The sequence below is a fragment of the Acidovorax sp. sif0632 genome, from assembly GCF_019218805.1.
In the GTDB taxonomy this organism is placed as follows: domain Bacteria; phylum Pseudomonadota; class Gammaproteobacteria; order Burkholderiales; family Burkholderiaceae_C; genus Acidovorax; species Acidovorax facilis.
Window position 1 is genome coordinate 113,947 of the sequence record NZ_JAHUWW010000003.1, and the last position, 57,671, is coordinate 171,617.

Sequence of the window (57,671 nt, forward strand, 5' to 3'; positions counted from 1 at the left end):
GGCAGACAACCCCCAGGCAAGCAAGGAAATCGCCACAGATACGAAGCGTCTGGAGATCATGTCAGCCCCGTATCGACAGTGCGGCGCTCCAGCGCCAGGAACTCCTTGGACTGCATCTCGTTGAGCCGCGAAATCGTTCGCGGAAACTCGTGCGCCAAGGGGCCTTCGGTATAAAGCTGCTCGGGGGGTACTGCTGCAGACAGGATGAGCTTGACGCGCCGGTCGTACAACACGTCCACGAGCCAGGTAAAACGCCGCGCAGGCGACGCCATGCTCACCGGCATGTAGGGCACATCGGACAGCAGCACAGTGTGGAACTGCGTCGCGATTTCCAGATAGTCGTTCTGCGACCGGGGGCCACCACACAGGGTCTTGAAGTCAAACCACACCACACCACCGGCCTTGCGGCGTGCCCGGATCTCGCGGGCCTCGATGTGCAGCACCGGGTCTTCGTCGTGCACTTCGGCCAGTTGGTCAAACGCCTGGCCCATTTCAGCATCTGCCTCGGGGCCCAGCGGCGTGTGGTACAGCTTCACGTGCTCCAGAGTGCGCCGACGGTAATCGGTACCGTTGTCCACGTTGACCACTTCAAGCTTTTCATTGAGCAGGGCAATCGCGGGGAGAATGCGGTCGCGGTGCAGGCCGTCGGGGTACAGGTCGTCGGGCTTGAAATTCGAAGTGGTCACAAAACCCACACCGTTATCGAACAGTGCCGCCAGCAGGCGGTGCAGGATCATGGCGTCGGTAATGTCCGCCACGTGAAACTCGTCAAAGCAGATAAGCTTGTAGCGCTTGGCAATGCGCGCGCCCAGCACGTCCAGCGGGTTGACCGTGCCCTGCAGGCCCGCCAGTTCGCGGTGCACTTCGCGCATGAACTCGTGAAAGTGAAGGCGCACCTTGCGCTTCAAGGGAACGGCGTCGAAAAAGCATTCCATCAGAAAGCTCTTGCCCCGCCCCACCCCGCCATACATGTACACGCCGCGCGGCACATCAGGCCGGTTGATCAGCTTCTTGAGTGCGTTGGAACGCTGAGCCTTGTATGCGGCCCAGTCATCAGCGCAACGCTGAAGGGCATCCACTGCGCGCAATTGGGCAGGGTCACTTTGGTAGCCTTTAGCGGCCAACTCGGCCAGGTAAGCCTGTTTAACAGTCACGTGGTGGATGCTCAGAAACTATGATTTTTATAGCTACTAGCGCTTATCAGATAAGCGCTAGAGCCCGATTTCACCCAAAAAATCAGAAGTTCAGAGTGCGCTTATCCACTGCCAGGGCCGCTTCCTTGGTGGCTTCGCTCAGGCTGGGGTGTGCGTGGCAAATGCGAGCGATGTCTTCGCTGCTGGCCTTGAACTCCATGGCCACAACAGCTTCGGCAATCAGCTCGCTGGCCTGCGGGCCCACGATGTGCACGCCCAGAATCTCGTCAGTCTCGGCATCGGCCAGCATCTTGACCATGCCTGTGGTGTCGCCCAGTGCGCGTGCGCGGCCGTTGGCCAGGAAGGGGAAGCTGCCCGCCTTGTACTTGACGCCGTCGGCCTTGAGCTGCTGCTCGGTGCGGCCCACCCATGCGATTTCGGGGCTGGTGTAGATCACCCAAGGAATGGTGTTGAAGTTCACGTGGCCATGCTGGCCGGCAATGCGCTCGGCCACGGCAACGCCCTCTTCCTCGGCCTTGTGCGCCAGCATCGGGCCGCGCACCACGTCACCCACCGCCCACACGCCGGGCAGGTTGGTCTTGCAGTCGGCATCGACCACGATGGCACCGCGCTCGTCGAGCTGCAGGCCCACGGCTTCGACGTTCAGGCCAATGGTGTTGGGCACGCGGCCGATGGAGACGATGAGCTTGTCCACGTCCAGCGACTGGGCTTCGCCCTTGGCGTTGGTGTAGGCAATGCTCACGCCCTTCTTGCCGGTTTTGATCTCGCCGACCTTCACGCCCAGCTCGATCTTCAGACCTTGCTTGTCGAAGGCCTTCTTGGCTTCCTTGGCGATCTGCTCGTCCACCGCGCCCAGGAACGTGGGCAGACCTTCGAGGATGGTGACTTCCGCCCCCAGGCGGCGCCACACCGAGCCCATCTCCAGACCAATCACACCCGAGCCGATGAGGCCCAGCTTCTTGGGCACGGCGCCCACGCGCAGCGCGCCGTCGTTGGACAGCACCAGTTCTTCGTCGAACGGCGTGCCGGGCAGCGCACGGGCATTGGAGCCGGTGGCAATGATGATCTGCTTGCCCGTCAGCGACTCTTCGGCGGCGCCAGCCACCTTGATCTCGTAGCCGCCTTCAGCAGCCTTCACGAACGAGCCGCGGCCATGGAAGAAGCTGACCTTGTTCTTCTTGAACAGGTACAGGATGCCGTCGTTGTTCTGCTTCACGACGGTGTCCTTGCGGGCAATCATCTTGGCCACGTCCATCTTGACGCCCGTGGCGGTGATGCCGTGCTCGGCGAAGTGCTTGTTGGCGTGTTCGAAATGCTCGGACGATTGCAGCAGCGCCTTGGACGGAATGCAGCCCACGTTGGTGCAGGTGCCGCCGGGTGCGGGGCCACCCTTGTCGTTCTTCCACTCGTCGATACAGGCGACGTTGAAGCCCAGCTGGGCTGCGCGGATGGCGGCAATGTAGCCACCGGGGCCACCGCCGATGACGATCACATCAAATTGTTTGCTCATGGGAAATCTCGTTCAGTCTGTTGGAGAAAGACCCACCGGCGGGCACAACCAGAGGTCGGCCACGCGGGTGGGTCCATGCGGTCAGGAGGTTAGATGTCGAACAGCAGGCGCGATGGGTCTTCCAGCGCATCCTTCATCGCCACCAGGCCCAGCACGGCTTCGCGGCCGTCGATGATGCGGTGGTCGTAGGACATGGCCAGGTAGTTCATCGGGCGCACAACGATCTGGCCATTCTCCACCACAGCGCGGTCCTTGGTGGCGTGCACGCCCAGGATGGCCGACTGGGGCGGGTTGATGATGGGCGTGGACATCATCGAGCCGAAGGTGCCACCGTTGGAAATCGAGAACGTGCCACCGGTCATTTCTTCAATGCCCAGCTTGCCTTCAGCGGCCTTCTTGCCGAATTCGGCGATCTTCTTCTCGATGTCGGCAAAGCTCATCTGGTCGGCATTGCGCAGGATAGGCACCACCAGGCCACGGGGCGAGCCCACGGCGATACCGATGTCGAAGTAGCCGTGGTAAACGATGTCGTTGCCATCGACCGAGGCGTTCAGCACGGGGTACTTCTTCAAGGCGTGCACGGCAGCCTTCACGAAGAAGCTCATGAAGCCGATCTTCACGCCATGCTCCTTGGTGAACGTGTCCTGGAACTTCTTGCGCATGTCCATCACCGGCGCCATGTTCACTTCGTTGAACGTGGTCAGGATGGCGTTGGTCGATTGCGACTGCAGCAGGCGCTCGGCCACGCGGGCGCGCAGGCGGCTCATGGGCACGCGCTGCTCGGGGCGGTCGCCCAGGTCTTCCTTGGCGGCCGGGGCCGACACCTGGGGCAGTGCCTTGGTGGGCACGCCCGTGGGGATGGCGCTTGGGGCAGCCACCGCAGCCTTGGCGGCACCACCAGCCACAGCGCTGAGCACGTCACCCTTGGTCACGCGGCCATCCTTGCCGCTGCCGGCCACAGCCGATGCGGACAGGTTGTTCTCGGCCAGCAGCTTTGCGGCAGCGGGCATCGCCACGTCGCCCTTGGAGCCGCCAACAGCCGCTGGGGCGGGGGCGGGGGCGGGAGCCGATGCCGTGGCGGCAGCGGGTGCTGCAGCAGCGGCGGCAGGAGCGGCCGCGCCGGCCTTGCCTTCGGTATCGATCTTGGCAATGAGCTGCTCGGCCACCACGGTGGCGCCGTCGCCCTGGATGATTTCAGCCAGCACACCAGCCGACGGGGCCGGCACTTCAAGCACCACCTTGTCGGTTTCGATCTCGATCAGGATCTCATCCACTGCCACAGCCTCACCGGCCTTTTTCTTCCACGTCAGCATGGTGGCCTCGGCCACGGATTCGGACAGCTGGGGGACTTTGACTTCTACGATAGCCATATCAATTCTTTCGGAATGGGGTTTTGTTCTGTTATCGGGTCGCAGCTGGCCTTACTTGGTCAGGACAAAACCCTTGAGCTTGGCAAACGCGCCGTCCACCAGCGCCTTTTGTTGTTCCTGGTGCAGGTGCGAGTAGCCCACGGCAGGTGACGCGGAAGCCGCGCGGCCGGAATAGCCCAGCTTCTGGCCTTCGAGCATGTTCTCGTGGATGTAGTGCTGCACGAAGAACCAGGCGCCCTGGTTCTGCGGCTCGTCCTGGCACCACACCACGTCGGTGGCATTGGGGTAGCGCTTGATTTCAGCGGCAAATGCCTTGTGCGGGAAGGGGTAGAGCTGCTCCACGCGGATGATGGCCACATCGTCGTCTTCGCGCTCGGTGCGCTTCTTCACGAGGTCGTAGTACACCTTGCCGGAGCAGGCGATCACACGCTTGACCTTGGCGGCCTTCTTGACGATGGCCTCGTCCTGCTCGGGAATCACCGTCTGGAAGCTGCCCTTGGTGAACTCGGACAGCGGCGAAGTCGCATCCTTGTTACGCAAAAGCGACTTGGGCGTCATGATGATCAGCGGCTTGCGCAGATCACGCACCATCTGGCGACGCAGCACATGGAAGATCTGGCTAGCGGTGGTGGGCTGCACCACCTGCATGTTGGCGTCGGCCGACAGCTGCATGAAGCGTTCGAGGCGGGCAGAGCTGTGCTCAGGGCCCTGGCCTTCGTAGCCGTGTGGCAGCATCAGCGTGATGCCGTTGACGCGGCCCCACTTCACTTCACCCGAGGCGATGAACTGGTCGATCACGACCTGCGCACCGTTGGCAAAGTCGCCGAACTGCGCTTCCCAGATCACCAGGGTGTTGGGGTCGTTGGAGGCGTAGCCGTATTCAAAGCCCAGCACCGCTTCTTCCGACAGGATCGAGTCGATCACAACGAACGGAGCCTGATTCTCGGCCACATTCTGCAGTGGCACATAGGTGCCGATGTCCCACTTCTCGCGCTTTTGGTCATGAATAACCGAGTGGCGGTGCGTGAACGTGCCACGGCCACAGTCTTCGCCCGACAGGCGCACGGGGTAGCCGCTGGCCACCAACGATGCGAATGCCATGTGCTCGCCCATGCCCCAGTCCACGGGGATCTCGCCACGGCCCATCGCAGCGCGGTCGTCATAGACCTTCTTGACCAACTGGTGCGGCGTCACGCTCTCAGGAATGGTCGTGATCTTCTCGGCCAGGCGCTTCCACTCAGCCAGAGGAATGGCCGTGTCACCAGCGTCCGTCCACTTCTTGCCCAGGAACGGGCTCCAGTCCACGGCGTACTTGCTCTTGAAGTTGGTCAGGACGGGATCGACCGTGTGCTTGCCGGCATCCATGGCGGCACGATAGGCCTTGACCATATCGTCGCCCAGCGACTCACCCATGCCCTGTGCCGCCAGCTTGTCGGCATAGAGCTTGCGCGTGCCAGGGTGCTGGCCGATCTTCTTGTACATCAGCGGCTGGGTCAGAGCCGGGGTGTCCTGCTCGTTGTGGCCCAGTTTGCGGAAGCAGATGATGTCCACCACCACGTCCTTCTTGAATTCCATGCGGAACTCCAAGGCGAGCTGGGTGGCCAGCACCACGGCTTCGGGGTCATCACCGTTCACGTGCAGCACGGGCGACTCGATCATCTTGACGATGTCGGTGCAATACAGCGTGGAACGCGTATCACGCGGATCGGAGGTGGTGAAACCGATCTGGTTGTTGATGATGATGTGCACCGTGCCACCCGTGTAGTAGCCACGGGTCTGGGCCAGCGCCAGGGTTTCCTGGTTCACACCCTGGCCGGCAAAGGCCGCATCACCATGCACCAGCACCGGCAGCACCTGCTTGCCGTGCGGGTCGGCGCGGCGGTCCATGCGGGCACGCACGGAGCCTTCGACCACGGGGTTCACGATTTCCAGGTGGGATGGATTAAATGCCAGCGACAGGTGGACCGGGCCGCCAGGGGTGGTCACATCCGAGCTGAAGCCCTGGTGGTACTTCACGTCACCGGCTGGCAGGTCTTCGGGAGCGGTGTGGTCGAACTCGGCGAACAAGTCCTTGGGCATCTTGCCCAACGAATTGACCAGCACATTGAGACGACCCCGGTGGGCCATGCCGATCACGATTTCCTGAACGCCCTTGGCACCGGCAGACTGGATCAGCTCGTCCATGGCGGCGATGAAGCTTTCACCCCCTTCCAGGGAGAAACGCTTCTGGCCGACGTACTTGGTGTGCAGGAAACGCTCCAGACCTTCGGCGGCCGTCAGGCGGTCCAGTATCTGCTTTTTCTTGTCCACACCAAAGCTGGGCTTGCTGCGGATCTTTTCCAGCTTTTCTTGCCACCAGCGCTTCTGGTTCTGGTCAGTGGCATACATGTACTCGGCGCCGATGGAGCCGCAGTATGTTTCGCGCAGCGCGTTAATCAACTCGCGCAGGGGCATCGACTCTTTGCCGAAGAACGTGTTGCTCGTGTTGAACACCGTTTCCTGGTCAGCGTCGCTGAAACCATAGAAAGAGGGTTCGAGTTCAGGAATGGCGGGGCGCTCTGTGCGCTTGAGGGGATCCAGATCAGCCCAGCGTTGGCCCACGTTGCGGTAGGCAGCGATCAGCTGCTGAACGGCAGTGCGCTTGCGGCCCAGCTCAGAGTCCGCACCCGTTGCCACAACAACCTTGGTGCCGCCCTGTTTGGCGCGCTCGGCAAAAGCGTTGATGACGGGGAGGTGGGGGACGTCTTTGGCATTGCTGCCATCCACCGCAGGCACATGTTGAAGTGCATCAAAGTACTCGCGCCAATTGTCTGGCACGCTACCTGGGTTGGCGAGGTAGTTCTCGTACATCTCTTCGACATAGGGCGCATTGCCGCCGAAGAGGTAAGTGTTGCCTTGGTAGGCTTGATAGACGGACGTCGTATCGCTCATATTCCGCTGACCTCCGCTTTCCTTGGGAAAGCATTAGCTGGTTGAGAAACCTTCCGCGACACGGCTGAACCGATTGGCGGATGCGACTGTGGCTGGGGAAGGGCCTTGGTACGGGCGCCATTGTGCCACCGAATGGCCGACCGCCCTACGGAAATGGTGGGGCCGGTGCTGACACGCTGGCGCAACAAGCGGCTACAAACCTGGCTCGCGTACATTCCGGGTATCTCATTGCCACCTACCCTCATGACGCCACCCACCCTCCAGAACAAAGTCTTTTTGCTGCTGCTGGCCCTTGTCACCATCGCCTTTGGAGCCATCCTTTGGCAGTTCCACGGCGCGGTCTTCTGGGGCGTCATCCTGGCCATCTTGTTTGCCCCCCTGCACCGCAAACTGTTGCGGCGCATGCCCCGGCGGCGCAATCTTGCAGCGCTGTGTACCCTGGGACTGTGCCTTATTGTGGTCATCCTTCCCATGACAGCGATCACGGTATCCCTGGCCCAGGAAGCCACGATAATCTATGAACGGATGCGGTCGGGCCAGCTAAATTTTGGACTCTACCTACAGCAGGTGATCGCCGCCCTGCCCGCCTGGGCCGCCAATTTGTTGGACCGGTTGAATCTCACGACCGTTGGCGAGCTGCAACAAAAGTTCTCTTCCGTCGCCGTCCAGGCCAGCCAGTTTGTGGCCACACAGGCACTGAGCATTGGCCAGAACACGCTGCAGTTCATCGTGAGCTTCGGCATCATGCTCTATCTGCTGTTCTTCCTGTTGCGTGACGGATCGAGCCTGGCCTTGCGCATTGGCCAGGCCACCCCCCTGGACGAAACACACAAGCGGCAACTGGTCAGCAAGTTCACCACCGTCATTCGCGCCACGGTCAAAGGCAACATTGTCGTGGCAGCCTCCCAAGGAGCGCTGGGCGGTTTGATTTTCTGGATCCTGGGCATCCAGGGCCCCGTGCTGTGGGGGGTTTCCATGGCCTTCCTGTCGCTGCTTCCCGCCGTGGGAGCGGGGCTGATCTGGGTACCGGTGGCAATCTACTTCCTGGCCACGGGTGCGGTCTGGCAAGGCGTGGTGCTGACTGCGTTTGGCGTTGGCGTTATTGGACTCGTTGACAACGTCCTTCGTCCGATTTTGGTGGGCAAGGACACCAAGATGCCAGACTACGTTGTGCTGATATCCACCCTGGGAGGCATGGCGCTCTTTGGGTTGACGGGCTTCGTGATAGGACCAGTTATTGCGGCGCTTTTCATTGCGAGCTGGGACCTGTTTTCACCCAGCGCCAGCACTGAATCCGCGTAGCAAAATGGAGTGATACAACAATCGGGGCCATGAATAACATGGCACTGCATTGAACGTGCGGATCACAAAAAACAAAGGCCTCCGCAAGGAGGCCTTTGTTTACGCCAAAAGACTGGCGCCTGGATTCGGGTGGTAGGACGTACAAGATTCGAACTTGTGACCAACGGATTAAAAGTCCGCTGCTCTACCAACTGAGCTAACGTCCCAACCGGTTGCAATCAATCATGACTGACTGCTGCAAAGCCTTGGATTATAGCGTCGTTTTTTCAGTGTTTTTGGAAGTTGCGGCAAGTTTGTCCAACACCCACCCTGCAGCGCACTGACCAAAGGTCGCCGTCACTGCAACGACCGAACCGTATCCATGGCAGTTCAGAGAACCATCGCCATCCACATTGCAGGACGCATCGGGAGGCGCCACGGCTTCTCTGCTGAAGACGCAGGTCACTCCGATTTTTTTGCCATCACGGGCCGCCCGATGGTGCTTGCGCAAGCGATAGCGCAGTTGCGCCAGCAGAGGATCGTGGGTCGTCAAAGCAAGATCATCCACATCCACTTTGTGCGCATGGCGCTTACCGCCAGCCGCCCCGACCGTGATATGCAGAGCCTTCTGGGCTTGAGCCCAGGCCGCGATGGTCGTTTTGGCCTGCACCTGATCACACGCATCAATCACTGCATCAACGGACCCCGGAAGCAAACCAGGCCAATTGTCTGCATCCACGAATTCCTCCACGCAGTGGACGCTGCATTGAGGGTGTATTTGCGCAATCCGATCGCGCATTGCAAGAACCTTGGCCTGGCCGACGGTATCGGTAAGCGCATGGATTTGGCGATTGATGTTCGACTCAGACACGTGGTCGAGGTCAATCAACGTGATCTGCCCTACCCCACTGCGCGCCAAGGCTTCAGCGGCCCACGAGCCCACCCCCCCAACACCCACCACCACCACATGCGCCCGGCGGATACGCCAAGCGCCTTGTACGCCGTACAGCCGTTCCAGTCCGCCAAAGCGACGCTCCAGCGATGCATCTTCAACATTCCCTGCCGGGGCTTGCAAAGGCGCTTCGCCGACCATTACTTCAATCGGGAAAGGCGCTCTTTGGCCGCCACAGCCGCCTCGGACTGCGGGTAGGCGCGCACAAGGTCTTCCAGGGTCTTGCGGGCAGTTCGCGTGTCTTTGAGTTCAATCTGGCAGTTGGCAATGGACAAAGCCGCCTCTGGCGCCCGCGCATGAGCCGGGGCATCAGACAGCATCAGCTTGAAATTACCAATGGCTTCCTTGTAGTCCCGGGTAGCGTATTGGGCATTCCCAAGCCAGAAACGCGCAGACGGTACAAAACCGCTGCGCGGATACTGCCGCACAAAGGCTGCAAATGCTGCCCCAGCTTCTGGAAACTTGCCTGAACGAAACACGGCCAGTGCGGCTTCAAAGTCCTTTTTCTCAGCAGGATCTGCCTGGAACTCCTGGCCGTCCAAGGTCACCTTCACAGGTTCAAACTGACGCAGGCGCTCGTCTACCCCCTGGGCGATGTCTTTCTGGCGCCGTTGCAGGTCGGCAGCATCGCGCAACAGCTGTTCGTTCTGGCCGCGAAGTGTGGACTGCTCCGTGCGCAGCGTGTCAATCTGACCTTGCAGATCCAGCAGACTGCGCCGCAGCTGGGCGTTCTCTTCACTGAGCCTGCGCACTTCCTCTGCGGACCGTTGCTGAGACAGTTGCATGCCATCCACGCGCTGCCGCATTTCGAGAATGGCGCGGCGGGCTTCGCCATCCTCAAAAATTGCGGCATGGCCCGTGGGCAGCAAGGCCACGGACAGCATCACTGCCGCCAGCGCCTTGAGCGGGTAGGACAAAGAAATCGTGCGCATCAACGATAGGACAGTTCAGCCCGGCGATTTTGGGCGTGCGCGTCTTCAGAATTGCCTTGGGCTGCTGGTTTTTCCTTGCCAAAGCTCACAGCTTCCATCTGGCTGTCCTGCACGCCGAGCAGAGCCAGCGAACGGCGCACTGCCTCGGCGCGCTTCTGGCCGAGCGCCAGGTTGTACTCACGACCACCTCGGTCGTCCGTGTGGCCTTCAATCATCAGCTTGCGATTGGTGCCGGCCTTGATGAAACGAGAGTGCGCCTCGATCAGCGACTGAAATTCGGGCTTGATCACGTAGCTGTCGTAATCAAAATAAACGATACGGCTCACGCCCACTGGGCCTGCAGCATCGCGGCCCGACTGGCCGAGGTCCACACCAGCAACACCGCTCTGCGCGGTATTGCCAGAGTTGGCGCCAGTATTACCACCCATGGTAGACGTGGCGTTCTTGTCTTCGACCGGCACATCGTCCAGCTTCACGCCAGAGCTGCATCCGGCAACGAGGGCGACAACGGTAAGGGCAAGGGTAAAACGTTTGATCATCCAAAATTCTCCTGAAAACTTGATACTTGAAAGTGCTGATAAGTTCATTGCTTTTGAAACGGGCCCCAATCGGGCTCACGGATATCGCCCGCCTGCCCCGCGAGCCGGGCCTTGATCTTGCCGTCCAGCGTGGTGGTCATGAGCGCTTCACGCCCTTGCTGCTGGGTGGCATAAACGATAAGGCGGCTATTGGGGGCAAAGCTGGGGTTCTCATCTGCCGTTGTGTCGGTGACCGCATTCACAGTGCCCGAGGACAGGTCCATCACGTGCAGTTTGAAGGCCCCACCGACACGGGAGATGTAGGCCAGCCAGCGGCCATCGGGGCTGACGCTGGGGGAGATGTTGTAGCTGCCGGTAAACGTCACACGTTCCGCGTTGCCGCCAGTGGTGGAGACCTTGTAGATCTGCGGCGCGCCGCCACGGTCGCTGACAAAGTAAATGCTGCGGCCGTCACCGGAGAACATGGGCTCCGTGTCGATGCCAGCGCTTTGCATGAGGCGGCGCGGCTCGCCACCGTTGGCGTCGATGGTGTAGAGCTGAGATCCCCCGTCACGGCTGAGCGTCACGGCGAGGGATCGACCATCCGGAGCCCAGGCAGGGGCACTGTTGGACCCCCGGAAATTGGCAATCAGACGCCTGCGGCCGGAGGCCACATCATGCACATAGACCACCGGCTTGCGCGATTCAAACGACACATAGGCCAGTTGCCCCCCGTTGGGCGACCATGCAGGGGAAATGATGGGCTCCGGGCTCGACAGTGCCGATTGGGCATTCTCTCCGTCAGCGTCTGCCACCCACAGGCTGTACCGGGAGCCTGTCTTGGTGACATAGGCGATACGCGTCGAGAAAATGCCGCGCTCGCCCGTCAGCTTTTCATAGATGAAATCCGCAATGCGGTGCGACACCAGGCGCAGATCGCCTTGGGTGACCACAAAGCTTTGGCCACCAAGGTCCTGCCCCTTCACCACATCCCAAAGGCGAAAGCGCACATCGAAACGCCCATCTGCCAGGCGCGTCACACTGCCAGTAGCCAGGGAGTCCGCACTCTTCTGGCGCCACAGTGCGACATCCGGGCGCGCGGTTTCGTCCAGCACCGCGCCGGAGGCGTCTACCGCGCGGAACTGTCCGCTGCGCTCCAGGTCGGCCTGGACGATGGCCGATATTTTCTGGGGAGACTGCGCCTCGCCCCGGAACGGCGCAATTGCGATGGGCAACTGGGTCAAACCAACACCCGTGACCTCAACGCGAAATTGCGCGAGGGCGGGCAGTGCGGGGGTCGAGATCAGCGCAGCCAGCATGTGGCGGCGCAAGGGATGCGGCAAGGCCGCAGGGGATGGGTGTGTTGGGATTCGATCTGTGGTCATTGGCATCCAGCGGTGGCCGAACAAATGCCGAAAGGCAAACCCGAATGTTACACACAGCGGGGAAACCCCTGTGACAAAACGTGCGACCTCCAAACCTATTCGCACCGATTTCTTGCAGCCCATAACCTGCTGCGCAGAAATATCTCACCGGCACCTTGACCGCCCACAACCGTAGAATCCGGGCCACATGCAAGCCACAGATACGGGCGCCGCGCCTCCCAACACTCCCTCCCCGCCCGCTGCAAGCCTGGCCACACGCCTGCGCCGACTGTCTGTCTACTTTGGCAACCAGCGAATGGCCTGGAGCCTTGCCGTTGTTGCCACCCTCGTCGGCGCGATCACCGAGCCGCTGATTCCCGCATTGCTGCAGCCCCTGCTGGACCGGGGCTTCACGCAAGGCACCCTCCAACTGTGGATGGTGCCACTGGCCATCCTGGGCGTGTTTTTTGTGCGGGGCGTTGCCCAGTTCGTCGGCCAGTACGCACTGGCACGCATTGCCAACGAAGGCATGCTGACGCTGCGCCAGTCGCTGTTTGACAGGGTGCTGGCTGCCGAGATGGGCCTGTTCTCGCGCCAGTCAGCCAGCACGCTGTCCAACACCGTGGTGTACGAGGTGCAAACCGGCGCAACCCTGCTCGTACAGGCACTGCTAGGGGTGTCGCGCGACGGATTCACACTGGTGGCGCTGCTGGTGTACCTGCTGTACCTCAACTGGCAGCTCACGCTGATCGTCGCCGTGGTCGTGCCGGGCGTGGCCTGGATCATGAAGACCTTGTCCCGGCGCCTTTACCACCTGACCAAAAGCAGCCAGCAGGCCACCGACGAACTCGCCTATGTGGTGGAAGAAAACGTGCTGGCCCACCGCATGGTCCGGCTGCATGGCGCGCAGCCTGGCCAGGCCGGGCGCTTCGCCGCCTTGAGCCAGAGCCTGCGGCGTCTGGCGATCAAGTCCACCATCGCCTCCGCCGCCATGACGCCGCTGACGCAGCTACTCGCCGCTGCCGCGCTCTCCGTAGTGATCTGCATTGCCCTGTGGCAGAGCCGTGGCACCGTGGACGCCAAGGATGTCACCGTCGGCGGCTTCGTGTCATTCATCACGGCCATGCTGATGCTTATTGCGCCCATACGCCGCCTCGCCGATGTCGCCAGCCCGATCACGCGGGGTGTTGCCGCCCTGGAGCGGGGGCTGGCACTGCTGGGAGACACCGGAGCCGAAGCGGGCGGCCAGTTCCGCAAGGACCGCGCCCAGGGGGCGCTGGAACTCAAGCAGGTCACGGTGTCATTTGGCCCTGACCACGCCCCTGCACTGGACCACATCAGCTTGCGCGTGGAGCCTGGCGAAATCGTCGCCCTGGTCGGCCCCTCCGGGGCAGGCAAGACCACGCTGGTCAACCTGTTGCCACGGTTTGTGACGCCCGCTTCGGGTGAAATCCTGGTCGACGGGAACCCGTTGCCAGAGTGGGACCTCGGATCGCTGCGCTCGCAATTTGCCATGGTGAGCCAGGACGTGGTGATGTTCAACGACACTATTGCGGCCAACGTGGCACTGGGGCACGCGGTGGATGAAGCACGCGTGCAGGCGTGCCTGGCGGCCGCCAACCTGGCCGAACACGTGGCAGCACTCCCCCAGGGCATGCACACGGTGGTGGGTCACAACGCCACGCAGTTGTCGGGGGGGCAGCGCCAGCGGCTGGCAATTGCGAGGGCGCTGTACAAGGACGCCCCCATCCTGATCCTGGACGAAGCCACCTCGGCGCTGGACACCGAATCCGAACGGCTGGTACAGGACGCCCTGCAGCGCCTGATGCAGGGACGTACCACCTTGGTCATTGCGCACCGCCTGTCCACCATCGAGCATGCCAACCGGGTCATCGTCATGGAGCGTGGGCGCATTGCCGAACAAGGCACCCACGCTGAGCTGATGGCGATGGGCGGACTGTATGCACGCCTGCAGGCCCGGCCTGCCTCGGGCGAAACCGCCGCATTGCACTGAACACGCCATTGCGCGCTATTGCGCGCTAACCGGCGCGCGACAACGGCCGATCCCAGCGCTACGTCTACCACCGGCCCCGGTTGGGCTGGCGCTTGCGGATGGCTGCGGCGATTTTGTCGGCGGATTCGGTACGACTCACCCGCAAGGCAAAGTCGGCGGCCGTGAGCCCCAGCTGGTTCTTGAGCGTGGGGTCCGCGCCCTCATCCAGCAGCAGCTGAACGGCCTCGTTGGAACCGTATTGCGCCGCCATCATGAGGGGCGTGGTGCCGTTGGGTGATGTGGCATCGATGTAAGCGTGGTTTTCCAGCAGCAACGCGATGATGGCTACATGCTGGCGCGAACCTGCAGAGGCCGCATAGTGCAAGGGCGCCCAGCCTGTCTTGTTCACATCTGCATCGCGTGCCAGCAGCGCCTTGACGGCTTCCAGATTGCCCTTGAGTGCCGCCATCATCAAGGGACTTTCGTCCTGCGCATTGCGGGCTTCCACGTTCACCTGGCTGGATGCCAGCAAGGCTGCAAACGCTTTGGACGACCCATTCTGTAAAGCGATGGTCAGGCCCACCTGCCCTTTCGGGTCGCGCGTATTGGGATCAAAACCCCTGCGCAACAGCGCCGCAATGGCAGCATCGTCATCACGCAGGATGGCGACAAAAAAATCCTCATAGGCTCCGGCCCAGATGCCGGGGGCGGCAAGCCCCAGCGCCAGGGTGGCCAGCGCATTGCGGCGATGGCAAATCATGCGGTCACTCCCTTGAACAGAATGTCGAAGTTGCGGCTGGTGGCGTCGGCCACTTCCTCCAGCGTCAGCCCCTTGGTCTCGGCCACCTGCCGGGCCACATAAGGCACATACGAGGGATTGTTGGTCTTGCCGCGATACGGCACGGGCGCCAGATAGGGGCTGTCGGTTTCGATCAGCGTGCGGTCCAGCGGCACAAAGGCCACTACGTCGCGCAGCTCCTGGGCACTCTTGAAGGTCACGATGCCCGAGAAGGAAATGTAGTAGCCCAGATCCAGCGCCGCACGCGCCACCTGCATCGACTCGGTAAAGCAGTGGAAGACACCGCCTGCACGGTTTCCGGGGCCGTCCTCGCCCTCTTCGCGCAGGATGGCGAGGGTGTCGTCCGACGCGCTGCGCGTATGGATGACCAAGGGCTTTTCGCACACCCGGGCCGCGCGAATGTGGTTGCGAAAACGGTCGCGCTGCCACTCCAGATCGGCGATGCTGCGCCCGCCCTTGCGGTCTTCCATGCCGTAGTAGTCGAGCCCCGTTTCGCCAATGGCCACTACGCGCGGCAGGGCAGCACGGTCCAGCAGGTCCTGCACCGTTGGCTCGGCAATGCCTTCGTTGTCGGGGTGCACCCCCACCGTGCTCCAGAAGTTGTCGTGCGCCATGGCCAGGGCATGTACCCCGTCGAATTCTTCCAGCGTGGTGCAGATGCAAAGAGCCCGGGTGACCTGTGCCTCGGCCATGGCCTGGCGGATGGCGGGCAGCTGGCTCACCAGTTCCGGAAAATTGAGATGGCAGTGCGAATCAGTGAACATGCGGTTTCAAATTAGTCGTTTCTGGGGCGCAACGCGGGCCGTCAAAGGCGGCGCAGCGCTCTGGAGTAAAGATACGCCATCCGCTCCCTCGTCGTGGGCGCCCATAAAAAATGCCGACCAGCCTGCGCAGGTCGGCACGGTGGCGGCGCCAAACTCAGATGGTCTGGGTGGGCCGGTCGGACCCCAGGGATGTGCCCAGCAGCTCCTCGATCTTGGCCTTGAGCTGGCGCGACTTTTCGTCCTTGGGAAACTGGATGCCGACGCCCTGGGTGCGGTTGCCCGCAGCCCGGGCTGGCGTGACCCATGCCACGCGCCCCGCCACCGGATAGCGCTGCGTGTCGTCCGGCAGCGTGAGCAGCACATAGACATCATCGCCCAGCTTGTAGTCCCGCTGGGTGGGAACAAAAATGCCCCCTTCGGCAAAAAAGGGAATGTAGGCCGCGTACAGGGCCCCCTTTTCCTTGATGGCCAGCTGCATGACGCTGGGGCGGGGGGCGGTGGATGGACTGCTCATGGATGGATGGGTGCGGCTCAGTGCTTGGAGTGTAGGGTGTTTCGCGCCTGGGCGACAAGCGCCTCCAGCATGAGGCCAGCATTGAAAGGATGGTCCGCCGTGCGTGCAGCCTTGGCCAGTGCGCGCGACCAGCGGGTCAGAGCACCTAACGGCGGCACCGCCTTGGGCAGGTCTGCGGGTGCAAAGTAGCGCGGCGCGCCGCCTACGCTGGCCGCCAGCAGGTCATGGCAGAGTTTTTGCAGTGCGTCGATCACCTGCGCGGGCGACCAGTCTCCCAAGGCAGTCACATCGCCCTTGGCCACCGCCTGCGGCAAGGCCGACCAGGCTTGTGGACTTCGGCCCGAGCGCGCCAGTGCCAACGCATCGTCGGGCCGCCCGCCTGCGGCCCGCAAAAACGACACAGCGGCATCCGCAGCGATGCCCTGCCCTTGCAGCCACTGCAGCATCTGGTCCTGTGCGGGCCAGACCATGGTGTGGCCCAGGCAGCGGCTGCGAATGGTGGGCAGCAATTGGTGCGCCGCCTCGCTAGCGAGTACAAAGCGCACGTCACCCGGCGGCTCCTCCAGGGTCTTGAGCAAGGCATTGGCCGTGATGTGGTTCATTTGCTCGGCCGGGTACACCAGCACTGCCTTGCCTTTGCCGCGCGCCGAGGTGCGCTGCGAGAACTCCACCGCATCGCGCATGGCTTCCACGCGGATCTCGCGGCTGGGCTTGCGCTTCTTGTCGTCGATGTCCGCCTGGGCCTTTTCCGACAAGGGCCAGCCCAGCGCCATCATCTGCACCTCGGGCATCAGCACACACAGATCGGCGTGGGTGCGCACGTCGATGGCGTGGCAACTGCTGCATTGGCCGCACGCGCCCTGCTCTGTGGGCGCATCGCACAGCCAGGCCCGCACCAGCTCCAACCCCAAGGCGTACTGGCCCAGGCCCGATGGCCCCTGCAACAACCACGCGTGGCCGCGCTGGGCCAGCAGGCTGGTGCGCTGCGCGGCAATCCACGGCGCCAATGCCACTGTGGCCTCGCTCATTGCGGCCCCCCCTGGGACGCCACCATGATCGCCAGCCACCCCTTGCGCACAAACACGCTGGTGAGCTGCTGCCACACGCGGTGGCGGTCTTGGGCCGCGTCCAGGCGTGCAAAGCGCTGCGGCGCTGCAGCGGCGCGGTCGGCATAGCCCTGCGCCACGCGGCGGAAGAACTCGACGGGCTGGGCCTCGAAGCGGTCGGGCACACGCGCACCGGCCAGGCGTTCGGCCGCCACCTCGGGCGCTAGGTCAAACCACACCGTCAAATCGGGTTCACGCATCAAATCTGCCTCTGGCGCAAGTCCAGTCTGCGCAAGACGCTCCAATACTGATAGCACACCAAGATCAAAACCGCGCCCCGCGCCCTGGTAGGCAAAGGTGGCATCGGTGAAGCGGTCGCACAGCACCACGTCGCCCCGCGCCAGGGCGGGCTCGATCACATTGCGCAGGTGATCCCGGCGGGCCGCAAAGATCAGTAGGGACTCGGTGAGCGCATCCATCGGGTCGTTGAGGACCATCTCGCGCAGTTTTTCGGCCAGCGGCGTGCCGCCTGGCTCGCGGCTGACGGTGACAGCACGGCCCTGTGCCCGAAAGGCAGTGGCCAACCCCTCGATGTGCGAGGACTTGCCCGCACCGTCGATGCCTTCAAAGGTGATGAACAGACCGGGTCGTGACATGAAAACCTTGGTGGAAGAATCTACTGCTGGCCGCGTTGGTAGCGGTTGACGGCACGGTTGTGCTCCTCCAGCGACGTGCTGAAGTGGCTGGCGCCATCGCCCTTGGCCACAAAGTACAGGGCGCGCGTGGCGTCCGGCTGCACGGCGGCCAGCAGCGACGCCTTGCCGGGCATGGCAATGGGAGTGGGCGGCAGGCCTGCGCGGGTGTAGGTGTTCCAGGGCGTGTCCGTCTGCAAGTCGCGGCGGCGCAGGTTGCCATCAAACTTCTCGCCCAGGCCGTAGATCACCGTGGGGTCGGTCTGCAGCAGCATGCCCACGCGCAGCCGGTTGGCAAACACGCCCGCAATCTGGCCCCGGTCGCTGGCCTTGCCCGTTTCCTTCTCCACAATGCTGGCCAGAATCAGGGCCTCTTCGGCGGACTTGAGGGGCGTGTCCGCCGAGCGCTGCGCCCAGGCGGCTTCGAGGCGGCGGTCCATGGCATGCATCGCCCGGCGCAACACAGCGATGTCGCTGGAGCCTTTGGCGTAGGTGTAGGTGTCCGGAAAGAAGCGCCCCTCGGGTGGCACACCGGGGCGGCCCAGCTGGGCCATCAGCGCTTCGTCGGTCAGCGTGGCAACGTCGCGCTTGAGCTGATCTTCCTTGGCCAGCGCCTGGCGCACCTGGCGCCAGTTCCAGCCTTCGACCAGGGTGATGGCGCGCAGGCTCTCTTCGCCGCGCACCAGCTTTTGCAGCAGGCTGCGGGGCGTGGTGCCAGGGGGGATTTCATAGTTGCCGGCCTTGATGGCACGGTCCTGCCCCGAGAAGCGGAACCAAGCGTAGAGCATGCGGGCATCCACGCGCGCGCCAGCAGCCACCACATCGCGGGCGACGCCCCGGGGTGTGGTGCCGGGCTCGATGGCCAGCTCCAGAGGCTCGCTGCCGGTCACCAGCGGCTGGTGCAGCCACCAAAAAGCCGCACCACCGGATGCGATCAGAACCAACACGATCAAAGCCAGTAAACGTCGCACAACCCTGATACCTGTATGAATGGGAGCGGGCATCATAATTCAGCGATGACTTACCCCCTGAACGGCATTACCCCCCTGTCCCACCTGGGCGTGATTCGCGTGGAAGGCGAAGACGCCGCCAAGTTTCTGCACGGCCAGCTCACCCAGGATTTCGCCCTGCTCGGCATGGACCAGGCCCGCCTCGCAGCCTTTTTGTCGGCCAAGGGCCGCATGCAGGCCAGCTTCATCGGCTTCAAGCGCAGCGCTACCGAGGTGCTGCTGGTGTGCAGCCGCGACCTGCTGCCCCCCACGCTCAAGCGCCTGTCGATGTTTGTATTGCGCGCAAAGGCCAAGCTGACCGACGCCACCAACGACTTTGCCCTGTACGGTCTGGCCGGAGACACCGTGCCCGACGGCAGCCAGCCCGCCTGGACCAAGGCCGATATCGGCACCGCGTCGGTGGTCCACCTGTACCCCGCCGATGGCCAGCCCCGCGCCCTGTGGGTGGCCCCGGCCGTTGACCCGGCCCCCGCAGGCCCCGCGCTGGACGCCGCGCTGTGGCTTTGGAGCGAGGTGAAGAGCGGCGTGGCAACCCTGACCACGCCCGTGGTCGAGGCCTTTGTGCCCCAGATGCTGAACTATGAATCCCTGGGTGGCGTGAACTTCAAGAAGGGCTGCTACCCCGGCCAGGAAGTGGTTGCGCGCAGCCAGTTCCGGGGCACGCTCAAGCGCCGGGCCTACATCGCCCATGCGCCAGCCGAAGTGGCAGTGGGAGCCGAAGTGTTCAACACGGCAGACCTGGAGCAGCCCTGCGGCACCGTGGTGCAGGTGGCTTCTGCACCGGGCGGCGGATTCGACACCATCGTGTCGCTGCAGATCAGCGCCGCGCAGGAAGGCAGCCTGCAGGTGGGTGCCACGGACGGCGTAGCGTTGGCCCTGCTGCCGCTGCCCTACGCGCTGCTCAAAGATATTTGAATAAAAATGGGCTCCAGCGCTTATCCATCAAGCGCAAACAGCTCATTTTTTAATAGCAAAATCGACTACAACCGCTGCGCCATCGCAATGTGCGCGATGCCAGCCTCTTCGTAAGGCTCACCTACCACGGAGAAACCGGCGCGGCGGTAAAAGCCCTCAGCGCTGCGCTGGGCGTGCAATTGCACCTCCGTGTCGCCCCGGGCGCGGGCGGCGGCGACCAGCGCATCCAGCAACTGCAGCCCCCACTGCGCACCACGCACCGAGCGGTCCACGGCCATGCGGCCGATGCGGCCCACACCCGGTGACTGCTGCAGCAAACGGCCCGCAGCAATGGGCATTCCCAGCCGGTTGTAGAGCACGGCATGGCGGGCCGAGATGTCGTGCACATCGGCTTCGATTTCGGCGGGAATGCCCTGCTCGTGCACAAACACCTCCGTGCGCACACGGCCTGCATCGCGGCCCAGCGTGTTCCAGTCGCCCGTGCGCACCTCGGCCATGTCGGCACCGGCCTCAAAGCCCTCGAAGATGGCGCGCAGCGCGGGTGGCACCGGGCGCGAGGTCTGCGTGGCCGGGTCGGCAAACACATAGACCAGTTCGGCCGAGATCAGCAACCGGTCGCCACAGAAAATGCCCGCCGTGAACAGGCAGGATGAGTTGCCGATGCGCGTGCAGCGCAGGCCCACATCCAGCGTGTCATCGAGCCGCGCAGAGGCGTGGTATTCCACCGTGGCCTTCTTCACATACATCTCACCGCCCAGTACATGCATGCTCGCCTCGTAAGGCAAACCCAGCGCGCGCCAGTAGTCGCTCATGGCCGTGTCGATGTACATGAGGTAGTGCGCGTTGAACACGATCTTTTGCATGTCCACCTCGGCCCAGCGCACGCGCAGGCGGTGGAAACAGCGGAATTCGTTGCGTTGCATGTTGTCTTCACTCCATTCCAAAGGCCAATCGCAGCGCCCGGGCTGCGTCGGCATGGGCCTTGCGCGCCTCGGGGATGGCGCGGCCCATCTTGATGAATTCGTGGGTCACGCCCCGGTAGATGTCCAGATCTACGGGCACACCGGCCAGGCGCAATTTGTCGGCGTACTCAATGCCTTCATCCACCAGCGGGTCACACTCCGCCAGACCGATCCAGGCGGGGGCCACACCATCGACATCCGGCGCATGCAGCGGGGCAAAGCGCCAGTCTTCGCGCTCGGCGCGGCTTTGCACGTAGTTGCCGAAGAACCAGCTGATGGCAGGCTCTTCCAGCACCAGGCCGCGCGCGAACAGCGCGTGAGATGGCGTGTCTTGATGGGCGGCGCAGCCCGGGTAGATCAGCAGTTGCAGCGCCAGCGGCAGGCCCGCATCGCGCGCCAGAATGGCGTTGACCGCGGCCAGCGTGCCCCCCGCGCTGTCGCCCCCAACGGCCAGGCGCTGCGGGTCGGCACCCAGGCGCTCGGCGTTGGCAGCCAGCCACTGCAGCGCATCCCACGCATCGTTGCTGGCCGTGGGAAAGCGGTGCTCCGGCGCCAGCCGGTAGTCCAGCGACACCACCATGCAACCCGCCAGACGCGCCAGCTCGCGGCACAGAATGTCGTGCGTGGCGATGTTGCCAATGGTGAAGCCGCCGCCGTGCGTGTACAGCAGCACGGGCAAGCCCTTGTCGGTGCTGGGCGCGTACAGCCGTGCGGGCAGCATGGCGCCGTCGCGGGCCGGGATCTGCAGGTCCTCCACCCGCGCCAGTGCGGCCTTGGGCACCTCCAGCACATCCGCGCCCGCCTGGTAGGCGATGCGTGCCTCCTGCGGCGTGCGCGTGTGCAGCGGTGGGTGCCCCGCGCGCGCCATGCGTTCAAGCACGCTGCGCATCTGGGGGGTGAGACGGGTGTGGTGGATGTGCAGGTCGGTCAACGGTTGGGGTCTCGGCAAAAAAAGAAAACGGCCCGCACGGCGGCGGGCCGCTCATCGGTGGCTTACTTGAAGGTCACGCGCACCGGTGCGGCGCCGGGCAGGCCGTCGTAGGTGGCCGTCACCGACAAACCGGCCTTGGGCGGCAGCAGGGGCGAGAATGAGCCCAGGCTGATCAGATCGCCCGGCTGCATGGCCAGGCCTTCTTGCGCCAACGCGCCCGCCAGCCATACCACCGCATTGAGCGGATGCTCCAGGATGTCGCTGCCCTTGCCACCGCCCAGGCGCGCGCCCGCGCCATCGGTCAGCGACACGTTCATGTCGGCCAGCGCCTTCAGCATGGCCAAACGCTCGCCGCGATAGGCTGGCACAGCAATGGGCGTACCCGCCACGCCCAGGCGCGCGCCCACGTTGATGGCCGTCACGCCTGCGCCATTGAGCTTGGGCGGCGCCTGCACCATCAGGTCGGGCAATTCCATGAACGGGATGATCTGGTCCACGGCATCCAGCACGTCCATGGGGGTCTTGGCCTGGTTGATGGCGGCGCTTTTCACGCGCACCAGCATGTCGGCCTCGTACAGTGGGCGGGCACCGAAGGCCGCATCCACCGTGGCGCCGCTGGGCAGCACCATGCCTTCGTAGAGCTTGCCCCACACGGGTTTGTCGGTGTTGAAGCGCTTTTGCACAGCGGGGTTGGTGAGGCCCGCCTTGTAGCCAATCACCTTGCCCATGCGCTGTGCCAGCAATGCGTTGACCTTGCCGCGTGTGCAGGCGCCGTCGGCGTCAGTGAGGTTCTCGGGGTTGGCGGCGGGGGTTTTGGCGACATAGTTGGCCACCAGGTCGGCGGCCTGCGCATCGGTCAGGCACTGGGCCTGGGCGCTTGTCACAGATGCGACGGCTACCAGGGCCGCCATCAGGGTTTGCTTCGTTTTCACGCGTGTCTCCTCCTTATAAAGTGAGCTCAGAACTCGTTTCAAGGGCTGGCGAGCTATCGTAATCGCTGGCACTCCCATTCACACATTCTGTTGCACCATGGCTTTCATCTACTACGTCACCCAGATCCAGTTTGAATTCGGCGCCGTCAAGCTGCTGAAACAAGAGTGCGAGCGTGTGGGCATCACACGTCCGCTGATCGTGACAGACCCTGGCGTGAAGGCCGCAGGCGTGCTGCAAAAGGCGCTGGACGCGCTGCCTGGCATGACCGTGGCGGTGTTTGACCAGACGCCGTCGAACCCCACCGAAACCGCCGTGCGCGCCGCCGTTGCAATGTACAAGGCCCAGGGCTGCGATGGCCTGATCGCCGTGGGCGGTGGCTCGGCCATCGACTGCGCCAAGGGCATTGCGATTGCCGCCACGCACGAAGGTCCCCTCACCCACTACGCCACCATCGAAGGCGGCTCACCCCGCATCACCGAGCGCGCCGCACCGCTGATCGCCGTGCCCACCACCAGCGGCACGGGCAGCGAGGTGGCGCGAGGCGCCATCATCATCGTGGATGACCACCGCAAGCTGGGCTTTCACTCGTGGCACCTGGTGCCCAAGACGGCCATCTGCGACCCCGAACTCACGCTGGGCCTGCCCCCCATGCTCACTGCCGCTACGGGCATGGATGCGATTGCACACTGCATGGAAACCTTCATGTCCGCCGCGTTCAACCCGCCCGCTGACGGCATCGCGCTGGATGGCCTCACACGCGGCTGGGCGAACATCGAGCAGGCCACCAAAAACGGCAGCGACCGCGACGCGCGCCTGCACATGATGAGCGCCAGCATGCAGGGCGCCATGGCCTTCCAGAAGGGCCTGGGCGCGGTGCACTCGCTCAGCCACAGCCTGGGCGGCGTGAACCCGCGCCTGCACCACGGCACGCTCAACGCCATGTTCCTGCCCGCCGTGGTGCGCTTTAACGCTACGGCCGAATCGGTGCAAAAGGAAAAGCGCCTGGAACGCATGGCACACGCCATGGGCCTGGCCAGCGCGGGCGACATCCCCGAAGCCATCCGCGACATGAACGCCCGCCTGGGCCTGCCCACGGGCCTGGCGGCCATGGGGGTGACCGAAGCCCTGTTCGACGACATCATCAAGGGCGCCATGGCCGACCACTGCCACAAGACCAACCCGCGCATTGCCACGCCCGAGGAATACCGCGACATGCTGGCGCAGTCGCTGTAAGAGCCTGCCCAAAGCGTATTGGTGATCTCCCTGCGGCGGCGCCACAGCACCTGGTGTGCCGCCGCCTCCAACGCACATAGAAGCCTTCCTGCCGTGACCGCTCCTGCGGGATTGCGCTGTCCAAACCCATCTCACGCGATTCACTACGCGCTAGACTCCGACTCGTCAACAATTAATTAACAATTCATTACCCTGGTGGAGAGCCAGTTCAATGTCGTTCTGGCGCTGCCCGGAGACTTTGATCAGGCCCTGGGGGGAGGGCCACTGTCGATGCGCACCGGAAATCTCAGCACCTGGCTCCTGCGGGGCACCTATCCCCGGCTGTATGTGCCTATCGTGCTGATCATCGTGCTGGTCAGCACGGTGCGCTACCACTACCTGGTGGCCACAGAAACCGACGAGGTGCGCCGCCATGCCGCCACCGAACTGCGCCGTGCTGGCGATGCGCTGCTGCCGTCGCTGGCGGCCCTGCCCGCCTCGGACCGCCAGGCCCAGGCCACGCTGCTCAGCGAAGGGATTGCCAGCTTCGGGCCGGGCATCCATTCGCTGAAATGGCAGGTGGACAACGAGCCCGCCACCGAAGCCCGGGCGCCCCGCCTGCCCGCCACCGCGCCAGACTGGTTTGCCCAATGGGTCAACATTGCACCGCCCTCGCAGCAGTTCAGCCAGGCGTTGTCCAGCGGCGGGGCCTCCGGGCGCCTGACGGTGACGCTGCAGGCGGCCCCCCTCGTCGGCCAGGTCTGGAGCACGGTGGTGGTGCAGTTGCGCATCTCGGCCCTCAACATTTTCACCATCCTGCTGCTGCTCACCCTGCTGCTGCGGGCCAATGCCCGCATGCTGCGCCGCCTGGCAGAAGCCACCGATGCGTTCCGCCAGGGCCGCCTGGACACGCGCATGGAGGTGACGGGCACGCTCGAATCGCGCGCCATGGCGGCCACCTTCAATGACATGGCGGGCAAGGTCCAGTCGCTGGTGCTGTCGCTGCGCGAAACCCAGCAGCAGCAAAGCGAACAACTGCACTTCACACGCCAGCTGATCGACGCCCTGCCCCTGCCGGTGTTCGTGCGGGATGCGAAGGGTGTCACCCTCGAAGTCAACTGTGCCTGGCAGCGGCTTTTTCATGCCCCTGCCGGTGCTGGCAACGCTCAGGCCTCGCCACCCGCGTATCCCCAGGAGCTGTCGCCCGAGCGCTCCACCCAGATCGCCCAGGCGCAGGACAATGAGATCCGCGTGCACCCCGCCAACCACCAGCCCCCAAGGCACATGGCCTACTACGAGGCCCCATTCACCACCACCCGGGGCACGCTGGCCGGCACCATTGGCACCCTGGTGGATGTGACCGAACGCAAACGCGCACAGGAGGCCCTGCGCGCCGAGAAGGAACGCGCCGAGGTCACGCTTGCCTCCATCGGCGACGGGGTGATCACCACCGACCCCTCGGGCTGCATCGAAACCATCAACGAGGCCGCACAGCTCATGACCGGCTTCACCGCCGACCAGGCGCTGGGGCGGCAGCTGGACGACGTGTTTCGCCTGTATGAAGAGCTTGCCAGCCGCAACGCCAGTTCTGCGGCCGAGCGGGACACCGTGCCCGGCGCCCTGCAGCCGGTCACGCACGAGGTGCTGATCCACCGCTCAGGCGAACGCTACGCCATCGAGTACACCGCGTCAGCAATCCGCCAGGGCGATGGCACGGCCGCAGGCTGCGTGCTGGTGTTCCGCGACGTGACCGAAACCCGCAACCTGCGCCACCAGATTTCATGGCACGCACGGCACGATCCGCTCACCGGGTTGTACAACCGCGCCGCCCTGGCCGAGCGGCTGACCCATGCCATCTTCGTGGCGCGGCAAAAAGGGCTGCTGCTGGCGGTGTGCATGCTCGACCTGGACCATTTCCAGACCGTGAACGACGCCCACGGCAACCGCGTGGGCGACCGCCTGCTCAAGGAAACCGCGCGGCGCCTGGGCGCCTTCATCACGCCACAGGACGCCGTGGCGCGCATGGGGGGCGATGAGTTTGTGCTGCTTCTGGGCGAGCTGCCCGACGTGCCCGCCATCGAGGCGCGTGTGGACGTGCTCATGCAGCAGCTGGCCGCCCCCTACGCCATCGACGACCGCGTGCTGCACACCACCGTGAGTGTGGGCGTGGCCGTGTTTCCGCAAGACGACGCCAACCCCGACACCCTGCTGCGCCACGCCGACCAGGCCATGTGCCAGGCCAAGGGCTTCGGCCGCAACCAGATGCATGTGTTCGACGTGCAGCTGGACCACGCCGTGCAGACCCAGCACACGCGCCAGACCCGCGTGGCCCAGGCGCTGCACGCGGGCGAGCTCGTGCTGCACTACCAGCCCAAGGTGAACCTGCGCACCGGCGAAATCCTGGGGCTGGAGGCCCTGCTGCGCTGGCAACACCCCGAGCAGGGCCTGCTGGGCCCGCAGCATGTGTTGCCCCTGATCGAGGATGCCGAGCTGGAGGTGGAAGTGGGCGAATGGGTGCTGCGCCAGGCCCTGGCACAGATGCGGCAGTGGACGGACGCCGGCATGCTGTGGGAGGTGAGCGTGAACATCTCCGCGCCCCACTTTCACCGGGCCAATTTTGTGGAGCGGCTCAAGGACATCCTGCACACCTGCCCCGAGGTGTCGCCCACCCGCCTGGAGCTGGAAATCCTCGAATCTGCAGCCTTGCAAGACATGCAGTACATGCGCCACATGATGCAAAGCTGCCAGGCGCTGGGCGTGCGTTTTGCGCTGGACGACTTCGGCACCGGCTTCTCCTCGCTGTCTTACCTGAAGCGCCTGCCCGCTGAAACCATCAAGATCGACCAGTCGTTCGTGCGCGGCATTCTGGAAGACGGCGACGACCTCACGCTCGTGAGCGCCATCGTCGCGTTGGCCGCCGCCTTTCACCGGCATGTGGTGGCCGAGGGCGTAGAAACCGCCGAGCAATGCGCCAAGCTGCTGGAGCTGGGCTGCGAGCGCGCCCAGGGCTTTGGCATTGCTCGGCCCATGCCTGCGCACGAGGTGCTGACCTGGGCCCGGGAGCACGCTGCTCGCCATGCGGCCCGGGCGGTGCAGGAGGCGGCGCGGCGGCCTGCCTCAACCTGAGTACTACAGCGGTTGCACTGCGTTCATGTCGGGCCGCGCCAGCCACGCCTGCCACTCGTCCACCAGCTGCTGGCTGGCCCGCGTAGCCGCAAGCCAGGCCTTGGCGCGCGCGGCGCTGTCGGTGCCGTAGTGGGTGAAATCGTTGCGGTCGGGCAGCTTGGCGTTGGGCAAGGAGCGCACCCAGTCGGGGCTGGGCGACAGCACCACCATGTTGTCCAGCGCCGGGGTGGAACGGTGGCGCCACTTGAGTCCCTTGTCCAGCCAGCCGGGCACCACCTGGTGCTGGAAATGCGGGTACAGCACCAGGCCGGGCGAGGCAGTCGGGCCAGAATCTGAGGGTTTTTGGCCGCCAGCGCTTGTTGGATAAGCGCTGCCAGCTATTAATTCAATAGCATTCTGTGATTGTTGGCCGTAGGCCAGGTGCAGGTGGTAGTCGGTGATGCCCCCGTCCCAATACGCTCCACGGGGCGCACCCGGAATGTTGTGCACGGCCTGCAGCACAAACGGGATCGAGCAGCTGGCTTGCAGCGCTGGCATGAAGTTGCCGCCGTGCAGCAGCACCTGCCGCGTGCGGTAGTCCGAGGTGCCAAACGGCAATGCAGCGCACGCAGCACCCACGCTCACACCAACACCATCGGCCGTGGCTGCATCGGACGAGGAGAACACCACTCGCTCCAGCCACGCCCCCATCGCCTTGCGGTGCACCGTGTTCGTCAGAAACGCGCCCAGATAGCCCAGCGGCGTGGCCACGCGGTGCTCGCGCCCTAGCAGGTGCCGCCCGCGCGAGGTGACGATGTGCAGGCGGTAGCGCGGGTGGCTCAGCACCTCGTCGATGCGCCCACCATAGAACGCCTGCAGGTTCTGCCCAAACCGCTCGCTCACATGCGCGGCCGTGGGGCGCTTCTTGCCCGGCGGCAGGTCGTAGTGCTGGTGGATGTAGTCGTGCTCCAGCCGCTCGAAAGCCGCCACCGATTGCTGCAGGCAGGCCGTGGCCATGCGCCAGGCGCCGATCGAGGCGCCCACCAGATGCACCGGCTGGCTGGACTGGGGCAGCCACTCCCCAAAGATAAAACGGTCCAGCGGACCCAGGATCAGGCCCTTGGGGCCCCCTGCCGCCGCAGGGATCACGCCCACATCGCCGGGCTGCAGCCCGTGGTTTTCAAGGTGTTGGCGGGCGCGGGGGCCGGCATGGATGCGCAGGGCTTTCATGGGCGGCATTTTCGCAAAGCCGCAAGGCGGCTCAAAACCAGCTCTCACACCACGTAATCAGCAGCCTCAGGCTTCGCAGTCCAGTCGATAGGGTCTTGCTGCAGCACCATGTCGATGTCCAGCCCCAGGGCCAAACCCACTTCGCCGGGGAACGACACGGCCAGTTCCTTTTCGCCCAGTTCTGCCTCACGCGCCCGGGCGCGCCAGGACGCCAGGTGGATCACACCCGCCAGGGGCTCGTAGGCATTGTTGTCAAACGGCGCGCTCTGGTGGTGCAGGGCATCCACCACCACCTCGGGCAAACGCCAGCGGCGTGCCAGCCCGGCCGTCACATGGCCATAGCAGTAGCCAAAGATGCGCTGCTCGATCTTGCCGCGCCGCAGGTCAAACGGGGCCACCAGTGTGTTCACCGACTGGGCTTTGTCCGGGTCGGCCAGGTGAATCACCAGCTCGCCCAGCGCGTGCAGCAGGCCGGTGGTGTACGCAGCGGTCTGGTTCTGGTGCACGATGCCCGCCAGCGACCGTGCCAGCTTGGCCGTGTTGAGGCTGTAGCGCCAGAACTGCTGCATGTGCACGCCCGGCACCGAGCGCGACGCAGTGCCCAGCGGCGCCGACGTAACCAGTGTGCGAACCTGGGCAATACCCAGCAGCGCCAGTGCTTCGGGGATGCCGGCAATCTGGCGCGGTACCTGGAAGGTGTGGGAATTGGCCAGCTCCAGCAGCCGCCCGGCCAGGGCCGGGTCGGTGCCGAAAAGCTGGTTCAGACGCCGCAGGCTGGGCTCTTCATGCGCCAGCTCGCTCATCAGCAATGCCACCGTGCGCGGAAGGCTGGGCAGAGCTACGGGTTGGGCCAGCAGTGCGTTCAGCTCCATGGGGTCAGGCACCAGAGTTGGGGTTGCTGGCGATTATGGCCCCCAACCTGTCGCAAACCCAGGCCATCCCGCCGCAATCCGTCAACGGCCCTTGGCCTGTTGCAACTTGGCAAATGCCGACGCCATGGCCGACTGTTGCAGGGGCTCGGGCGCACGGCGCTGGGGTTGTGCATAGCCCCGGCCAGCACCCTCAAAACGGTTGTCGCGGGGTGCACCCCGGTCACCGCCCTGGCGTGGTGGCGCATCGCCCAGCTTCATCGACAGGCCGATGCGCTTGCGCTCCACGTCCACCTCCATGACCTTGACCTTGACGATGTCGCCGGTCTTGACCACTTCGCGCGCATCGTTCACAAACTTGTGCGCCAGCTGGCTCACGTGCACCAGGCCATCCTGGTGCACGCCCAGGTCGATGAAGGCGCCAAACTGGGCCACGTTGCTCACCGTGCCTTCCAGGATCATGCCTTCCTTCAAATCCTTGATGTCTTCCACGCCATCGTTGAAGCGCGCCACCTTGAAGTCCGGACGCGGGTCGCGGCCGGGCTTTTCCAGCTCGGCCAGGATGTCCTTGACGGTGATCACACCGAATTTTTCGTTGGCAAACAGCTCGGGCTTCAAGGTCTTGAGCATGTCGGCGCGGCCCATGATCTCGGCCACGGGCTTGCCCGTCTTCTCCATGATCTGCTCGACCACGGGGTAGGTTTCGGGGTGCACGCCGGTCATATCGAGGGGGTTGTCGCCCCCCCGGATGCGCAAGAAGCCCGCGCTCTGCTCAAACGTCTTGGCGCCCAGGCCCGCCACGTCCATCAGCTGCTTGCGGCTCTTGAACGCGCCATTGGCCTCACGCCAGCGCACCACCGCCTTGGCCACGCTGCCCGACAGGCCCGACACACGGCTGAGCAAGGGCACGCTGGCCGTGTTCAGGTCCACACCCACCGAGTTCACGCAGTCTTCCACCACCGTGCCCAGCGTGCGGGCCAGCTCGCTCTGGTTCACGTCGTGCTGGTACTGGCCCACGCCGATGCTCTTGGGGTCGATCTTCACCAGTTCGGCCAGCGGGTCCTGCAGGCGGCGTGCGATGGATGCCGCGCCACGCAGGCTCACGTCCACATCGGGCATCTCTTGCGAGGCGTATTCGCTGGCGCTGTAGACCGAAGCACCGGCCTCGCTCACCACCACCTTTTCAATCACGCGGTCCACCTTGGCCGCCAGCTTGATCAGGTCGGCGGCCAGCTTGTCGGTCTCGCGGCTGGCCGTGCCGTTGCCAATCGCAATCAGGTTCACGCCGTGCTTCTCGGCCAGCTTGGCCAGGGTGTGCAGCGAGCCCTCCCAATCGCGGCGCGGCTCGTGCGGGTAGACAGTCGCGGTTTCCACCAGCTTGCCTGTGGCATCCACCACGGCCACCTTCACACCGGTGCGGATGCCCGGGTCCAGGCCCATCACCACACGCGGCCCCGCCGGCGCGGCCAGCAGCAGGTCGCGCAGGTTGTCGGCAAACACCTTGATCGCCACCTTTTCAGCGTCGTCGCGCAGGCGGGCGAACAGGTCGCGCTCGGTTGAAAGGCTGAGCTTCACGCGCCAGGTCCAGGCCACACACTTGCGGATCAGGTCATCGGCCTTGCGGCCCCGGTGGCTCCAGCCCAGGTGCAGGGCAATCTTGCCTTCGGCCATGCTGGGCTTGCCGGGTTCGGGCTCCACGGGCAGCACCAGCTTGGCCTCCAGAATCTCCAGGCCCCGGCCCCGGAACACCGCCAGCGCGCGGTGCGAAGGCACGCGGCCGATGGGTTCGTCGTATTCAAAGTAGTCGCGGAACTTGGAAACCTCGGGGTCGTTCTCGTTCTTGGACTCGACCTTCTTGCTGCGCAGCAGCCCCTCGGCCCACAGCCATTCGCGCAGGTTTTGCACCAGTGCCGGGTCTTCGGCCCAGCGTTCGGAAAGGATGTCGCGCACGCCGTCCAGCACTGCGGGCACGGTCGAAAAGTCCGCGCCCGTCTTGCCATCGTCCAGCACCTCGGGCGGCTTGGTGAAGGCGGCAGCCTCCACGGCAGGGTCCAGCGTGGGGTCGGCAAAGAGCTTGTCAGCCAGCGGCTCGATGCCGAACTCGCGGGCCATCTGGCCCTTGGTGCGGCGCTTTTGCTTGAACGGCAGGTAGATGTCTTCCAGCTCCTGCTTCGTTGGAGCTGCGGCAATGGCAGCACGCAGCGCATCGGTCAGCTTGCCCTGCTCGTCAATGCTCTTGAGCACCGCAGCGCGGCGGTCGTCCAGCTCGCGCAGGTAAGACAGGCGGGCTTCCAGTTCACGCAGCTGGATATCGTCCAGCCCACCGGTGACTTCCTTGCGGTAGCGCGCGATAAAGGGCACTGTGGCGCCCCCGTCCAGCAGCTCCACCGCTGCGCGCACCTGCTGTTCACTAACCCTGATTTCTGCGGCCAACTGCCGGATGATCTGCTGCATGTGTGGGCAAACTCTCTGAGACTCGGTCAAACAAACGAACAAAAACGCGAAGCGCGGGAGTTTGCCACAGGCACTTGGGGGCGTACGGGTGCAATAGCCCGGATGGTCGTGCCGGGTCGGCATTCAAAAAGCCTCGGACTGACCGCAATGCAACGGAACGCCTTCTGGCCTGCACCTATTGCGCGGGCCGCAGATAAGGCGCATTCTGTAAAAGCCCCGTAAAAGTTGCTTTTGTATGTGAACAGGTAGACAGCCTCCCTTCTCATTTACACATCCACCTGCGGCCCCAAACCACGCACTTTGTGCCGGAGGATCTATGAGATTTGAATATCTGGTTCGAGGTTTTCAAGTTTTGGTGCGTCGCCGTTTTAGTGCAATGGCCTTCATCCTGCTGTGCGTCGCAGCGCCCCAGGCCTCTGCACTGATCATCGGGGAATTCCGGGTGCGCGGACCCAACGGCGCCAACGACGAATTCATCAAGCTCTACAACGAAACCGCTTCACCACTCGCCGTGGTCGCCACCGGTACCGGCACTGGGTACGGCGTAGCAGCTTCTGATGGCACGCTGCGGTGTTCCGTCCCCAACGGCACCGTCATCCCTGCCCACGGGCACTACCTGTGCGTCAACAGCGTGGCCTACTCCATCGGCGCCTACCCCGCTGGCAATGGCACGACAGCCACAGGCGATGCCACCTACGTCACGGACATTCCGGACAATGCAGGGATCGCGTTGTTCAGCAGCAATACCCCCGCCGAGTTCTTGCTGGCCAACCGGCTGGATGCCGTGGGCTCTACTTCCGAAGCCAATACGCTGTACAAGGAGGGCGCTGGTTATCCTGCCTTGACACCCTTCTCCATCGACTACGCGTTCACCCGCGACATCTGTGGAAAACAGGGCTCTATCACGACCTTCACCGCCTGCCTGACGACCGGCGTGGCGCTGGACACCAACAACAATGCCGTCGATTTCTATTTTGTAGACACCAACGGGACCTCGGCAGGTGCAGGACAGCGGCTCGGGGCACCATCGCCCTCCAACCTCAGCAGCCCGGTTATCGGCAGCATTGTCAGCCCTGCTTTGCTAGACCCTTGCGTTGCGCCGCCCACACCGCCCAACTCGGTGCGCGACTTAACGAGCGACCCTGCCAACAATTCCACCTTTGGCACGCTGGACGTCCGCCGGACCTTCACCAATACGAGTGGAGGCGATCTAACGCGGCTGCGGTTCAAAATCATCGATCTGACGACGTTCCCCGCCCCGTCGGGTACCGCTGACCTGCGCCCCCGCACGTCTTCAAGCGTGGTAGTCACCGTAGACCGCGCACCGTGCGGCGCAGGCACAAGCAACGTGACCGTCGAGGGCACCACGCTGGAGCAACCGCCTTCGCAGCCCAACGGTGGCGGGTTCAACTCCACCCTGTCCGCCGGGGCCGTGACCTTGGGCACACCCTTGGCCGCGGGTGCCTCCATCGACGTCCGATTCCTCCTGGGCATCCAGCAAACGGGTAGCTATCGTTTCAGCGTCGTGATCGAAGGCCTTCCAGAAGGCGGTGGCATCTTTGAAGTGAGCGGCTGTACCGACGGCTGTCCGGTCGTGCAGTCCATCGTTCGCGCTGATGCGGACCCGACGGCAGCAGCGTCGGTGGACTACACCGTCACCTTTAGCACCCCGGTCACTGGTGTGGATGCGGCGGACTTCGCTCTGACAAGCACCGGAACCATTGCGGGCGCCTCCATCACCGGCGTCAGTGGCGCAGGCGCCGTCTACACCGTGACCGTCAATACTGGAACAGGCAACGGCACATTGCGCCTGGACGTGACTGACGACAATTCGATCAACGCGGGTGGCTCCCCTCTGGGGGGCGCGGGTGTGGGTGACGGGAACTTCACCACCGGAGCTTTCTACACCATCGCCCGGGGCGTAGCGCCCGTCAGCAACATCCCCACCTTGAGCGAATACGCCATGATGCTTCTGGGCTTGGCGCTCCTGGGCTCAGTATGGCTGCAACGCAAGCGGGGCAATCTCCGCTGATCTGCCTCGCTTGAAATAACTGCATCGGCAGGGACTCGACTGGCGCGCCTTTCTGGCGCGCTAGTCGTTTCTGGCGGTGGTATCGAAGCCTGCCGACACCACATTCCTCCAGACCGGTGCATGGCGAGCAAGACCCACGGCCCTGTATGGGCTCCGCAAGAACGAAGTCACAGAGCACTACTTTTCGCAGGCACTCTTAAAATGCGCAGGCCACCGAGCCCCAGTCCCCTGCATGGATGCCCCTTCCCTCTCTTTCCCTATCCGCACAGAATGCCCGCCGGGCGCCTGTGTCTGCGACCGGGATGCCTTGCTGCAATCCCCCGATGCCGTGCTGGAGGCACGCATCCTGCAGCTCACCCAGGCTGAAGAAAAGAAGTTGCTGCAGCGGCTGGAGAACATCACCAGCCTGAGCGACCTGCGGCGTTTGCAGGAGCGCATGGAGCAGCAGCTGGGCCTGCGGCTGACCATTGCCCCCAGCCCCAACGAAGTGCGCACCCTGCGCGGCATCACCATCCTGGTCCACGAGCAGCGCGGCCTGTGCCGCAAGACACGCCAAGCGATTCCGGCAGCCATCAAGAAGGGCATGGACCAGCGGCCGGAGATCACGTACGAGCTGCTGAACGAGGGCGGGTTGTTCTCGGGGTTGTGACCCCGCGCATCCGTCTCTTTGCCCACCCGCCCTGCCCGCCGCATGCAAGACGACCTGTTCGGCAGCCCCGAAGCCCCAACACCTCCTGTGCCTTCGCGGCATTCCACCCGGCCGACCAAAGCCGATGCGCCCGAAGCCGCAGAACACGCCGCGCCGCCTGCCCCGCGCAAGCGCTCCAGCCAGGTAACCGCCATGGCGCACGACGATGCGCTCACCGCCCTGGCCGCCGCCTTGCCCCGGCAGTTGCGCCTGGGCACCTCCAGCTGGACCTACCCCGGCTGGAAAGGCCTGGTGTGGGAGGGTGAACATTCCGACGCGCAGCTGTCCAAACAAGGCCTGGCGGTATATGCCCAGCACCCGCTGATGCGCACCGTGAGCATTGACCGCAGCTTTTACCGGCCGCTCACCGTGAGCCAGTACGAACGCTACGCCTCGCAGGCGCCCGACGACTTCCGGTTTGTGGTGAAGGCACCAAGTGTGGTGACCGACGCCCTGGTGCGCAGCGAAGACGGCCGGGGCCGCCAGGCCAACCCAGCATTCTTGAGCCCCGAACTGGCCCGCAGCGAGTGTGTGGAACCTGCCCTGCAAGGGCTGGGGCACAAGCTGGGTGCGCTGGTGTTCCAGCTCAGCCCGCTGCCGCTGGCGCAGTTGGACCGCCTGCCGCTGCTGCTGGAGCGCCTGCGCACCATGCTGCTCGCCCTGCCAGCCCTCGCGCCCACGGCGCCCGATGGGGTGATTGCGGTGGAAGTGCGCGACCCCGAATGGCTGACCCCGGACTTTGCCGCCGTGCTGCGCGAAGCTGGCGCCACCTACTGCCTGGGCCTGCACGCCAAGATGCCGCCGCTGCAGGCCCAGCTGCCCATGCTGCGCGCGCTGTGGCCAAGCCCCCTGGTGTGCCGCTGGAACCTGAACCCGGTGCATGGCCCCTATGGCTATGAAGAGGCGGAGCGCCTGTACGCCCCCTACGACCGCCTACACCACCCCGACCGGCCCACCCGCGCCGAGCTGGCCAGCGTAATTGCGGGCATCACGCGCCGGGGGCAGAACGCTTTTGTGACCATCAGCAACCATGCCGAGGGCTGCGCGCCGCTGACGGTGCGCGGTGTGGCCGACGAAGTGGCTGCGGTGCTGGCGGCAGCGCCACGCTAACTGCATACCGGCCGCAGAGGCGTCCAAGCCTTTGAGCATGGGCACAGGGGGCACGGTGGCAAGACCCATGCCGTATGCATCCTCGGAAAGCGGGAAGCTCACATATTCATAGCTGCCAGCGCTTATCTATGAAGCACCAGGGCCGATTTTCGTCCATATTTTTAGAACAGTACGCATGGTATGTGTTCACCAGCGCGCGCCCAAAAAAGCCGAGCTGCACGGCGCAGGCGTCGGGCCGCAGGGGCTGACGTGAACAAACGACCAAATGGCCTTGAGCAGAGCCATCGCATCCCCTCAGGCCAACCACAGGGCCCTGCACCGTCACACGATTGCCCGGTGGCTTTTTGGGATGGGCTTGCCAAATTGCATCGAGACCTCAGGCATTCGCGCCGATAGGTACCTAACCTGAATGTCGCCGAACAACACCTACCAGAGTTGGTAGTTACGAACTCTTGACAGGAATTTTCTAATTGGCACCGACTTCAGCGCGTGCGCCACAGCACCGGGTATTTTTGCAAATGATACTTACTGCGACCGATGAGATGGTTTTCACCACGGGTAATGTAATAGATGTTCCCATTGATCAACAGCAGTTTCCAGACAATACCAATCACCGGGAGGAAATTTTGAAAAATAAATCCACAAAATGGCTGTGGGTCGTGTTATTTGCTACAGCAAATATCGGACATGCACAAGAGGCTATTCCAGATTTTTACAAAGAACCGGGGATTCAGCCCAACAGAGCATTTGTCAATCAGAGCCAAAATGAAAATATTGACCCGTTTACTGGTGCACTCCAGCGGCACTATATCGACCTCAGAATTCCTGGCAACGGTGGAATGGATTTAACCATCGTCCGTTCTTACAACAGCAGCAGTGTAGATCCTGCCAATCCAACACAACCCCGAACGAGCATTGGCTTGGGGTGGACCCTGCATTTTGGTCGCATTCTGAAGTCTCGCAATTCATACCCTTGCCTGAATCAGAACCTTGAGTCCGTTTCAGACAACCCCATCCTAGAACTCCCGGATGGCAGTCGGCAGTTGCTTACCTTCACTGGCCAAAGCTCTCCATTGATGCTTACCACGCAACGATGGAAGGCCATGTGCAGCACCAGCGGGACAGGCTTGGTTATTACCTCACCCGACGGGATGATTTATGACATGACCCAAGCATTGGGACCGGGATCGACCGCCAATCCAATGTATGAATGGCACGCCAAAAAAATCACAGATCGCAATGGAAACTACATCACCATTAGCTATGCATCAGCTTCCAGTTCAGAAATTCGAAGTATTACTACTAATGATGGAAGGTCCGCTTCCTTTACATACATTGACTCAGGAAAAACAACTGCGCGAATTAGCAGCATAACCAGCTCCGGCCAAACCTACGATTACTCGTACAAACCCTCGGGCATCGCAGGCGTCTATCAACTAAGCACCGTCACCAGGCCTGATAACAACAGCTGGGAATATGATTATTCAGAAAACAATGGTGCCACTGCTGGTAGCTATCTCATGCGCTCGGCTACGACACCGCAAGGCGGGACGATCAGCTACACCTACGATTTTGTATTTTTTGACTCGCAGTCCAATCCAGCCAGCAAATCCAATGTCGTGAGCCGCAAGTCAATGAGTACAGGAGGAAGCTGGTCATTCGACTATTCCCCTGGAGGCAATAGCTCTCTGGATACGACTCGAGTCACCTCGCCAGAAGGAACGACAACATACAAGCATGTAGGCCCCAACTATGCTGGCGCTGGAAGCGTCTGGAAGGTTGGTTTGTTGATCCAGAAACGCATTGGCGATGAACAAACTGAACAATACACCTGGAGTGGACAGAGAATTTCCACAGAAACCTATGTCCGCCCCGGTGCATTTGTGACCAGATTCGATTATCTTGAAACCAATGCACCTTTGCTCACACGCAAAACCATTACTCGCGACGGCGGTAGCTACGATACTGCCTATAGCAATTTCGATAGCTATGGAAACCCACGCACCATCACCGAATCAGGCACAAGGGGTGGCGACAGAACAACCACCGTCAGCTACTTTACAAATACATCGAAGTGGATCATCAGGCAGCCACAAAACGAAACATCATCAGGCCATACCATTACGCGGGATTTCGATAGCAGCGGCAACATGACCAATGAAACAAAAAATGGTATATCGATCAGCCGAACCTACGATAGCGCCGGCAATGTAAGCAGCGCCACCTTCCCAAGGTCGCTAACGCATAGTTATTCCAACTACAGCCGTGGTGTTGCACAAAACGAAAGCCAGCCTGAAGGAATTTCGATAACACGAGAAGTTAGCAGCGCTGGCAATGTCACCTCTGAAAGCATTGGGGGTGAAACAACTCGCTATGGATATGACTCCATGAACAGAATCACATCCGTGGACTACCCAGAGGGCAATAACGTCAACATCAGCTACACAAGCCGAAGCCGCACGGCAACACGTGGGTCGCTGACAGAAACGATCAACTACAACTCCTTCGGCAGAGTATTTTCAGTCACCCGGGGGGGTATCAGCACCTCATACTCCACAGATGCACTGGGGCGCACTACATTCATATCCAACCCCGGCAGCAGCTCGGGCACATCGTACTCCTACGATATTTTGGACCGGGTGACTCAAATCCGGAACCCTGATGGAACATCGAAATTCATCAACTATGGATCTGCTTCCAAATCGGTGCGCGATGAAAATGGCAATACCACCATTCACTACTACCGCGCATATGGCGATCCTGACAAAAAATTCCTGATGGCCATCACGACGCCTGATTCCAGCGCGAGCATGGACTATGACCGCAACAGCAAAGACCTCATTACGTCTGCAAAGCAGGCTGGGATAACAAGGCGCTACTCTTATAACAGCAGTGGCTACATGATTTCCGCAACCCATCCAGAAACTGGCACAACAACCTACGGCCGGGATGCAGCGGGCAATATGACATCCAAGAATGTAGGATCTTCAGGCACCACCACGTACAGTTATGACAACCAGAATCGGCTGAGAACTGTCAATTACACAGGCGCCACGCCTTCTGTCACCCACACCTATGACAACAGGCACCGTTTACTGCGGACATTCTCGACAGACGCTACCCGCAGCTTTTCCTACGATGGGAACGGAAATCTCCAGTCTGAAACATTAAATGCCAACGGAATGACCTGGACGGCCAGGTATGGATACAACGAAAATGACCACCTAACTTCCATTACCTATCCCTTGTCCGGTGAAACTGTGCGCTACGGCGTGGATGCGCTCGGGCGCCCCACTTCCGTGTCCGGGTATATCACCAGTGTCAGCTATTGGCCATCAGGCCAGGTCAACAGGATTATGTATGCCAATGGCGTTTCCTCGGAATACAGCCAAAACTCCCGCCTGTGGCCCAGTTCATTTTCTACGGTCCGGTCATCCACCGCCTACAGCCGGTCTTCATTTACGTACGATGGTGTTGGTAACTTGACCAAAATTTCGGACAGCATCGACGATACTTATGATCGCACCTTGGGATATGACAATCTTGATCGCCTGACCAGCCTGAGAACACCGCAAGGTTCTGGAAGTATTTCCTACGACGGCGCTGGAAATATCACGACGCAGACCATTCCAGGATTGCGGCTTTCCTACCACTACGACAGCAGCAATCGGCTCAGTAGCATGACGGCAACGCCAGGCAACACCGCAAATCACTCATACGACGCCATGGGCAACATCATCGTGCGCGGCCCCCGAACATTTGAGTACGACAGCGTTCCCAATCTCAAGTGCATCAACTGCTCAACCGCCGCCACTCGGGTGCAATACGCCTACGACGGTGACCAAAAGCGCACCCAGGTTATCCAGGCAGGCATCACAACGCATGAGTTCCACGGCGCCCACGGCAACCTGCTGGCAGATTACTCCCCTGGCTCCCGCCGACTGGTCCAGTACATCTACCTGAACGGCAAGCGCATCGCCCAGAAGGAGTCCGCACAATGATCTCTACGCTCCATTCCTTCTGGTTGCGTCTTCTGACGCGCCTGGCCCTGCTGCTGGCCTTCGGTGCCTTTGCGGTCAGCGCTGGCGCCCAGACCACCATCACGTTCTTTCACAACGACATCCTGGGCAGCCCCGCCATCGCCACCGATGCCGATGGCGCCGTCGTCTGGAAGGAAAACTACTTGCCCTACGGGCATCGTCAGAGAGCTCCCGCCGCTGGTGCCAACAACAAACTGTGGTTTGCAGGCAAGCCGTACGACCAGACGAACTGGATTACCTACATGGGGGGGCGCTACTACATCCCTCTGATAGGACGTTTTACGGGGATTGATCCCCAGGGAATCGTCCCGGAAAACCCGCACAGCTTCAACCGCTATGCGTATGCCAACAACAACCCCTACAAGTATGTGGACCCGGATGGGAGGTCTGCAACTTTGGCTCTGAAAGTCTTGGTGACTGCAGCAGTACTTGTTGGAGCGGCGAACCACCTGACACCGGAGCAGCGAGCGCGGATGGAACAGGCTGGGGCTTTGCTCAAACAGCGCACCAGTGAATTGCTGGATCGGGCTTATGGGTTGGTTTTTAATGAGGGGACAGACAAACCTAGTCTTCTGGATCCTGAAGGAGAGCAACACATCCTGGACGGAGACGGACCGAATGCGGGCGGAGGTCATCGAAATGGCACCGGGAAGCCGGGCAAGAGCGAGTTTCCTTCAAACTGGTCTGACGATAGGATCAAGGGCGAAGTTTCTGATGTTGCTACCGATCCCGGTTCGGTGCGCACCACTCAACCCAATGGCCGAACTAAAGTACAAGGAACGCGCGATGGTGTGGACATCACCGTGATCGTCGAACCGAACAGCCGAGGCGGTCGCATAGTCACGGGCTTCCCGACTAATACTCCGAGAAATCCATGATGCTCACTCAAAGTTTGCTGGACCGGCTTGTGGGGCTGCTCAATCGCGATGCAACCAACTACACCGTCTTCCTTCGGCTCTATCGGCTATCAACGGCAGCTGATGCTGATGATCTTGACGTCTGCATTCGTACGGCTGTGGGTGGCGATACGAAGATCGGTGGTGCCGAGTCGATAAGCGCCGAAAATGTCATCGTCGAAATAAATGGACTTCTAAGGTATCCAGGTGACCCAGGAGCCGGTCCAACCAAAACAGTACTGGATTCAAGCGAGCTTTACGATTTGCTAACGGAGTTAGAACGTAGCATCTTGGAGTTAGCTAGCCAAGCGAAGACCATCAAGCGTTTTTGGTTTGCTGTGGGGCATCCTGCATACCCAGTTTTTTGGGACTTCGCATACGCCTTCTTCGGAAATGAGAACACGACAGTTCTTGTCGGATCAAGTTCCGATTAGCAGGGGCGCTTCGTGAAGGTGGCCAGAATTCTGGTCAAGTTAAGATTCAACACGGCGATTGGATAAATGTCGCATCCCGTACGATCATATGGTCGCTTGTGAAACAGGTGCGGGTGGGTCTGGTACCACTCTTTCATCGCCTGCATCGGCGTACTGAATCGCCCCGGTTTCTGCGGAGGCTGTTTGGTTTAAGTCAGCCCACTTCCACAGTGGCCTGACTGGCGAGTTGCCGGTAGTAGTTTGCCTCAGCCTCAGCAGGCGGGATGTACCCGATGGGTTCGAGCCGGCGATGGTGGTTGAACCACGATACCCATTCGAGCGTGGCGAACTCGACTGCTTCCTTGGTTTTCCATGGAGCCCGGCGGTGAATCAGTTCGGCCTTGTACAGGCCGTTGATGGTCTCGGCCAGGGCGTTGTCGTAGCTGTCGCCCTTGCTGCCCACCGAAGGCTCGATGCCAGCTTCCGCCAGTCGCTCGGTGTAGCGAATGCTGACGTATTGCGAGCCTCTATCGGAGTGACAAACCAAACTGCCATCGCGCTCAGGCTGACGGGCATAGAGGGCTTGCTCCAGGGCGTCGAGAACAAAGTCCGTGCGCATAGAGCTGCTCACCCGCCACCCAACGATGCGCCTGGCAAACACGTCGATGACGAAGGCCACATACAACCAACCCTGCCAGGTCGAAACGTAGGTGAAGTCGCTCACCCACAACTGGTTCGGCCTCTCGGCCCGGAACTGCCGGTTGACCCGGTCCAATGGACATGGTGCTTTGCCATCACTGACGGTGGTTCGTACGGCCTTGCCGCGCATCACACCACGCAGTCCCATGCTGCGCATCAGACGCTCTACCGTGCAGCGGGCCACGGTCACGCCTTCGCGCGCTAGTTGCCGCCATACCTTGTCGGCGCCATAAACCTGCATGTTGGCCTGCCAGACTCGTTGAATCTGCGGCATCAGCAATTCGTCGCGTTTCGCTCTGGCGCAGCGTTTGTGAGGCTCGCGCACCAGCGCGGCGTGGCGCCGATACGCTGACGGGGCAACCTGCAAGACCTTGCAGAGCGGCTCGACCCCGAAAGCATTGCGCTGCTGGTCGATAAAGGCCCTCAAGACTTGAGCCGGCGGTCGAGCTCCGCCTGGGCGAAAAACGCGCTGGCCAGCTTCAATATCTCGTTGGCTCGGCGCAATTCTTTGACCTCGCGCTCCAGCTCCTTGACCCGCTGGGCTTCGGCTGTGGTGACGCCTTCTCGCGTGCCTGCATCAACTTCGGCACGCTTGACCCACTCGTTCAGGGTCTGCGGCACGCAGCCAATCTTGGGGGCAATGGATTCGATGGCAGCCCACAGGGATGGGTACTCCCCGCGCTGCTCCTGCACCATCCTCACCGCGCGCTCACGCACCTCAGGCGAGAACTTGTTCGTCTTCTTCATGGCTCAATCCTCTCAGAGTGTTGAGCCTCCTCAAAACCCGGGGCGATTCAGATAGGTTCCCGCCATGCTGGTCTTGAGGTTACCCAGTAATGTGTTCACCCAACGCAGCTGGGGTGTCTGCGCCCCCTGGCGCCCACCTCCAGTCACGTAACGCTCATGCGTGGCCTGGGCCTGGCACACCTGGGCAAAGGCACGGGTGCCATCGCTGACCACGTGGCAGCCCGCAGTCAGCTGGCGACTGGCCCATTGCCGCATGTGCTCGTTGGTGAAGTCGGCCACAGGCGTCAGGCGCATGTACAGGGGACGACCATCGGCGCTGGTCTGCACCGCAGCGACGAAGGCCGTCTTGTTGGCCGCCTTGCGCCCGCCGTTGATTTAGCCCGCACGCTCCCCGCCGAGGCAGGCATCGTCGATCTCCACACGCCCTTGCAGGCGGTAGCGCTCATCGCGCTGCGCCATGGTCTGCATCAGCTTGTGCTTCATGAGCCACGCCGTTTTGTAGGACACGCCCAGTTGGCGCTTAAGCGCCAGGGCGCTGATGGCGTTCTTGTTTTGTGTCAGCAGGTACATGGCCAGGAACCACAGTCTCAGGGGCAGGTGGTGTGCTCCATCACGGTGCCCACGATGGATGAGCTTTGGTAGCCACAGATGAAACACTCCCACAGCAATCGACCACTGCCATTACGGGTGTGAGAAAGCGTTTGCAGCCGCAGTGTGCGCACTGCCAGCCCAGGAGCCAGCGGGCGGCGACAAGAGCGCGCTCGCACTGCTGCTCGCTACCGTACAGGGCCTGAAACTGGGGCAGTGACAGGCCGCGTTGAAACTGGATGGCATTGATGGACATTGCTGCTCCTTGGCCGATGGCTCGGCATGTGTGTTGGAGCCGACTATCCCGTGTTCGTTCGGTGCAGTCTGAGGTATGTCGCTAATCAGGCACTTTTTCTATTTTTTTGTAGGAGCTGCCGCACAGCTAGGCATGCGCCAGCGCGCCCCGCCTGCCGCCCAGCGTGATCCACGCCAGCGCCACGCCCACCAGCGCCCCGGTGGCCATGCCGATCACCATGGGCAGGGGCTTGCCGGTGGCAAACAGGCCGACCACGCCCATGGCCAGGGCGCCCGTCAGCATTTGCAGCGTGCCCAGCAGGGCCGATGCCGTGCCGGCGATGGCGCCGTGTTTCTCCAGCGCCAGCACCGAGGTGGTGGGGATGACCAGCCCCATGAGCGCGCTGGCTACAAAGTACAAACCGATCAGCACGGCCAGGTCATCGCCGCCCAGCAGGTAGTAAAGCAGCAACGACGCCATGACCGCGCCCGAGGCCGTGGCCGCCACCTTCACCACCCGCACCATGCCAAAGCGCTCACCCAGCGTGGCGGTGAACTGGGAGGCGCCGATGAACGCCGCCGCGTTAACCCCAAAGGCCAGGCTGTACTGCGTGGGCGTCAGCCCGTAGTGGTTGATGAGCACAAACGGCGAGCCCGCCAGGTACACAAAAAACCCGGCCATGGCACAGCCGCCAATGAACACCAGGCCCAGGTAGTGCCAGTCGCGCAGCAGCAGCGCGTAGGCGCGCAGGGCGCCACCCAGGCTGCTTTCCACGCGGTCGGACGCGGGGCGTGTCTCCGGCAGGCTGCCGTACACCAGCGCCAGCCCCGCCACGGCGGCCACGGCCACCACCCAGAAGACGCCGCGCCAGCCCGTGAGCGCAATCACCCCACTGCCCGCAAGCGGAGCCAGGATAGGCGACACGCTGAACACCAGGATCAGCAGCGACATCAGCCGCGCTGCATCGGTGCCCGTGTGCAGGTCGCGCACCACGGCACGCGGTATGGCCATGCCCGCCGCCGCGCCCAGGCCCTGCAAAAAGCGCAGGGCCACCAGGGTTTCGATGTCACTGGCCAGCGCACACCCCACGCTGGCCACCGTGAACAGGCCCAGGCCAAAGTACAGCGGCGGCTTGCGCCCCACCATGTCAGAGATAGGGCCATAGAACAGCTGGCCAGCCCCCAGCGCCAGGAAAAACGCCGTCAGGCTCCACTGCACAGCGCCCACCGACGCCCCCAGGCTGGCGCCAATATCGGGCAGCGCGGGCAGGTACATGTCGATGGCAAAGGGGCCGATGGCCGAGAGCAGGCCCAGGATGAGGGCCATTTTGAGGAAGCGGGAAAAATGCATAGCCGCCCATTGTCACCATTTCGGTGCACACCACTCGGGTAAACCCTGAATGAACGGCCAACAGCGCTACCTGCGCACGGCAGGTACTGCGCCCACCCTTCAGTCCGGAGCCAGTTCGATGCGGTTGCGCCCGGCCTGCTTGGCGCGGTACATGGCGCGGTCGGCGCGGCGCACCAGTTCTTCGGGGGCCTGGTCACGCTGGGGCACAAGGCTGGCCACGCCAAAGCTGACGGTCACGATGCCAAAGGGTGCCCCCTCATGCGGCAAGGCCAGCGCCTGGATGGCCTGCTGGATCTGGCGGGCCACTTCCATGGCAGCCTGCGCATCCGACGCGGGGAGCAGCACCACAAATTCTTCGCCGCCAAAGCGCGCCGCCAGATCACCGTCGCGGCGCCCGCCGGTTTGCGCCAGGGTCAGGGCCAGCGCCTGCAGGCAGGCATCGCCCGCCAGGTGACCATAGTGGTCGTTGAAGTGCTTGAACACGTCCACGTCCAGCATGATCAGCGAGAGCGGCGTCTGCGCCCGCTGGGCGCGGGCCCATTCGTGCGCCAGGGTCTGGTCAAAATGGCGGCGGTTGGCAATGCCGGTGAGCCCATCGGTGTTGCTGATCAGTTGCAGCCGCTGGTTGGCCTGCGCCAGGGCCTGGGTGCGCTCTTCCACCAGCGCCTCCAGCTCCAGGTTGCGCTGCTGCAGGCGGCCTACCGGGTACACCTCGCCGTCACGCGCCAGGCCGTAGGGGATGGAAATGCTGCTGTGGGCAATCTTCCAGTCGCCCTCCTCATGGCGAAACACCAACACCAGCCGCGCGGTCTCCCGGGCAAACAGTGCGTCAGGAATGGGCAGCCGGATGTGGAAAAACGCCGTGACGGCCACCACGTCATCGCTCAGCTCCTGGGGGAAGAGGTCCACCACGTCAATGCCGATGCGGCCGGGCACCTGGGTAAAGTCCTGCAAGGTGACGTCAACCCAATCGCTACGGCTCTTGACCAGCTGGTCGCTGCTGCCCGCAAAGCCGCTGAAGTTGTCGCTGAAACGGGTGACCAGCCTTGCGTCCCGTGCGGCATACATTTCGATGTATTCATCAAACAACAGGCGGATCAGTCGCTGGCGTTCCGGTGACATGGGCGGGTTCCTCTGGAGCAGCGTTGGGGTGGTGCGTGCGGCCTGCTGTGCAGGCGGGGCTGGGCGCTCTGATGAATGTAGCACTGCGTGCGCGTGCTGTGCCCCATGGACGGCCCGGAACACCCAACACTCTGATGACGCGGTTGCAAGCGTTGGGTACACGTGAAGGGCCCGTTGGAGTCGAAATCCTCGGCACTGCGCTCGCACTAGACGCTCAAGGCCCGAGAGGCGCCAGGCTCGGAATGCGGCCTCGGTTGCGCGATCAGGGATGCAGTTCGGTTCAGCGCGCCCACATAGGGCCCACGGTCGGCGATGTGGTCATCGCCGTCGCGCTGGGGAGGACAAAGTGATAAATGTTGTCGTTCAGATAACGCGCAACCTCAAGCACGTCGTCCTCGGCCCACGCCAGCTTGGCCTCGCCCTGCCACTTGCGCACCTCGGACCGCAGGCTCGTCCAGTCTGTGACGGCCTTGCTGGCGCGCCAATGCAGCTGCACGGTGTGACAGGCGCTGCAATGTGTCGCATAGAGCAATTCGCCGCGCCCCTGGGCCATAGCAGGGTTTGCAACCACTGCGATGCAGAACACAGTGCCAACAACAACCCCACGCAAGACCAATAGCTTCGATAGGTACGCTGTCATTCATCTGCTTTCAAAGGGTGAATCCCGCAACGCCCGCAATGCCGATGGGCTGGGCACCGCAGCCTACCGACGCGGCCACCCAGAAGGTTGCAGTGTCCCCGAACGATCACACGATCTCGGAACCATGGCGAGCACACTGCGGGGCGGGTTCAAGCAGCCCACGCGAACGAAGCGAGTAACAGCAAAACCGCGATAGCAGCCATGGTCGTCCAAAACCGATTCGCGATGATTTCGTTCATGGCCTTGACCTCGCTGCGGAGTAAAAAAAGCCGCCCGCGCGCGCGCCGACACTCCTTCACGTGCGTAGACAATTCGGCCAGTTCTGCGGGCGTCGGGCTGGGCATTTCACCGAATGCCGACGTGCTCCACTGAAGTGTTTGACGGGGAGAGGTTTGCATAAACTGCTCCAATGTTTGGGCGCAGGGTGTCCACGCCCGTGGTCAATCAATATGCGGCAGACCTGGAAAGAACGCCCATGCCAGCGCCATCGCACCGCACCATCCGCCCACATGGTTGCGCCCTTGAGGCGAGGTGTACCGGACACGCATCAAGTCGCGCCAGAAGTTCCCGATGCGCCCCCCTTGGGCATCAGCGGATGCTGAACGAAACGTGCGGATCGACGCAATTGCTCCAGTGCATCCAGGCACTCGTCAAGTACATCGCCAGGGGCCTGTAACAGAGAGACCGCGCCATCGGACGGAGCCCTTCCGCATGCCGTTCGCGCTAAGGTTTCGAGCACAGCCCTGAACAACAGATCCCAATCCTCCGTTTCAAGGCCTGCGGCTGCGGGCTGAGGATCGGGCTTGTTGGGGGGAGGTCGCACCGGCAAACTGGTCTCCGTCAGGCTCGGGGAGGCATCCACAAGGGGCCACGGCCTCGATAGCCCTCCCTGCGCTTCCTGTCGTTCGGTCAGGGACTTCGTTGAAAACAATGGAAAGGCTGATTGAAACCTGCTTCGCAAGGTCATCGCCTTCGACATGTCGGGTTCAGTCATTGTCATTGGATTGCTCCTATCAAAATTCTTCGCACTCACCATGCGTGTCCGTTGGGGGTGAACTTGCCACTTGCGCCAGACGGACACCCCGACAGCATGTTTTTAAAACGCGGCCACCTCTGCGTCTGTACGGTTGCGCACTCTGCCGAGCGCCGCAGATGCGCTGCCTGCGCGGGTGCAGGCAAAGTCGTCGATCCGTCAAAGGCAAGATCGATCGGAAACTGACAGAGATCAAACAAACAGCGGCTATTCGTGTGGTGGCGGACAACTCTTACGTTTCGGAACATGGCGTTTTCTTGGGGGGTGGCATTACCGTTCTCCTGGTCGGTTTTCGATCTTTGCCGCCAGGCATCACCCGAAAGGAAAATCGTGATCTTTGATGCCCACCCCGCAGAAAACCTCTTGGTGAGCGCGCTACCGGATTCAGACCAGCGCCACTGGCACCATCTGCTCGAACCTGTGCATTTGCAACTGGGCCAGGTGCTCAGTGAGTCTGGGCAGACGCCCAGCCACGTCTACTTCCCGACCACCGCCATCGTGTCCATACTTCACGTCCTCCAGGATGGCTGCTCTACAGAAGTTGCGATGGTGGGCCGTGAAGGAGTCGTGGGCATTTCATCCTTCCTGGGGGGCGTAACCACTCCGAGCTGCAGCGTCGTTCGAAGTGCCGGTCAGGGTTTTCGGCTCGCGGCCCGCCTGATCCAGGAAGAGTTTGAGCAGCATGCAACCGTCAAGCAGCTGATGCTGAAGTACACGCAGGCGCTGATGTGCCAAATGCTCCAAAACGCAGTCTGCAACCGACATCACTCCGTTGAACAGCATATCTGCCGTTGCCTTTTGGAAAGCCTGGATAGGCTGGGAGGCAACGAGCTCGTGATGACACATGAGCTCATTGCACAAATGCTCGGCGTGCGGCGCAGCGGGGTCACCGAGGCAGCGCTGAAGTTGCAGGCAGCGGGATTGATCCGATACCACTCAGGCCACATCACGGTGCTTGACCGTCGTGGCCTGGAGCACCGCAGCTGCGAGTGCCTCGCCGTCGTGAAGCGCGAATACGCTCGGCTGTTGCCAGACTTGAGGGCTGCTTCAGACACCTTCTCTCCAAGGGATAGCGCCCTGGTCCCTGACCTCCGTCTTGTTCACTCTTGAGGCTTCCAGAATTCGTCCCCTCCCCTTGACCGTTCACAGCATTCACTGTGCATGCCCTTCCCCCTGAGGCTGTCGAGCGGCTTTCACGCACCGTGGGCGATCCAAAAACCTGCGCGAACCAGCAGGGCTGGTCGGTGGCACTGAACCTCAACGCCCTGCGGTGCGCTGGACTGAAGGCACGCCCTAACCAGACGCCGCAGGCGCCAGGAGCACCAGGATGAAACGACCCGAAGACACTTCCTTGTCGGCGGTGCACAGGAGCGTTCGGGAGACGCCGCCCTGTGCCAGAAAATGCAACTCGCACGTCTGAGGGGGGGCACCTGCGCGCGCTTGTGCGAGCATGCTCTGCAACTGTGCGTTGCTGGCCGCAGTCAGGAAACTGGCCAAAGATTGGCCCAGCACACCATGGCTGGCAGCACCCAGCAGGCGGAAGCCAGCGCGGTTGATTTCGCACACCACAGTGGTCTCATCGATGACCAGGAACGCTGCGGGCGCACGCTCGACAAGGTTCGTTTGGCGCGCCAAGTGGTTCTCCAGGTCGGCCCGGGAGTGCCGAAGTTCCTCGTGCTGCATATCGACCTCGACCTGGTGGACCTGAAGCTCGTGCAGCAGCGCCAGGGCGTCACCGGCAGTGGACGGCAATGACGCGAGCTTGTACAGAACCGCCATGGCCTCTGATGTGCTGGTGCGTGCAAGGTCGCTTCGGACGCCACCCGTTAGCTGCCCCGTCGCTCGCTCGCGCAAGCTCGACAGATAGGACGAAGATTCTGCGAGGTGTGACATGAATGCTCCTGAAAAGAGTGTGCGATCCGCAGTCGCTCTGACTCTACCCCTTGCGAAGGCGAGATTCGAGCTCTTTCGCCGCGGTGATGTCGATGAGGGTGATGACCACGCCCTGGATCAGGTCGGCGAGCGTTCGGTAGGGCTTGATACGCACCAAAAACCAGAATCCATCGGTCGTCGTGATTTCTTTTTCCGTGAATGTCAGCGTCTTCAGCGTTTGCCTGGCGTCGTCATTGAGCGCAGGGTAATTCAGCGTGCTGGCCAGGTCGGTCAACGGTCGGCCGATGTCCCCTTCTCGCAGGTGGATGATGCGTGTGATCTTCTCGGTATAACGGCGCACGTTCAAGGCGCTGTCCAGAAACAGGGTGGCGATGTCCGTGCTGTTGAGCAGGTTTTGCATGTCGCTCTGGGCCAGCGCCAGATCATCCAGTTTGGTTTGCAGCTCCTGGTTCAGCGTCTGGAGCTCTTCGTTCATCGACTGCGACTCTTCTTTGGAAGTGGTCAGTTCTTCGTTGGCAGACTGCAGTTCCTCGTTGGTGGACTGCAACTCTTCGTTAGCCGCCTGCAACTCCTCTGCCGAGGCCCTCATCTCTTGGCGCAGGGCTTGGATTTCGTCTTTGCAGCGCCGCAGCTCCTCGACCATCTGCGGATCAGCGGCACCTGCAGAGGCCCGGCGCCTGCGCTTGGCCAGGACCGGCGCAGCCACATCGCGAAAAACGATCATTGCCAGGCCAGCCAAGGAATGGGGTTCCTGCATCAGTTTGACGATCACATCCACAGAGGGCTGCGTGGGCTCTTCGCTCAGGCGCAGCCCGCGCACCTCCACGCGGCCTTTGTCCTGAACGGCTTGCCGCAGCGCCGCCGCAATTTGCGCCCTGATAGCAGGTCGGGCCATCACATGGATGTTCCAGTTGGCCTTGCCGGACGCTGGCTCCAGGTATTTGCCCACGCTGCCGTTGATATACACGACATCGCCTTGGTCGGTGACCAACACGGCGGCGGGAGAGAATTCTTGAAGCAGCGCTTGCTCGGCGTGGGTCTGCAAACTGGAGGGAAGCACAACAGCCGAAGGGGACACCTTGAACTCCTGGGGAAGCCGGTTGGTCGCCCGGCGAAGGCTGATCGGAAAGTACGCCGAGCCAGCGTTGATTGAATTTTCAGTGCGCCAATAGAGCCGGGATTTCTGGCTCATCGGCGTAAAAAGCGCTTGCCAGGTGCCAATGGTCTCCGAACCTCCGAGCAACAACGCGCCGCCAGGGCGCAAGCTGTAGCTAAAGAGTGGCATCAGCCGACTTTGCAGTGCGGCATTGAAATAGATCATCAAGTTGCGGCACGAGAGCAAGTCGAGCTTGGTGAAAGGTGGGTCGAGAATCACATCGTGCTGCGCAAACAGCACCATTTCCCGAATCTCCTTGCTGATCAGGAATCCGCCGTCCTGGCGTGTGAAGAATCTGGCCAACCTGGCCGGCTCCACGTCGTCCACGATCTTCAACGGGTAAAGCCCCTTGCGGGCCGCAGCGATGGCGTCCGCGCTCAGGTCGCTGGCGAAAATTTGCAGTGAACAGCGCTCAGCGCCGGGGTGCTCCTTCACCGCCTCCCTGAAGACCATGGCCAGGGAGTAAGCCTCTTCGCCCGTGGAGCATCCCACCACCCAGGCCCGCAGACGGGCGCCCGCCGCGCAGCGCCCCAGCAGGGCTGGCATCACCACGTCCTTGAGCTCTCGCCAGACCGAGGGATCACGGAAGAAACTGGTCACGCCAATGAGCATTTCCTTGAAGAGCAGGTCCAGCTCCTGCGGGTTCTCCTGCACGAATTTTTCATACGCATCGGTCGTGGTCAGGCCGTGTACGCCCAGGCGTCGCTGGATGCGTCGGCGCAACGTGCTGGGCTTGTAGTCGGAGAGGTCGTGTTTGCAGCGATCTCTCAGGAGGCCCAGGATGGCGCCCAGCGCGTGCCCGCTGTGGTTGCCCGCGTCGTCTTCGGGCGGCGGGGCAGTGCCATGCTTTTCGTCGATGTAGCGCCCGATGCGATCGGGCAATTCAACCGCAAGACCGATGATGTCGATGCACCCTGCCGCGATGGCACTTTGTGGCATGGAGTCGAACTGCGCGGACGCAGGCAACTGAGCAAGGGTCAGTCCGCCCTGCGACTTGATCGCCTGCAACCCCAAGGTGCCGTCGGACCCCATCCCCGAGAGAACCACGCCAATGGCCTGTTCACCCTGATCGCGCGCCAGCGACGCAAAAAGCAGATCAATGGGCAGTCTCATGCCGCGAGGCTGAGCAGGCTCTGCAAGGTGCAGCAACCCTCCCGCGACTGTCAGCTCCTTGTTGGGGGGTATGACGTAGACCACGTCGGGTTCCATGCGCATCGTGTCAGTCGCTTCGAGCACCTCCATCGCCGTGCAGCGCTGCAGCAGCTCTGCAAGCATTGCCTTCTGCGTAGGATCCAGATGCTGGACAACCACGTAGGCAAGACCACTCGACGGTGGGACGTGCGCCAGGAACTGCTCCAACGCGATCAGCCCCCCGGCCGACGCTCCCAACCCCACGGCACGAACTGCGCTCGAAGTACGCGCCGCGATCCCGTGGCTTGAAGGTTGGTTCATGCCCGATTATCGGGGTACCCCTGTAGGGGGCACCTGCGGGGGCTCACGGAGCCATTCAGCGCGCATGCCGCCAAGGCGGCGTCCCATTTATGTACGTTGGCAGACAGAAACAATGCCCCTTCACCGGCCACACTGCGCTCCAAGCTCCTGTAGCAGTGCGCCAGTTCCCACGCCGCCGCTGCCCAGATATCCCCTCCGGCCAAGACAACGGCACAGAAAGGACCAGCGCATGGGCATCCCCGAACGACAATTCCTGTTCAGCAAGACACTCACCACCTCGTGGCCCAGTGCCGCGCAAATCCAGCACTGGACCCAGGTCTTGGGGACACTGCGGGCGCGGCTTCTCAAGCGGGAACTGCCGGGAGAGTCGCAGCTCCCCTTCCAGGCACCCACCATAGTCCCCAAGCCGGGGCCGGATTTGAATCTGCTCGAATGTGTCGCGGCTCTGGAGGAAATGCACCAGGCGCTGCAGCGCGAGACCGCCCAGCGACAGGAGTTGGAGCGCGCCTACCGCGGCACCCACAAGGCGCTCGCTCAGGCGGAGGCCGACCTCGCCTTCGTGCGCAGCGGCGAGTGCAAGGCACGCCACGAGGCGCTTCACGACGAGCTGACGGCCCTGCCCAACCGCCGTCACCTGCTGGAGCAACTGGGCCATGCCCTGGCCACGCGCCGCCCCGAACACGTGGGGCCCACGGTGATCTACATCGACCTCGACCACTTCAAGGCCGTGAACGACACCCATGGACACGGCGTGGGTGACGAGGTGCTGCGCATTACCGCCGCACGGCTGAGTGCAGCAGTGCGCCACGGCGACCTGGTGGTGCGCCTGGGAGGCGACGAGTTCGCCTGCCTGCTGCAAGGCATGGCCGACGCTGCGCCGTTGCGCCAGCTGTGCGCCAAGTTGCTGGAGGCCGTGTCCCGCCCCATGAAGGTCGCCGACCTGCAACTGCTGGTGTGCCCCAGCATTGGCGTAGCCATGTGCCCCCAGCATGGCACGACGGCCAAAGACCTGATGGCATGCGCCGATGCGGCGATGTATGCGGCCAAGCGCGAACGGCGCGGATTCGCGTTCTACGGCGAAGTCGCGTGATCCTGCAAGCGCCCTCCTTACAAAGTAAAACACGCCCATGGGTACGGTTACGAACAGACCGCCACAGCGCACCATGGAACAGTGCAAACAACGGCCACCACCATGGTGGCTGTCTCTCCAAAGGACTGCTCCATGCGCCACCCCTCACCCCGCCATCTTTCCGGCGCCCTTCTGGGGGCGCTTGCTGTGATGTCGCTGCAGGGCTGCAAGCGCATCGACATGGTCACCGACTGGACTCCAGCCAGCCCCTCCCCCACCGCCTACCTGGAAGACAGCGTGCTGGCGTCGCGGGTCCGCGCCGCACTCATCCTGTCGCCGGTGGTGAACAGCTTCAACATTGGCGTCGAATCGCACCAGGGGGTCGTGCTGCTCAGTGGCATGGCGGCAGACCCCACGCAGATCGATCTGGCCGTGTTTGTGGCGCAAACCGTGCCCGGTGTGAGTTCGGTGGACAGCTTCATGTTTTCCACGGGAATGCCTGCCGTCCACGCCACCGAGGACAAGGGCTATTCACCCGACCCCGCTGCCTTGCAAGGCAAGAGCCCGCTGGGCAGCTTCCCGCACCCTGAACCTACGGGTATGGAGAAAGGCCGTTCATCCGCCCTCTCCACCCCCGCCCCTCTTGCCCTGGCGTCGTTGAGTCATCCCCTGGCTTCAGAAGGCGGCCCCACCACTGACACTGCACCTGCGCAAAGCCGCTGGGTGAGCCTGGCCCACCGCGTACTGGGCATTCGCAGCATTCAAGAAGAACTGTTGATCAAGCAGTAGGCGCTGCCCTTCCCCAGAAAGGGGCACAGCCGTGCGGGCCCGGCGCCCTCAGAGCCTCCTGAGGGTCTTCTGAGGGTCTTTTGGATGGTCAGAGTTTGGCTTTCATCAATCGCTGGTAAATCTGTTTGTCCGCGGCATAGCAGCTGCAGGCCTCGGCCTCCAGCGCCTTGCGGTCGAGCACCGTGAGTTCGCCACGGTGATAGACGATCAACCCACTGTCCTGAAAATGGCTGGCCGCCTCGGTCACGCCCACGCGGCGCACACCCAGCATCAGGGCCATGAATTCCTGGGTGACGTGAAAACTCGCCGAATGCGACCGGTCCTGCATCATCAACAGCCAGCGCGCCAGGCGCGGCGCAATCTGGTGGTAGCGCTGGCATGCCGCCGCCAGCGTCTGCTGGTGCAGGCGCGCCAGCAGGCAGGCCTGTAGCAAGGCCTCCAGTTCGGGAATCGCGTCGATCTGCGTGCGCAGCTGCTGGGCGCCGATGCGCCAGCTGGACCCGGCCCCCTGCACCAGCGCCCGCCAAGGTGTGGCCGCCAGCCCCAGAATCAGCTCCGACCCCAACATGGCCTCTGCCCCCACCATGCCGACTTCGAGTGGCGGGTGGCTGTCCACATCGATCACCAGGGACAGGAAACCTTCGATGGGAAAGTGGGCATGCTGCAGCGGCTTGCCCCGCACGCTCAGCTCTGCGGAAAGCACCAGCTCGAACGGCTCGCAATGGTCTAGCAACCGCTGGCGCACTGCAGGGGGCAATTTGTGAAGAAGGGCGTTTTCGGGGTGGTGCATCGGGGTGTCTCACGGGTCGGCCAGCGCCACTCAAAGAAGCAACATCATGGCAACCGCGCGGGGCGTGCCCAGCGCAGATCTTTGCCCAGTGTGGGCGGCCCCATGTACCGTGACTGTCTGCCAGCGTACACAGCGCGCTCCGCCGGGCTGCCCTTGCTTCTCGAACCGGCTTAGAGCTACTCACAAAACTCAGCGCAGCGGCCCTGGCTAGGCGTTCCGTCGCAGGCAGTACAAGCGATACGACAAGACCGAACAACAACGCCAGGGGAGTTTTGTGAGCCGCTCCTATTTGGCAACGCCCTTGGGCAGCAAGCGGTCGTACTCTTTCTTGACAACCTCGTAGCACTCGCAGGTGCGCCCTTCCAGCCCCGGGCGATCCAGCACATTGATGCGCCCCCGGGCATAGCTGATGAGCCCCGCACACTGCAGCTTGAGGGCCGCCTCCGTCACGCCTTCGCGCCGCACGCCCAGCATGTTGGCGATCAGCTCCTGCGTCATCACCAGCTGGTTGCATTGCAGGCGGTCCAGGCTCAGCAGCAGCCAGCGGCACAGCTGCTGGTCCAGCGAATGGTGGCGGTTGCACACGGCGGTCTGCGCCATCTGGGTAATGAGTGCCTGCGTGTAGCGCAGCAGCAGGTGCATGACCGGCCCGGAGCGGGCAAACTCCAGCTTCATGGCGTCGGCGCGCATGCGGTAACCCGAACCCGCGCTTTGCACTACAGCCCGGCTCGGGGTAGAGCCGCCGCCCATGAAGATGGAGATGCCCACCAGGCCCTCAAAGCCCACCACTGCAATCTCTGCCGAAGCTCCGTCCTCCAGCACGTACAGCAGAGACACGATGGCGTCGGTGGGGAAATACACATACGGCATGGTTGCGCCGGATTCGTACAGCACCTGCCCCAACGCCAGTTCCACCGTCTCCAGCTGCGGGAGCCAGCGCTGCAACTCCACCTCCGGCAAAGCGGCCAGCAATTGATTCTGAAGGGGAGAGTCGGATCGTTTGATGGCGGCACCTTGTGGAACGCGGGGCGCACCACCATCGCGGTTGTGCCTGCCACGCTGGGCAAGTAACCAGTTTGTGGGGCCACGCCCTTCGGGTCTGTACGGTATCGCACATACACACATTTACCAAATGACTTCTGCCCATTCGCGCTACACGGCGCCTGCAACAGCGTCTGCCTGCCCCCGGAGAGGGATCACACAGCAGAGGTCTGAAGGGAGATCGACCCAGCGCAGCCGCTCTCCCACCTGGAGCCAGCGTGCGCCAGATGGGGCACTGTCCGGCAACGCGGCAGGCTCCGCCCCTGGGGCCATCCGCACCAGGATGAACCGCAGCGTGCGCCCACCGCGCACGAGCGTCAACTCTGCGCCCGGCCAGTGCGATGGCAGGCAAGGGGTGAAGAACAGCTCCTGCGCGCCCATCTGCAACCCCACGATGGACTCCACCGCCGCCCGGTGCAGCCAGCCCGCCGCGCCGGTGTACCAGCTCCAGCCGCCGCGCCCCACATAGGGTGGCTGGCTGTAGATGTCAGCCGCCATCACATAGGGCTCCACGGCGTACACCGGCCCCCACACCGGGTGCTGGGCCCGGTGCGCCGGGCTCAGGTAGGTGAAGTAGCGGTAAGGCACATCGAACGCACCGGGGTGCTCAGGTTCCTGCAGGGCCAGTTCTGCGGCGGCCATCAGCGCCCACACGCCGCCATGGGCATATTGCCCCCCGTTCTCGCGCACGCCGGGCGGGTAGGCCTGGATGTAGCCCGCGCTGGGCTCGGCATGGCGCAGCGGGGGCGCCAGCAGCTGGATCAAGCCTGCTGCGGGGTTGACCAGATGCGCCTCGACCGCGTCCATCGCATGGCGCTGCCGCACAGGCTTTGCTGCGCCCGAGAGTACCGCCCAGGCCTGGGCGATGAGGTCAATGCGGCCCTCGCCCCTCGTGTGGCTGCCCAGTGCCGTGCCATCGTCAAAAAAGGCGCGCTGGTACCAAGCACCGTCCCACGCCTGGTTTTCCGCTGCGGCGCGCCAGCCGGTCAGGGCAGCGTCCCACCGCTGCACGCGATCCAGATCGCCCCGACCGCGGGCCAGCGGAATCCAGTCTGTGACGATCGCGCACAAAAACCACGCCAGCCACACCGATTCTCCGCGCCCACCGTCGCCCACGCGGTTCATGCCGTCGTTCCAGTCGCCGCCGCCCATCAGCGGCAGGCCGTGTGCGCCGGTGCGCAGGCTGCGGTCTATGGTGCGGGCGGCATGCTCGTACACGCTGGCCGTGGTGGTGCTGGCGCTGGGCGATTCGTAGATGTCTTCCGCGCCCTCGGGGATCGCAGAACCTTCAAGGAACGCAACCTGCTCCTCCAGCAAGCTGTGGTCTGCCGTGCGCTGCAGGTAATGCGCGCAGGCAAAGGGCAGCCACAGCAGGTCGTCCGAGAAATGCGTGCGCACCCCGGCCCCGCCCGGCGTGTGCCACCAATGCTGCACATCGCCCGCTTCAAACTGGCGCGACGCGCACAGAACAATCTGCGCGCGCAAGGTGCCCGGCTGCGCCCAGGCCAGCGCCATTGCGTCCTGCAACTGGTCGCGGTAGCCCGTGGCACCACCCGCCTGGTAAAAGCCCGCTTTGGCAAACAGGCGTGAAGACACCGTCTGGTACAGCAGCCAGCGGTTGACCAACACGTCGAACAGCGGGTCGGGCGTGGTCACCTGCGTGGCACCCAGCAGTTCGTTCCACCGGTCCAGCGTGGCCTGCTCGCGTGTCCGGGCCGCCACGGCCATGGCCTCTTGCGCCAGCGAGCGTGCCGCAGCCTCGGTGGGTGCGTAGCCCATCAGGTACACGCGCTCGAACACCGCCCCGGCCCGCAAGGTCACCAAACGCGACAGCGCTGCACAGGGGTCCAGCCCAAACCCGCTGCGCTGCCCCAACTGCAGGGGCACCACCAGATCGCCTTGGGCATCGAAGAACTCGCGGCGGTCACAAGTCCAGTCCAGGCTATCGTTGGCACGGTCGTCCGTGCCCGGCCCAGCCGAGGCCTCGCAGAAAAAGACCGTGCCCCCGCCCAAGCCTGCGGCCGCCTCGGTCTGCGTGCACAGCAGGCCCAGCAAGCGGCCATCGGGCAGTGGCGCAAAACACGGTACGGTGGACAGCGTGGCACGGTCGCCGCGTTTTTCGCCCATCATCCACTCCACCATGCCCACCAGGCGCAAGTGCTCGCGCCGGTTGCCCTGATTGCGCACCTGCACAAACACCTGTTTGATGGCGGTGAAGGGGTCCACACACCAGCGCACCTCCACCTCCAGCGCGCCTCGGCGGTGGCGGATGGTGGTAGTGCCCTGGGCGTGCTCCACGCGGTACGCCACATCGGCCGCGCCCCAGGCCGAGGGCGTCAGGCCCCACACCTCACGCGTGCGGCGATCCTGCAGCAGCAGCCATTCGGCAGGCGGGTCGGCCACCGGGTCGTTCGACCATGCGGTGAGCTGGTTCAGGCGGCTGTTGA

At 62.9% G+C, this 57,671-nt stretch carries 47 protein-coding genes, 1 tRNA gene and 1 other annotated feature (2 of these 49 only partly in view); of the genes, 14 read left to right on the plus strand and 34 right to left on the minus strand.

The window, feature by feature from the left end:
* The 5 genes from KW832_RS10470 to KW832_RS10490 all read right to left on the minus strand — a co-directional run.
* On the minus strand, window positions 1-60 hold the start of the coding sequence (locus KW832_RS10470; RefSeq protein WP_218299854.1) for a hypothetical protein. Its footprint begins 639 nt before the window's first position; 60 of the gene's 699 nt are visible here — the first part of the coding sequence; it begins with the start codon at window positions 58-60; the stop codon falls past the left edge of the window.
* Window positions 57-1,154 (minus strand): cell division protein ZapE, encoded by a 1,098-nt coding sequence (gene zapE, locus KW832_RS10475; RefSeq protein ID WP_055396683.1) that lies wholly within the window; start codon window positions 1,152-1,154, stop codon window positions 57-59. The genes KW832_RS10470 and zapE overlap by 4 nt, the downstream gene beginning before the upstream one ends.
* Window positions 1,155-1,236: 82 nt before the next feature.
* On the minus strand, window positions 1,237-2,664 hold the full coding sequence (lpdA, locus tag KW832_RS10480; RefSeq protein ID WP_121420342.1) for a dihydrolipoyl dehydrogenase: 1,428 nt from the start codon (window positions 2,662-2,664) through the stop codon (window positions 1,237-1,239).
* A gap of 89 nt (window positions 2,665-2,753) precedes the next feature.
* Entirely contained in the window at window positions 2,754-4,034 is a 1,281-nt protein-coding gene (gene odhB, locus KW832_RS10485; RefSeq protein ID WP_218299855.1) for a 2-oxoglutarate dehydrogenase complex dihydrolipoyllysine-residue succinyltransferase, read from the minus strand.
* A 51-nt stretch (window positions 4,035-4,085) separates the two neighbouring features.
* Entirely contained in the window at window positions 4,086-6,965 is a 2,880-nt protein-coding gene (locus tag KW832_RS10490) for a 2-oxoglutarate dehydrogenase E1 component (protein ID WP_218299856.1), read from the minus strand.
* Between the two features lie 243 nt (window positions 6,966-7,208).
* Between KW832_RS10490 and KW832_RS10495 the strand changes: the two genes are divergently transcribed.
* On the plus strand, window positions 7,209-8,267 hold the full coding sequence (locus tag KW832_RS10495) for an AI-2E family transporter (protein WP_055396675.1): 1,059 nt from the start codon (window positions 7,209-7,211) through the stop codon (window positions 8,265-8,267).
* Window positions 8,268-8,397: 130 nt separating this feature from the next.
* On the opposite strand, the gene KW832_RS10500 is transcribed toward KW832_RS10495, so the two are convergent.
* The 5 genes from KW832_RS10500 to tolB all read right to left on the minus strand — a co-directional run bounded on the left by KW832_RS10500 (window position 8,398) and on the right by tolB (window position 12,033).
* Window positions 8,398-8,473 (minus strand) — tRNA-Lys (locus tag KW832_RS10500).
* A gap of 44 nt (window positions 8,474-8,517) precedes the next feature.
* On the minus strand, window positions 8,518-9,339 hold the full coding sequence (locus tag KW832_RS10505; protein WP_218299857.1) for a ThiF family adenylyltransferase: 822 nt from the start codon (window positions 9,337-9,339) through the stop codon (window positions 8,518-8,520).
* Window positions 9,339-10,130, minus strand: coding sequence for a tol-pal system protein YbgF (gene ybgF, locus KW832_RS10510; RefSeq protein ID WP_121506181.1), 792 nt, complete (start codon window positions 10,128-10,130; stop codon window positions 9,339-9,341). The genes KW832_RS10505 and ybgF overlap by 1 nt, the downstream gene beginning before the upstream one ends.
* Complete coding sequence (gene pal / locus KW832_RS10515; RefSeq protein ID WP_055393955.1) at window positions 10,130-10,669, minus strand: peptidoglycan-associated lipoprotein Pal; 540 nt, start codon at window positions 10,667-10,669, stop codon at window positions 10,130-10,132. Before pal ends, ybgF begins: the two co-directional genes overlap by 1 nt.
* A 44-nt stretch (window positions 10,670-10,713) precedes the next feature.
* Window positions 10,714-12,033, minus strand: coding sequence for a Tol-Pal system beta propeller repeat protein TolB (tolB, locus tag KW832_RS10520; RefSeq protein ID WP_218299858.1), 1,320 nt, complete (start codon window positions 12,031-12,033; stop codon window positions 10,714-10,716).
* A 187-nt stretch (window positions 12,034-12,220) separates the two neighbouring features.
* Between tolB and msbA the strand changes: the two genes are divergently transcribed.
* Window positions 12,221-14,026 carry a lipid A export permease/ATP-binding protein MsbA gene (msbA, locus tag KW832_RS10525; protein WP_218299859.1) on the plus strand — a complete coding sequence of 602 codons (1,806 nt, stop codon included), beginning with the start codon at window positions 12,221-12,223 and terminating at the stop codon, window positions 14,024-14,026.
* Window positions 14,027-14,090: 64 nt separating this feature from the next.
* Here msbA and KW832_RS10530 read toward each other — a convergent pair whose 3' ends face one another.
* The 6 genes from KW832_RS10530 to mltG all read right to left on the minus strand — a co-directional run bounded on the left by KW832_RS10530 (window position 14,091) and on the right by mltG (window position 18,791).
* On the minus strand, window positions 14,091-14,765 hold the full coding sequence (locus tag KW832_RS10530; protein ID WP_055393961.1) for an ankyrin repeat domain-containing protein: 675 nt from the start codon (window positions 14,763-14,765) through the stop codon (window positions 14,091-14,093).
* Window positions 14,762-15,568: a TatD family hydrolase gene (locus KW832_RS10535; RefSeq protein WP_121506178.1), complete on the minus strand. Its 807-nt coding sequence runs from the start codon at window positions 15,566-15,568 to the stop codon at window positions 14,762-14,764. Before KW832_RS10535 ends, KW832_RS10530 begins: the two co-directional genes overlap by 4 nt.
* A 154-nt stretch (window positions 15,569-15,722) precedes the next feature.
* On the minus strand, window positions 15,723-16,082 hold the full coding sequence (locus KW832_RS10540; RefSeq protein ID WP_010465538.1) for a PilZ domain-containing protein: 360 nt from the start codon (window positions 16,080-16,082) through the stop codon (window positions 15,723-15,725).
* 17 nt (window positions 16,083-16,099) lie between these two features.
* Window positions 16,100-17,110 carry a DNA polymerase III subunit delta' gene (locus KW832_RS10545; protein ID WP_218299860.1) on the minus strand — a complete coding sequence of 337 codons (1,011 nt, stop codon included), beginning with the start codon at window positions 17,108-17,110 and terminating at the stop codon, window positions 16,100-16,102.
* Complete coding sequence (gene tmk, locus KW832_RS10550; protein ID WP_218299861.1) at window positions 17,107-17,784, minus strand: dTMP kinase; 678 nt, start codon at window positions 17,782-17,784, stop codon at window positions 17,107-17,109. The genes KW832_RS10545 and tmk overlap by 4 nt, the downstream gene beginning before the upstream one ends.
* Window positions 17,785-17,804: 20 nt before the next feature.
* The gene (mltG, locus tag KW832_RS10555) at window positions 17,805-18,791 is read right to left on the minus strand and encodes an endolytic transglycosylase MltG (RefSeq protein ID WP_370628674.1); all 987 of its coding nucleotides are present in this window, start codon (window positions 18,789-18,791) and stop codon (window positions 17,805-17,807) included.
* Between the two features lie 45 nt (window positions 18,792-18,836).
* Between mltG and KW832_RS10560 the strand changes: the two genes are divergently transcribed.
* Complete coding sequence (locus KW832_RS10560) at window positions 18,837-19,745, plus strand: folate-binding protein YgfZ (RefSeq protein WP_218299863.1); 909 nt, start codon at window positions 18,837-18,839, stop codon at window positions 19,743-19,745.
* 65 nt (window positions 19,746-19,810) lie between these two features.
* Here the strand turns inward: KW832_RS10560 and KW832_RS10565 are convergent, their stop codons facing one another.
* From KW832_RS10565 to KW832_RS10575, 3 genes are all read right to left on the minus strand, one after another.
* A complete protein-coding gene (locus tag KW832_RS10565) occupies window positions 19,811-20,668 on the minus strand; it encodes a YbgC/FadM family acyl-CoA thioesterase (RefSeq protein WP_218299864.1) in 858 nt (285 codons plus the stop codon).
* Between the two features lie 7 nt (window positions 20,669-20,675).
* A complete protein-coding gene (locus KW832_RS10570) occupies window positions 20,676-21,596 on the minus strand; it encodes an alpha/beta hydrolase (RefSeq protein WP_218300372.1) in 921 nt (306 codons plus the stop codon).
* A 104-nt stretch (window positions 21,597-21,700) separates the two neighbouring features.
* Complete coding sequence (locus KW832_RS10575; protein ID WP_218299865.1) at window positions 21,701-22,570, minus strand: fumarylacetoacetate hydrolase; 870 nt, start codon at window positions 22,568-22,570, stop codon at window positions 21,701-21,703.
* 97 nt (window positions 22,571-22,667) lie between these two features.
* Between KW832_RS10575 and KW832_RS10580 the strand changes: the two genes are divergently transcribed.
* Window positions 22,668-23,804, plus strand: a complete 1,137-nt coding sequence (locus KW832_RS10580; protein WP_218299866.1) for an iron-containing alcohol dehydrogenase — start codon at window positions 22,668-22,670, stop codon at window positions 23,802-23,804.
* Window positions 23,805-23,999: 195 nt separating this feature from the next.
* Window positions 24,000-26,909 (plus strand): EAL domain-containing protein, encoded by a 2,910-nt coding sequence (locus KW832_RS10585; protein ID WP_370628675.1) that lies wholly within the window; start codon window positions 24,000-24,002, stop codon window positions 26,907-26,909.
* Between the two features lie 3 nt (window positions 26,910-26,912).
* On the opposite strand, the gene KW832_RS10590 is transcribed toward KW832_RS10585, so the two are convergent.
* The 3 genes from KW832_RS10590 to KW832_RS10600 form a co-directional block, all read right to left on the minus strand.
* Window positions 26,913-28,118 (minus strand): phospholipase, encoded by a 1,206-nt coding sequence (locus tag KW832_RS10590; protein WP_218299867.1) that lies wholly within the window; start codon window positions 28,116-28,118, stop codon window positions 26,913-26,915.
* A gap of 44 nt (window positions 28,119-28,162) precedes the next feature.
* Window positions 28,163-28,990 (minus strand): HDOD domain-containing protein, encoded by an 828-nt coding sequence (locus KW832_RS10595; RefSeq protein ID WP_055393979.1) that lies wholly within the window; start codon window positions 28,988-28,990, stop codon window positions 28,163-28,165.
* Window positions 28,991-29,071: 81 nt separating this feature from the next.
* Complete coding sequence (locus KW832_RS10600) at window positions 29,072-31,441, minus strand: Tex family protein (RefSeq protein ID WP_218299868.1); 2,370 nt, start codon at window positions 31,439-31,441, stop codon at window positions 29,072-29,074.
* 376 nt (window positions 31,442-31,817) lie between these two features.
* On the opposite strand from KW832_RS10600, the gene KW832_RS10605 reads away from it, so the two are divergent.
* The 6 genes from KW832_RS10605 to KW832_RS10630 all read left to right on the plus strand — a co-directional run bounded on the left by KW832_RS10605 (window position 31,818) and on the right by KW832_RS10630 (window position 40,641).
* Window positions 31,818-33,473 carry an IPTL-CTERM sorting domain-containing protein gene (locus tag KW832_RS10605; RefSeq protein ID WP_218299869.1) on the plus strand — a complete coding sequence of 552 codons (1,656 nt, stop codon included), beginning with the start codon at window positions 31,818-31,820 and terminating at the stop codon, window positions 33,471-33,473.
* 232 nt (window positions 33,474-33,705) lie between these two features.
* On the plus strand, window positions 33,706-34,122 hold the full coding sequence (locus KW832_RS10610; protein WP_057224757.1) for a hypothetical protein: 417 nt from the start codon (window positions 33,706-33,708) through the stop codon (window positions 34,120-34,122).
* 42 nt (window positions 34,123-34,164) lie between these two features.
* Entirely contained in the window at window positions 34,165-35,271 is a 1,107-nt protein-coding gene (locus KW832_RS10615) for a DUF72 domain-containing protein (protein WP_218299870.1), read from the plus strand.
* Between the two features lie 470 nt (window positions 35,272-35,741).
* Window positions 35,742-39,272, plus strand: coding sequence for a hypothetical protein (locus KW832_RS10620; RefSeq protein WP_218299871.1), 3,531 nt, complete (start codon window positions 35,742-35,744; stop codon window positions 39,270-39,272).
* Window positions 39,269-40,189 carry an RHS repeat-associated core domain-containing protein gene (locus tag KW832_RS10625; RefSeq protein WP_218299872.1) on the plus strand — a complete coding sequence of 307 codons (921 nt, stop codon included), beginning with the start codon at window positions 39,269-39,271 and terminating at the stop codon, window positions 40,187-40,189. Before KW832_RS10620 ends, KW832_RS10625 begins: the two co-directional genes overlap by 4 nt.
* Entirely contained in the window at window positions 40,186-40,641 is a 456-nt protein-coding gene (locus KW832_RS10630) for a hypothetical protein (protein WP_218299873.1), read from the plus strand. The genes KW832_RS10625 and KW832_RS10630 overlap by 4 nt, the downstream gene beginning before the upstream one ends.
* 193 nt (window positions 40,642-40,834) lie before the next feature.
* On the opposite strand, the gene KW832_RS10635 is transcribed toward KW832_RS10630, so the two are convergent.
* The 7 genes from KW832_RS10635 to KW832_RS10665 form a co-directional block, all read right to left on the minus strand.
* Window positions 40,835-42,066, minus strand: a protein-coding gene (locus KW832_RS10635) for an IS3 family transposase (RefSeq protein ID WP_218299874.1) whose coding sequence is annotated in 2 segments (ribosomal slippage) — window positions 40,835-41,778 and window positions 41,778-42,066 — 1,233 coding nt in all. Because the reading frame shifts where the segments join, the coding sequence is not laid out codon by codon here.
* Window positions 41,672-41,788 (minus strand) — a sequence feature (AL1L pseudoknot). Its footprint overlaps the gene before it by 117 nt.
* A gap of 30 nt (window positions 42,067-42,096) precedes the next feature.
* Window positions 42,097-42,441 (minus strand): transposase, encoded by a 345-nt coding sequence (locus KW832_RS10640; protein WP_370628702.1) that lies wholly within the window; start codon window positions 42,439-42,441, stop codon window positions 42,097-42,099.
* Entirely contained in the window at window positions 42,442-42,729 is a 288-nt protein-coding gene (locus KW832_RS10645; RefSeq protein ID WP_370628676.1) for an IS1595 family transposase, read from the minus strand.
* 307 nt (window positions 42,730-43,036) lie between these two features.
* Window positions 43,037-44,239: a multidrug effflux MFS transporter gene (locus tag KW832_RS10650; RefSeq protein ID WP_218299877.1), complete on the minus strand. Its 1,203-nt coding sequence runs from the start codon at window positions 44,237-44,239 to the stop codon at window positions 43,037-43,039.
* Window positions 44,240-44,338: 99 nt separating this feature from the next.
* Window positions 44,339-45,361, minus strand: a complete 1,023-nt coding sequence (locus KW832_RS10655; RefSeq protein ID WP_218299878.1) for a diguanylate cyclase — start codon at window positions 45,359-45,361, stop codon at window positions 44,339-44,341.
* Between the two features lie 280 nt (window positions 45,362-45,641).
* On the minus strand, window positions 45,642-45,857 hold the full coding sequence (locus KW832_RS10660; RefSeq protein WP_218299879.1) for a hypothetical protein: 216 nt from the start codon (window positions 45,855-45,857) through the stop codon (window positions 45,642-45,644).
* A gap of 293 nt (window positions 45,858-46,150) precedes the next feature.
* Window positions 46,151-46,399 (minus strand): hypothetical protein, encoded by a 249-nt coding sequence (locus KW832_RS10665; protein ID WP_218299880.1) that lies wholly within the window; start codon window positions 46,397-46,399, stop codon window positions 46,151-46,153.
* Between the two features lie 881 nt (window positions 46,400-47,280).
* Between KW832_RS10665 and KW832_RS10670 the strand changes: the two genes are divergently transcribed.
* Entirely contained in the window at window positions 47,281-48,144 is an 864-nt protein-coding gene (locus KW832_RS10670) for a Crp/Fnr family transcriptional regulator (RefSeq protein ID WP_218299881.1), read from the plus strand.
* Between the two features lie 183 nt (window positions 48,145-48,327).
* On the opposite strand, the gene KW832_RS10675 is transcribed toward KW832_RS10670, so the two are convergent.
* Both KW832_RS10675 and KW832_RS10680 read right to left on the minus strand, forming a co-directional pair.
* The gene (locus KW832_RS10675; RefSeq protein ID WP_218299882.1) at window positions 48,328-48,927 is read right to left on the minus strand and encodes a PAS domain-containing protein; all 600 of its coding nucleotides are present in this window, start codon (window positions 48,925-48,927) and stop codon (window positions 48,328-48,330) included.
* 43 nt (window positions 48,928-48,970) lie between these two features.
* Window positions 48,971-51,535, minus strand: coding sequence for a chemotaxis protein CheB (locus KW832_RS10680; RefSeq protein ID WP_218299883.1), 2,565 nt, complete (start codon window positions 51,533-51,535; stop codon window positions 48,971-48,973).
* Window positions 51,536-51,764: 229 nt separating this feature from the next.
* Between KW832_RS10680 and KW832_RS10685 the strand changes: the two genes are divergently transcribed.
* Both KW832_RS10685 and KW832_RS10690 read left to right on the plus strand, forming a co-directional pair.
* Window positions 51,765-52,625, plus strand: a complete 861-nt coding sequence (locus tag KW832_RS10685) for a GGDEF domain-containing protein (protein ID WP_218299884.1) — start codon at window positions 51,765-51,767, stop codon at window positions 52,623-52,625.
* Between the two features lie 132 nt (window positions 52,626-52,757).
* Window positions 52,758-53,393 carry a BON domain-containing protein gene (locus KW832_RS10690; RefSeq protein WP_255577657.1) on the plus strand — a complete coding sequence of 212 codons (636 nt, stop codon included), beginning with the start codon at window positions 52,758-52,760 and terminating at the stop codon, window positions 53,391-53,393.
* A gap of 88 nt (window positions 53,394-53,481) precedes the next feature.
* Here the strand turns inward: KW832_RS10690 and KW832_RS10695 are convergent, their stop codons facing one another.
* From KW832_RS10695 to KW832_RS10705, 3 genes are all read right to left on the minus strand, one after another.
* Window positions 53,482-54,183, minus strand: a complete 702-nt coding sequence (locus KW832_RS10695; RefSeq protein ID WP_218299886.1) for a Crp/Fnr family transcriptional regulator — start codon at window positions 54,181-54,183, stop codon at window positions 53,482-53,484.
* 285 nt (window positions 54,184-54,468) lie between these two features.
* Window positions 54,469-55,143, minus strand: coding sequence for a Crp/Fnr family transcriptional regulator (locus KW832_RS10700; RefSeq protein WP_218300374.1), 675 nt, complete (start codon window positions 55,141-55,143; stop codon window positions 54,469-54,471).
* A 192-nt stretch (window positions 55,144-55,335) separates the two neighbouring features.
* Window positions 55,336-57,671, minus strand: partial view of a GH36-type glycosyl hydrolase domain-containing protein gene (locus KW832_RS10705; RefSeq protein WP_218300375.1) — the 3' end only. 6,310 nt of this gene lie beyond the right edge of the window; only the last 2,336 of its 8,646 coding nucleotides appear in the window; the start codon falls outside the window, past its right edge; the stop codon is at window positions 55,336-55,338.

What these genes read in the sequence shown, in the direction of transcription:
- lpdA (WP_121420342.1), bottom strand. Translation starts at nt 2,664, where the DNA reads ATGAGCAAACAATTTGATGTGATCGTCATCGGCGGTGGCCCCGGTGGC.
- odhB (WP_218299855.1), bottom strand. Translation starts at nt 4,034, where the DNA reads ATGGCTATCGTAGAAGTCAAAGTCCCCCAGCTGTCCGAATCCGTGGCC.
- KW832_RS10490 (WP_218299856.1), bottom strand. Translation starts at nt 6,965, where the DNA reads ATGAGCGATACGACGTCCGTCTATCAAGCCTACCAAGGCAACACTTAC.
- KW832_RS10495 (WP_055396675.1), top strand. Translation starts at nt 7,209, where the DNA reads ATGACGCCACCCACCCTCCAGAACAAAGTCTTTTTGCTGCTGCTGGCC.
- KW832_RS10505 (WP_218299857.1), bottom strand. Translation starts at nt 9,339, where the DNA reads ATGGTCGGCGAAGCGCCTTTGCAAGCCCCGGCAGGGAATGTTGAAGAT.
- ybgF (WP_121506181.1), bottom strand. Translation starts at nt 10,130, where the DNA reads ATGCGCACGATTTCTTTGTCCTACCCGCTCAAGGCGCTGGCGGCAGTG.
- pal (WP_055393955.1), bottom strand. Translation starts at nt 10,669, where the DNA reads ATGATCAAACGTTTTACCCTTGCCCTTACCGTTGTCGCCCTCGTTGCC.
- tolB (WP_218299858.1), bottom strand. Translation starts at nt 12,033, where the DNA reads ATGACCACAGATCGAATCCCAACACACCCATCCCCTGCGGCCTTGCCG.
- msbA (WP_218299859.1), top strand. Translation starts at nt 12,221, where the DNA reads ATGCAAGCCACAGATACGGGCGCCGCGCCTCCCAACACTCCCTCCCCG.
- KW832_RS10530 (WP_055393961.1), bottom strand. Translation starts at nt 14,765, where the DNA reads ATGATTTGCCATCGCCGCAATGCGCTGGCCACCCTGGCGCTGGGGCTT.
- KW832_RS10535 (WP_121506178.1), bottom strand. Translation starts at nt 15,568, where the DNA reads ATGTTCACTGATTCGCACTGCCATCTCAATTTTCCGGAACTGGTGAGC.
- KW832_RS10540 (WP_010465538.1), bottom strand. Translation starts at nt 16,082, where the DNA reads ATGAGCAGTCCATCCACCGCCCCCCGCCCCAGCGTCATGCAGCTGGCC.
- KW832_RS10545 (WP_218299860.1), bottom strand. Translation starts at nt 17,110, where the DNA reads ATGAGCGAGGCCACAGTGGCATTGGCGCCGTGGATTGCCGCGCAGCGC.
- tmk (WP_218299861.1), bottom strand. Translation starts at nt 17,784, where the DNA reads ATGTCACGACCCGGTCTGTTCATCACCTTTGAAGGCATCGACGGTGCG.
- KW832_RS10560 (WP_218299863.1), top strand. Translation starts at nt 18,837, where the DNA reads ATGACTTACCCCCTGAACGGCATTACCCCCCTGTCCCACCTGGGCGTG.
- KW832_RS10565 (WP_218299864.1), bottom strand. Translation starts at nt 20,668, where the DNA reads ATGCAACGCAACGAATTCCGCTGTTTCCACCGCCTGCGCGTGCGCTGG.
- KW832_RS10570 (WP_218300372.1), bottom strand. Translation starts at nt 21,596, where the DNA reads ATGCGCAGCGTGCTTGAACGCATGGCGCGCGCGGGGCACCCACCGCTG.
- KW832_RS10580 (WP_218299866.1), top strand. Translation starts at nt 22,668, where the DNA reads ATGGCTTTCATCTACTACGTCACCCAGATCCAGTTTGAATTCGGCGCC.
- KW832_RS10590 (WP_218299867.1), bottom strand. Translation starts at nt 28,118, where the DNA reads ATGAAAGCCCTGCGCATCCATGCCGGCCCCCGCGCCCGCCAACACCTT.
- KW832_RS10595 (WP_055393979.1), bottom strand. Translation starts at nt 28,990, where the DNA reads ATGGAGCTGAACGCACTGCTGGCCCAACCCGTAGCTCTGCCCAGCCTT.
- KW832_RS10600 (WP_218299868.1), bottom strand. Translation starts at nt 31,441, where the DNA reads ATGCAGCAGATCATCCGGCAGTTGGCCGCAGAAATCAGGGTTAGTGAA.
- KW832_RS10605 (WP_218299869.1), top strand. Translation starts at nt 31,818, where the DNA reads ATGGCCTTCATCCTGCTGTGCGTCGCAGCGCCCCAGGCCTCTGCACTG.
- KW832_RS10610 (WP_057224757.1), top strand. Translation starts at nt 33,706, where the DNA reads ATGGATGCCCCTTCCCTCTCTTTCCCTATCCGCACAGAATGCCCGCCG.
- KW832_RS10615 (WP_218299870.1), top strand. Translation starts at nt 34,165, where the DNA reads ATGCAAGACGACCTGTTCGGCAGCCCCGAAGCCCCAACACCTCCTGTG.
- KW832_RS10625 (WP_218299872.1), top strand. Translation starts at nt 39,269, where the DNA reads ATGATCTCTACGCTCCATTCCTTCTGGTTGCGTCTTCTGACGCGCCTG.
- KW832_RS10630 (WP_218299873.1), top strand. Translation starts at nt 40,186, where the DNA reads ATGATGCTCACTCAAAGTTTGCTGGACCGGCTTGTGGGGCTGCTCAAT.
- KW832_RS10650 (WP_218299877.1), bottom strand. Translation starts at nt 44,239, where the DNA reads ATGCATTTTTCCCGCTTCCTCAAAATGGCCCTCATCCTGGGCCTGCTC.
- KW832_RS10655 (WP_218299878.1), bottom strand. Translation starts at nt 45,361, where the DNA reads ATGTCACCGGAACGCCAGCGACTGATCCGCCTGTTGTTTGATGAATAC.
- KW832_RS10665 (WP_218299880.1), bottom strand. Translation starts at nt 46,399, where the DNA reads ATGCAAACCTCTCCCCGTCAAACACTTCAGTGGAGCACGTCGGCATTC.
- KW832_RS10670 (WP_218299881.1), top strand. Translation starts at nt 47,281, where the DNA reads ATGGCGTTTTCTTGGGGGGTGGCATTACCGTTCTCCTGGTCGGTTTTC.
- KW832_RS10675 (WP_218299882.1), bottom strand. Translation starts at nt 48,927, where the DNA reads ATGTCACACCTCGCAGAATCTTCGTCCTATCTGTCGAGCTTGCGCGAG.
- KW832_RS10680 (WP_218299883.1), bottom strand. Translation starts at nt 51,535, where the DNA reads ATGAACCAACCTTCAAGCCACGGGATCGCGGCGCGTACTTCGAGCGCA.
- KW832_RS10685 (WP_218299884.1), top strand. Translation starts at nt 51,765, where the DNA reads ATGGGCATCCCCGAACGACAATTCCTGTTCAGCAAGACACTCACCACC.
- KW832_RS10690 (WP_255577657.1), top strand. Translation starts at nt 52,758, where the DNA reads ATGCGCCACCCCTCACCCCGCCATCTTTCCGGCGCCCTTCTGGGGGCG.
- KW832_RS10695 (WP_218299886.1), bottom strand. Translation starts at nt 54,183, where the DNA reads ATGCACCACCCCGAAAACGCCCTTCTTCACAAATTGCCCCCTGCAGTG.